This window comes from Paractinoplanes ferrugineus, assembly GCF_016862195.1.
Classification (GTDB): Bacteria; Actinomycetota; Actinomycetes; order Mycobacteriales; family Micromonosporaceae; genus Actinoplanes; species Actinoplanes ferrugineus.
Genome location: NZ_BOMM01000030.1, coordinates 1 through 52,280 on the forward strand (window position 1 = coordinate 1; position 52,280 = coordinate 52,280).

51 protein-coding genes and 3 tRNA genes are annotated in these 52,280 nt (G+C 69.8%); 25 read left to right on the forward strand and 29 right to left on the reverse strand.

The window, feature by feature from the left end; genetic code table 11:
• The first annotated feature begins 301 nt into the window (after positions 1–301).
• Positions 302–1,339: a serine hydrolase domain-containing protein gene (locus tag Afe05nite_RS17365; RefSeq protein ID WP_203818167.1), complete on the forward strand. Its 1,038-nt coding sequence runs from the start codon at positions 302–304 to the stop codon at positions 1,337–1,339.
• A 319-nt stretch (positions 1,340–1,658) separates the two neighbouring features.
• On the opposite strand, the gene Afe05nite_RS17370 is transcribed toward Afe05nite_RS17365, so the two are convergent.
• A complete protein-coding gene (locus Afe05nite_RS17370; RefSeq protein ID WP_203818168.1) occupies positions 1,659–2,984 on the reverse strand; it encodes a cryptochrome/photolyase family protein in 1,326 nt (441 codons plus the stop codon).
• Positions 2,984–3,853: a phytoene/squalene synthase family protein gene (locus Afe05nite_RS17375; protein WP_203818169.1), complete on the reverse strand. Its 870-nt coding sequence runs from the start codon at positions 3,851–3,853 to the stop codon at positions 2,984–2,986. The genes Afe05nite_RS17370 and Afe05nite_RS17375 overlap by 1 nt, the downstream gene beginning before the upstream one ends.
• Before the next feature lie 65 nt (positions 3,854–3,918).
• Between Afe05nite_RS17375 and Afe05nite_RS17380 the strand changes: the two genes are divergently transcribed.
• From Afe05nite_RS17380 to Afe05nite_RS17410, 7 genes are all read left to right on the forward strand, one after another.
• On the forward strand, positions 3,919–5,058 hold the full coding sequence (locus Afe05nite_RS17380) for a polyprenyl synthetase family protein (protein WP_203818170.1): 1,140 nt from the start codon (positions 3,919–3,921) through the stop codon (positions 5,056–5,058).
• An 8-nt stretch (positions 5,059–5,066) separates the two neighbouring features.
• Entirely contained in the window at positions 5,067–6,530 is a 1,464-nt protein-coding gene (gene crtI / locus Afe05nite_RS17385; RefSeq protein WP_438868305.1) for a phytoene desaturase family protein, read from the forward strand.
• On the forward strand, positions 6,530–7,102 hold the full coding sequence (idi, locus tag Afe05nite_RS17390) for an isopentenyl-diphosphate Delta-isomerase (protein WP_203818172.1): 573 nt from the start codon (positions 6,530–6,532) through the stop codon (positions 7,100–7,102). The genes crtI and idi overlap by 1 nt, the downstream gene beginning before the upstream one ends.
• Positions 7,092–8,072: a MerR family transcriptional regulator gene (locus Afe05nite_RS17395; RefSeq protein WP_203818173.1), complete on the forward strand. Its 981-nt coding sequence runs from the start codon at positions 7,092–7,094 to the stop codon at positions 8,070–8,072. The genes idi and Afe05nite_RS17395 overlap by 11 nt, the downstream gene beginning before the upstream one ends.
• Positions 8,073–8,216: 144 nt before the next feature.
• Positions 8,217–8,289: transfer RNA gene (locus Afe05nite_RS17400), tRNA-Glu, on the forward strand.
• Positions 8,290–8,340: 51 nt separating this feature from the next.
• Positions 8,341–8,414 (forward strand) — tRNA-Asp (locus Afe05nite_RS17405).
• A gap of 14 nt (positions 8,415–8,428) precedes the next feature.
• Positions 8,429–8,505: transfer RNA gene (locus Afe05nite_RS17410), tRNA-Phe, on the forward strand.
• A 731-nt stretch (positions 8,506–9,236) separates the two neighbouring features.
• Here Afe05nite_RS17410 and Afe05nite_RS17415 read toward each other — a convergent pair.
• Positions 9,237–9,812 (reverse strand): hypothetical protein, encoded by a 576-nt coding sequence (locus Afe05nite_RS17415; RefSeq protein WP_203818174.1) that lies wholly within the window; start codon positions 9,810–9,812, stop codon positions 9,237–9,239.
• Between the two features lie 164 nt (positions 9,813–9,976).
• On the opposite strand from Afe05nite_RS17415, the gene Afe05nite_RS17420 reads away from it, so the two are divergent.
• The 3 genes from Afe05nite_RS17420 (at position 9,977) to Afe05nite_RS17430 (ending at position 11,669) form a co-directional block, all read left to right on the forward strand.
• Positions 9,977–10,564 (forward strand): HAD family hydrolase, encoded by a 588-nt coding sequence (locus tag Afe05nite_RS17420; protein ID WP_203818175.1) that lies wholly within the window; start codon positions 9,977–9,979, stop codon positions 10,562–10,564.
• 91 nt (positions 10,565–10,655) lie between these two features.
• A complete protein-coding gene (locus Afe05nite_RS17425) occupies positions 10,656–11,117 on the forward strand; it encodes a hypothetical protein (RefSeq protein ID WP_203818176.1) in 462 nt (153 codons plus the stop codon).
• A gap of 57 nt (positions 11,118–11,174) precedes the next feature.
• Positions 11,175–11,669 carry a hypothetical protein gene (locus Afe05nite_RS17430; RefSeq protein WP_203818177.1) on the forward strand — a complete coding sequence of 165 codons (495 nt, stop codon included), beginning with the start codon at positions 11,175–11,177 and terminating at the stop codon, positions 11,667–11,669.
• A gap of 55 nt (positions 11,670–11,724) precedes the next feature.
• On the opposite strand, the gene Afe05nite_RS17435 is transcribed toward Afe05nite_RS17430, so the two are convergent.
• Both Afe05nite_RS17435 and Afe05nite_RS17440 read right to left on the reverse strand, forming a co-directional pair.
• Positions 11,725–12,114 (reverse strand): hypothetical protein, encoded by a 390-nt coding sequence (locus Afe05nite_RS17435; protein WP_203818178.1) that lies wholly within the window; start codon positions 12,112–12,114, stop codon positions 11,725–11,727.
• A 62-nt stretch (positions 12,115–12,176) separates the two neighbouring features.
• Positions 12,177–12,593, reverse strand: a complete 417-nt coding sequence (locus tag Afe05nite_RS17440) for a PaaI family thioesterase (RefSeq protein WP_203818179.1) — start codon at positions 12,591–12,593, stop codon at positions 12,177–12,179.
• 122 nt (positions 12,594–12,715) lie between these two features.
• Here Afe05nite_RS17440 and Afe05nite_RS17445 point away from each other — a divergent pair, with 122 nt between their 5' ends.
• The gene (locus Afe05nite_RS17445) at positions 12,716–12,964 is read left to right on the forward strand and encodes a hypothetical protein (RefSeq protein ID WP_203818180.1); all 249 of its coding nucleotides are present in this window, start codon (positions 12,716–12,718) and stop codon (positions 12,962–12,964) included.
• A 3-nt stretch (positions 12,965–12,967) separates the two neighbouring features.
• Here the strand turns inward: Afe05nite_RS17445 and Afe05nite_RS17450 are convergent, their stop codons facing one another.
• From Afe05nite_RS17450 to Afe05nite_RS17465, 4 genes are read right to left on the reverse strand one after another with little or no spacing between them, the layout of a single operon-like run.
• Positions 12,968–14,224 (reverse strand): PrsW family intramembrane metalloprotease, encoded by a 1,257-nt coding sequence (locus tag Afe05nite_RS17450; RefSeq protein WP_203818181.1) that lies wholly within the window; start codon positions 14,222–14,224, stop codon positions 12,968–12,970.
• Entirely contained in the window at positions 14,221–14,787 is a 567-nt protein-coding gene (locus tag Afe05nite_RS17455; RefSeq protein WP_203818182.1) for a hypothetical protein, read from the reverse strand. The genes Afe05nite_RS17450 and Afe05nite_RS17455 overlap by 4 nt, the downstream gene beginning before the upstream one ends.
• A gap of 43 nt (positions 14,788–14,830) precedes the next feature.
• The gene (locus tag Afe05nite_RS17460; RefSeq protein WP_203818183.1) at positions 14,831–15,391 is read right to left on the reverse strand and encodes an RNA 2'-phosphotransferase; all 561 of its coding nucleotides are present in this window, start codon (positions 15,389–15,391) and stop codon (positions 14,831–14,833) included.
• Positions 15,388–16,167 carry a class I SAM-dependent methyltransferase gene (locus Afe05nite_RS17465; RefSeq protein ID WP_203818184.1) on the reverse strand — a complete coding sequence of 260 codons (780 nt, stop codon included), beginning with the start codon at positions 16,165–16,167 and terminating at the stop codon, positions 15,388–15,390. Before Afe05nite_RS17465 ends, Afe05nite_RS17460 begins: the two co-directional genes overlap by 4 nt.
• Before the next feature lie 18 nt (positions 16,168–16,185).
• On the opposite strand from Afe05nite_RS17465, the gene Afe05nite_RS17470 reads away from it, so the two are divergent.
• A complete protein-coding gene (locus Afe05nite_RS17470; RefSeq protein ID WP_203818185.1) occupies positions 16,186–16,557 on the forward strand; it encodes a PPOX class F420-dependent oxidoreductase in 372 nt (123 codons plus the stop codon).
• Positions 16,558–16,636: 79 nt separating this feature from the next.
• On the opposite strand, the gene Afe05nite_RS17475 is transcribed toward Afe05nite_RS17470, so the two are convergent.
• Complete coding sequence (locus Afe05nite_RS17475) at positions 16,637–16,846, reverse strand: BldC family transcriptional regulator (protein WP_014687221.1); 210 nt, start codon at positions 16,844–16,846, stop codon at positions 16,637–16,639.
• 293 nt (positions 16,847–17,139) lie between these two features.
• Positions 17,140–17,979 carry a DUF8083 family protein gene (locus tag Afe05nite_RS17480; RefSeq protein ID WP_203818186.1) on the reverse strand — a complete coding sequence of 280 codons (840 nt, stop codon included), beginning with the start codon at positions 17,977–17,979 and terminating at the stop codon, positions 17,140–17,142.
• 194 nt (positions 17,980–18,173) lie between these two features.
• Between Afe05nite_RS17480 and Afe05nite_RS17485 the strand changes: the two genes are divergently transcribed.
• Together Afe05nite_RS17485 and Afe05nite_RS17490 are read left to right on the forward strand one after the other, a co-directional pair.
• Entirely contained in the window at positions 18,174–19,253 is a 1,080-nt protein-coding gene (locus Afe05nite_RS17485; protein ID WP_203818187.1) for a Glu/Leu/Phe/Val family dehydrogenase, read from the forward strand.
• Positions 19,254–19,433: 180 nt separating this feature from the next.
• A complete protein-coding gene (locus tag Afe05nite_RS17490; RefSeq protein ID WP_203818188.1) occupies positions 19,434–19,649 on the forward strand; it encodes a DUF3073 domain-containing protein in 216 nt (71 codons plus the stop codon).
• Positions 19,650–19,818: 169 nt separating this feature from the next.
• Here Afe05nite_RS17490 and amcA read toward each other — a convergent pair whose 3' ends face one another.
• The 5 genes from amcA to Afe05nite_RS17515 form a co-directional block, all read right to left on the reverse strand.
• Positions 19,819–20,049 carry a multiple cyclophane-containing RiPP AmcA gene (gene amcA / locus Afe05nite_RS17495; RefSeq protein WP_203818189.1) on the reverse strand — a complete coding sequence of 77 codons (231 nt, stop codon included), beginning with the start codon at positions 20,047–20,049 and terminating at the stop codon, positions 19,819–19,821.
• Positions 20,018–21,121 (reverse strand): cyclophane-forming radical SAM peptide maturase AmcB, encoded by a 1,104-nt coding sequence (gene amcB, locus Afe05nite_RS17500; protein WP_203818211.1) that lies wholly within the window; start codon positions 21,119–21,121, stop codon positions 20,018–20,020. Before amcB ends, amcA begins: the two co-directional genes overlap by 32 nt.
• Positions 21,122–21,267: 146 nt before the next feature.
• Complete coding sequence (purM, locus tag Afe05nite_RS17505; RefSeq protein ID WP_203818190.1) at positions 21,268–22,416, reverse strand: phosphoribosylformylglycinamidine cyclo-ligase; 1,149 nt, start codon at positions 22,414–22,416, stop codon at positions 21,268–21,270.
• 24 nt (positions 22,417–22,440) lie between these two features.
• Positions 22,441–24,027: an amidophosphoribosyltransferase gene (purF, locus tag Afe05nite_RS17510; RefSeq protein ID WP_203818191.1), complete on the reverse strand. Its 1,587-nt coding sequence runs from the start codon at positions 24,025–24,027 to the stop codon at positions 22,441–22,443.
• Between the two features lie 102 nt (positions 24,028–24,129).
• The gene (locus Afe05nite_RS17515; protein WP_203818192.1) at positions 24,130–24,504 is read right to left on the reverse strand and encodes a sterol carrier family protein; all 375 of its coding nucleotides are present in this window, start codon (positions 24,502–24,504) and stop codon (positions 24,130–24,132) included.
• 161 nt (positions 24,505–24,665) lie between these two features.
• Between Afe05nite_RS17515 and Afe05nite_RS17520 the strand changes: the two genes are divergently transcribed.
• On the forward strand, positions 24,666–26,630 hold the full coding sequence (locus Afe05nite_RS17520; protein ID WP_203818193.1) for a carboxypeptidase regulatory-like domain-containing protein: 1,965 nt from the start codon (positions 24,666–24,668) through the stop codon (positions 26,628–26,630).
• 92 nt (positions 26,631–26,722) lie between these two features.
• On the opposite strand, the gene purL is transcribed toward Afe05nite_RS17520, so the two are convergent.
• From purL to Afe05nite_RS17550, 6 genes are all read right to left on the reverse strand, one after another.
• Positions 26,723–29,221 carry a phosphoribosylformylglycinamidine synthase subunit PurL gene (purL, locus tag Afe05nite_RS17525; RefSeq protein WP_239117916.1) on the reverse strand — a complete coding sequence of 833 codons (2,499 nt, stop codon included), beginning with the start codon at positions 29,219–29,221 and terminating at the stop codon, positions 26,723–26,725.
• A 16-nt stretch (positions 29,222–29,237) separates the two neighbouring features.
• Positions 29,238–29,930 carry a phosphoribosylformylglycinamidine synthase subunit PurQ gene (gene purQ / locus Afe05nite_RS17530; protein WP_203818213.1) on the reverse strand — a complete coding sequence of 231 codons (693 nt, stop codon included), beginning with the start codon at positions 29,928–29,930 and terminating at the stop codon, positions 29,238–29,240.
• Entirely contained in the window at positions 29,927–30,169 is a 243-nt protein-coding gene (gene purS / locus Afe05nite_RS17535; protein ID WP_203818194.1) for a phosphoribosylformylglycinamidine synthase subunit PurS, read from the reverse strand. Before purS ends, purQ begins: the two co-directional genes overlap by 4 nt.
• Positions 30,170–30,507: 338 nt before the next feature.
• Positions 30,508–31,929: an adenylosuccinate lyase gene (gene purB / locus Afe05nite_RS17540; protein ID WP_203818195.1), complete on the reverse strand. Its 1,422-nt coding sequence runs from the start codon at positions 31,927–31,929 to the stop codon at positions 30,508–30,510.
• Positions 31,926–33,287, reverse strand: coding sequence for an MFS transporter (locus tag Afe05nite_RS17545; RefSeq protein ID WP_203818196.1), 1,362 nt, complete (start codon positions 33,285–33,287; stop codon positions 31,926–31,928). Before Afe05nite_RS17545 ends, purB begins: the two co-directional genes overlap by 4 nt.
• Positions 33,284–33,817, reverse strand: coding sequence for an ArsR/SmtB family transcription factor (locus Afe05nite_RS17550; RefSeq protein WP_239117917.1), 534 nt, complete (start codon positions 33,815–33,817; stop codon positions 33,284–33,286). The genes Afe05nite_RS17545 and Afe05nite_RS17550 overlap by 4 nt, the downstream gene beginning before the upstream one ends.
• A gap of 132 nt (positions 33,818–33,949) precedes the next feature.
• Between Afe05nite_RS17550 and Afe05nite_RS17555 the strand changes: the two genes are divergently transcribed.
• The gene (locus Afe05nite_RS17555) at positions 33,950–34,402 is read left to right on the forward strand and encodes an SCP2 sterol-binding domain-containing protein (protein WP_203818197.1); all 453 of its coding nucleotides are present in this window, start codon (positions 33,950–33,952) and stop codon (positions 34,400–34,402) included.
• A 27-nt stretch (positions 34,403–34,429) separates the two neighbouring features.
• On the opposite strand, the gene purD is transcribed toward Afe05nite_RS17555, so the two are convergent.
• Positions 34,430–35,671, reverse strand: a complete 1,242-nt coding sequence (gene purD / locus Afe05nite_RS17560) for a phosphoribosylamine--glycine ligase (RefSeq protein WP_203818198.1) — start codon at positions 35,669–35,671, stop codon at positions 34,430–34,432.
• A 117-nt stretch (positions 35,672–35,788) separates the two neighbouring features.
• Here purD and Afe05nite_RS17565 point away from each other — a divergent pair, with 117 nt between their 5' ends.
• The 3 genes from Afe05nite_RS17565 (at position 35,789) to Afe05nite_RS45095 (ending at position 40,155) form a co-directional block, all read left to right on the forward strand.
• Entirely contained in the window at positions 35,789–37,078 is a 1,290-nt protein-coding gene (locus Afe05nite_RS17565; RefSeq protein ID WP_203818199.1) for an adenylosuccinate synthase, read from the forward strand.
• Position 37,079: 1 nt separating this feature from the next.
• Positions 37,080–38,054, forward strand: a complete 975-nt coding sequence (locus Afe05nite_RS17570) for a diacylglycerol kinase family protein (RefSeq protein WP_203818200.1) — start codon at positions 37,080–37,082, stop codon at positions 38,052–38,054.
• Between the two features lie 118 nt (positions 38,055–38,172).
• The gene (locus Afe05nite_RS45095) at positions 38,173–40,155 is read left to right on the forward strand and encodes a MinD/ParA family ATP-binding protein (RefSeq protein ID WP_438868318.1); all 1,983 of its coding nucleotides are present in this window, start codon (positions 38,173–38,175) and stop codon (positions 40,153–40,155) included.
• A 7-nt stretch (positions 40,156–40,162) separates the two neighbouring features.
• Here Afe05nite_RS45095 and Afe05nite_RS17580 read toward each other — a convergent pair whose 3' ends face one another.
• Together Afe05nite_RS17580 and Afe05nite_RS17585 are read right to left on the reverse strand one after the other, a co-directional pair.
• A complete protein-coding gene (locus tag Afe05nite_RS17580) occupies positions 40,163–40,576 on the reverse strand; it encodes a DUF3151 domain-containing protein (RefSeq protein ID WP_203818202.1) in 414 nt (137 codons plus the stop codon).
• Between the two features lie 20 nt (positions 40,577–40,596).
• Positions 40,597–41,586 (reverse strand): ADP-ribosylglycohydrolase family protein, encoded by a 990-nt coding sequence (locus Afe05nite_RS17585; RefSeq protein ID WP_203818203.1) that lies wholly within the window; start codon positions 41,584–41,586, stop codon positions 40,597–40,599.
• Positions 41,587–41,604: 18 nt separating this feature from the next.
• Between Afe05nite_RS17585 and Afe05nite_RS17590 the strand changes: the two genes are divergently transcribed.
• Positions 41,605–42,801 (forward strand): LOG family protein, encoded by a 1,197-nt coding sequence (locus tag Afe05nite_RS17590; RefSeq protein ID WP_203818204.1) that lies wholly within the window; start codon positions 41,605–41,607, stop codon positions 42,799–42,801.
• A gap of 38 nt (positions 42,802–42,839) precedes the next feature.
• Here Afe05nite_RS17590 and Afe05nite_RS17595 read toward each other — a convergent pair whose 3' ends face one another.
• Positions 42,840–43,361, reverse strand: coding sequence for a hypothetical protein (locus tag Afe05nite_RS17595; RefSeq protein ID WP_203818205.1), 522 nt, complete (start codon positions 43,359–43,361; stop codon positions 42,840–42,842).
• A 105-nt stretch (positions 43,362–43,466) separates the two neighbouring features.
• Positions 43,467–44,492, reverse strand: a complete 1,026-nt coding sequence (fbaA, locus tag Afe05nite_RS17600) for a class II fructose-bisphosphate aldolase (RefSeq protein WP_203818206.1) — start codon at positions 44,490–44,492, stop codon at positions 43,467–43,469.
• A gap of 256 nt (positions 44,493–44,748) precedes the next feature.
• On the opposite strand from fbaA, the gene Afe05nite_RS17605 reads away from it, so the two are divergent.
• From Afe05nite_RS17605 to Afe05nite_RS17620, 4 genes are read left to right on the forward strand one after another with little or no spacing between them, the layout of a single operon-like run.
• A complete protein-coding gene (locus tag Afe05nite_RS17605; RefSeq protein WP_203818207.1) occupies positions 44,749–44,922 on the forward strand; it encodes an Rv3202a family protein in 174 nt (57 codons plus the stop codon).
• 45 nt (positions 44,923–44,967) lie between these two features.
• Positions 44,968–46,329 carry a 3' terminal RNA ribose 2'-O-methyltransferase Hen1 gene (locus tag Afe05nite_RS17610; RefSeq protein ID WP_203818215.1) on the forward strand — a complete coding sequence of 454 codons (1,362 nt, stop codon included), beginning with the start codon at positions 44,968–44,970 and terminating at the stop codon, positions 46,327–46,329.
• Positions 46,326–48,800, forward strand: coding sequence for a polynucleotide kinase-phosphatase (locus Afe05nite_RS17615; protein ID WP_203818208.1), 2,475 nt, complete (start codon positions 46,326–46,328; stop codon positions 48,798–48,800). The genes Afe05nite_RS17610 and Afe05nite_RS17615 overlap by 4 nt, the downstream gene beginning before the upstream one ends.
• 60 nt (positions 48,801–48,860) lie before the next feature.
• On the forward strand, positions 48,861–49,682 hold the full coding sequence (locus tag Afe05nite_RS17620) for a DedA family protein (RefSeq protein ID WP_203818209.1): 822 nt from the start codon (positions 48,861–48,863) through the stop codon (positions 49,680–49,682).
• A gap of 78 nt (positions 49,683–49,760) precedes the next feature.
• Here the strand turns inward: Afe05nite_RS17620 and Afe05nite_RS17625 are convergent, their stop codons facing one another.
• Entirely contained in the window at positions 49,761–50,435 is a 675-nt protein-coding gene (locus Afe05nite_RS17625) for a class II aldolase/adducin family protein (RefSeq protein ID WP_203818210.1), read from the reverse strand.
• A gap of 113 nt (positions 50,436–50,548) precedes the next feature.
• Positions 50,549–50,926, reverse strand: a complete 378-nt coding sequence (locus tag Afe05nite_RS17630) for an ArsR/SmtB family transcription factor (RefSeq protein ID WP_014440216.1) — start codon at positions 50,924–50,926, stop codon at positions 50,549–50,551.
• Between the last annotated feature and the right edge of the window lie 1,354 nt (positions 50,927–52,280).

Sequence of the window (52,280 nt, forward strand, 5' to 3'; positions counted from 1 at the left end):
GGGGCACTCGTTCAACCTTACTAGGCCTTCCGGACCGTGTCAACCGGTTTCTCCCGGTTGGTGTCCTTCTGCCCTAGAAAATCCCGCGATTGAGGCGCGCAGCTTGACTGCGATCCGCACTTCTTAGGATTTGGCAGGACGGCCGCTGCGGATCTCTCCGCTCGCTCGTCCGCGTCCCTGCCGGCTCGCAAAACATTACAGGCTCGTTCCGCGGGCTCCAAATCGGCCCCCAGCATGCCGCATCGGGCCAGGTCAGAGCCGGGAAACCGAGAATGTCGGGGGTCGGGCCTACGGTTTGGCCATGCTCGCTCCTGGCTTCGAATCGGTCGGCGAAGCGTTCGCTGCCGACCCGCGCGGCGGTTCCGCGCTCACCGTCCTGCACCGCGGCCGGCCCGTGGTCGATCTCCATGAGGGCTGGCGCGACTCCGCGCGCACGATCCCGTGGGACGAGCACACGCTCGTCAACGTCTACTCGGTGGGCAAGCCGGTCATCGCCGCCGCCGTGCTGCAGCTGGAACAACGCGGTCTGGTGGCGCTCGCGGCGCCGATCTCGACCTACTGGCCGTCGTTCAAGCCGCCGGCCTCCGTCCGAGAGGTGCTCGCGCACCTGGCCGCGTTGCCTGCCTTTCCGGTTCCCCGCCCGGTCGAGGCCTGGGCCGACTGGGACCTTCTCTGCGCCGACCTGGCCGCGGCGACCCCCGAGTGGGAGCCGGGCACGGTGGCCGCCGAGCATGCCCTCACCTATGGCCATCTCCTCGGCGAGCTGGTCCGTCGGGTCGACGGCCGCCCGCCGGCGCGTTATGTGGCCGAGGAGATCGCCGCCCCGCTGGAGCTCGATCTGGCCTTCGCGCTGTCCGACGCCGACATCGACCGGTGCGCCGAGCTCGAGTTCGACTCTCCCGACTGGCCCGCCCGCATGTTGGGCGAGCCCGACTCGGTGCATGCGAGGGCCGTTTCCAATCCACCGGGCGCCCGAGACCTGGCCGTGGTCAACTCCCCACTGTGGCGCCAAGCAGCCGTGCCGGCGGTAAATGTGCACGCGACCTCCATGGCGATCGCCCGCTTCTACGCCGCGATCCTCGACGGCCGCCTCCCCGCGCCGGCCCTCCCGCAATACCGGGGCACCGACCTGTTCCTCGAGTCCGAGGTCACCTGGGGCCTGGGCGTGCAGATCGAGCCGGACGGCACCTGGGGGCAGGGCGGCCTGGGTGGCAACGCGGGTTGGGCCGACCCGGGGCGTGACCTCGCCATCGCCTATGTGACCCGGCGCCTCGGCGACTTCGAGACAGTCGACCGCATCGAGCAGGCGCTCACCGCAACTCCGGGGCGGAACTTCTAATGCGGGACCCGGCCCAGCCGATTCTCACCGTCGCGGAAGAGGGATCAAGGAAGGTGGCGGTGAGGGGGCGAACGGCGGACCTGGCTGGTGTCCGCTGACCTCACTGCCACCGGCCCCGGCGCCGTCCGAGGTCGTCAAGGCCAAGGACGGTGCCGGTGGTTCCCCCGCCTCGTGGGGCCGGAGCAGCCGATAACCGAGGCTGCGCCAGCGATCCACCTGGGAAAGGCCCGGCGCGGGGTCCGTCGGCTCCGGCGTTACGACGGACGCAACGGGCCGGCGGACCCCGCTGGGACCCGCCCGGGCGTACCGGGCGGGGGTCTCATGGGCGCAGCCACACCGCTTCGTCTCGGTGTGACTCCAGGGGTCCCGGATAGTCCAGACCGCTGCGCACCCCAGCAGGCAGGCGCCACGGTTCGTGGACGGCGGAGCCCCCGATCGCCTTTAGTTCGGGTACGTAGCGCCGAACGTACACGCCTTCGGGGTCGAAACGGCGAGCCTGACGAATCGGGTTGAAGCGACGGTAGGGCCGGCTGTCGTTACCTGTACCAGCCACCCATTGCCAATTGCCGGAGTTGTTGGGCACGTCTCCGTCGAGCAGCCAGCGGAAGAACCACTTGGCGCCGAGCCGCCAGTCGACACCGAGGTGCTTGGTGAGGAAAGCGGCGGTGATGAGCCGGGCCCGGTTGTGCATCCACCCTTCGGCCCGCAGCTGCCGCATGCCGGCGTCCACGACCGGAACCCCGGTCAGACCGTCCTGCCAATGCCGCAACGCGTCCGCGTCCTCCCGCCATTCGTCGCCCGCGCCCGGTCGATAGGCCTCGGTGGAGATTCGCGGGAAGGCGTTGACGACCTGGTAGTAGAAATCACGCCAGCAAAGCTGACGAACGTAGGGCTCGGCGTTGCGCGAACGGGCGGCGTCGGCGACGGCAAGGGGCGAGAGGCAACCGAAGCGGAGGTACGGGCTGAGCCGGCTGGTGGCGTCGCCGGGCATGTCGTCGTGCCGATCCCCGTACTCGTCAATGGCGCCCAACCACTCGGACAGCCTCCGCCGGGCCTGGGTCTCCCCGCCGTCGGCGGCATCCGGCGATTCGCCGCCGGGAATCGCCGGCATGGTCCCGGCCGACAGCCCGGAAGGCAGCGTGACCTTGGCGGGCGGCGCCACCTCGTCCCGCCATTTCTGCGCCTGCCAGGAACGGTAGTAGGGCGTGAAGACCCGGTAGGCCGGCCCGCCACCGCCCGGCCGCACCGCACCCGGGTCGACCACGGTCACGCCGGGAAAGAGCCGCAGCGCGATGCGCTGTTGCGCACATTCGGCGGTGAGGCGGGTTTCGCGCTTCTTGGCGTACGAGGTGACGTCCGCGGCCGCGCCGAGCATGGTCGCGCCGACCTCACCGGCCAGTTTCATCGTCTCGGTGACCGGGTCACCGGTGCGCAGCACGAGGTCGCCGCCCTTGTCGCGCAGCGTGCCCCGCAGGTCGGCGAGGGCCTGGTGCAGGAAACGGGTCCGGTTGGGCGACAGCTTCGACAGGGCCGGGTCGAGGACGAACAGCGGGACCACCTGGTCGGCGTTGGCGCAGGCGGCGGCGAGGGCCGGGTTGTCGTGGACCCGCAGGTCACGGGTGAACAGGACGACCGCGGTACGCATTACGCCGCTACCGGAGTGCCGGGCCGGGTGAGGATGCTCCGCATCGCGACGGAGGCCCGCTTCGAGTTCGGCACGGTCGCGCGCCGGGTGAACACGTCGTAGTCGGCCGCCTCCACCTCGCCGAGGATGCCGCCGTAGAGCTGGTAGGCGGTGCGCATGCAGGCCTGCGAGGCGGGATCCAGCAGCGGGATGCCGGGGGCGGCCAGGCGGTAGTGCTCCCGGGCACGGCTCACCTCGTCCGCGATCAGTGGCTTGACCTTGGGGTTTCCGGGTTTTAGATCTTCCGGGGCAAGGCCGAACCGCTCGAGGTCCTCGCGGGGGAGGTAGATCCGGCCGCGGTCGAGGTCCTCGGCGACGTCGCGGATGAAGTTGGTGAGCTGGAAGGCGAGTCCGAGCTGGCGGGCGGGCTCGCGGGCGGCGGCCGGATCGGCGGAACCGAGGATCGGCAGCATCATCGTGCCGATCACCGCCGCCGAACCTTCCATGTAGTCGAGCAGGTCGTCGTAGGTTTCGTAGGACGTGACGGTCAGGTCCATCGCCATCGAGCGCAGGAACGAGGCGAAGTCGTCGACGTCGAGGTTGAAGACCGCGATCGTGTGCAGCACCGCGGGCAGCAGCGGGTCGTCGGTCCGCTCCCCCCGCAAGCCGGCCACGAACCGCTCCGACCAGTCGTTGAGTCGATTCGCGCGCTCCTCCGCCGGGAGATCCTCGGTGCGATCGACGATCTCGTCGGCATAGCGGGTGAAGCCGTAGAGGGCGTGTACGTGCCGCCGCTTCCATGCCGGCAGCAGCCGGGTGGCCAGGTAATACGTGCGGCCGTGCTGCTTGTGGAGAAGCCGGCAGCGTTCGTAGGCCTCGGCAAGGTCCACTTACCCTCCTAAAAAATCGACGCGCGAATCGACGCAACCTCAGAACCTAGGGTACGGTCATTCTCGTGGCCAATGACACGCTCGAGGGAAACCGGCGCCGGGAGATACCCCGCCAGGTAAGCCGGCATTCCATGCTTCTCGATGCGGTCGAGGGCACCTTGGCCGACTTCCTGGCCGCCCAGATCGTCGGACTCGACGCCGTCGACCCCGCCCTGGGCAGCTTGGCGCGCACCACGCGGGACCTGGTGCTGGCCGGCGGGAAGCGGCTGCGCCCCACGTTCGCCTACTGGGGTTGGCGCGGGGCGACCGGCCTCGGCGAACCCCTCGACCCGGCGCTTCCGGCGCTCGCCGCACTCGAGCTGATGCACACGTTCGCGCTGGTCCACGACGACGTGATGGACGAGTCGGCGACCCGCCGTGGCCGGCCCACCGCCCACCGGCTGTTCGCCGGGCAGCACACCCGGGCGGGTCGCCTCGGCGACCCCGGCCGGTTCGGCACCACCGCCGCGATCCTGGTCGGCGACCTCTGCCTGGTCTGGGCCGATCAACTGCTGGCCCGCGCCCCGCTGCCGACGTCGACGCTGTTCGCGGTGCGCTCCTGTTACGACCGCATGCGCGTCGAAGCGGTCGTCGGGCAATATCTCGACGTGCTCGGCGAGAGCGCCCCCGACGAGTGGTCGGCCGAGCGCGCACTCCTGGTCGCGCGGCTGAAGACGGCCAGCTACACCGTGCAGCGGCCGCTCCAGTTCGGGCTCGCCCTGGCCGGCCCGGTCGCGGCCGAGATCGACGATGCCTACGGCCGTTACGGCGAGCTGGTGGGCGAGGCCTTCCAGCTCCGCGACGACCTGCTCGGCGTCTTCGGCGACCCCGCCGTCACCGGCAAACCAGCAGGCGACGACCTGCGCGCCGGCAAACCAACGACTCTGCTGTTGCTCGCCAGACAGCTCGCCGCCACCCCGGCGCAGCGAGCTCTGCTGGCCCTGGACCCCGCCGGAGCTGTCAACCCCGCCGACGGCTCCGGCGGGCTCAATCCGTCGCTCATCTCCGAGCTGATTTCCGAGACCGGGGCTCCTGAAAGGATCGAAGCCATGATCCAGGAACGGGTCGCCACCGCCGTCACGGTGTTGGCCGACGCACCGATCGAGGACGAGGCCCGCACCGCTCTGGTCGAGCTGGCCGTTCGAGCTACGCAGCGACCGGCATGATGTCTCGCATGCAGTCTGATCGTGTTGTCGTCGTCGGTGCCGGGCTCGGCGGTCTCGCCTGCGCACTTCATCTGGCCGCGGCCGGCCGGCAGGTCACGGTGGTGGAGCGGGAGTCCGTCCCGGGCGGACGGGCCGGGCGGCTGTCGGTTCAGGGCTACGAGTTCGACACCGGGCCGACCGTGCTGACCATGCCGTCGCTCATCGAGGAGCCGCTTGCCGCCGTCGGCGAGCGGTTGTCGGACTGGCTGGAACTGACGCCGCTCGACCCGGCCTATCGCGCCTACTACCCCGACGGTTCCTCGCTTGACGTCCGCACCGACACGGTGGCCATGGCCGCGGAGATCTCCCGCGTCTGCGGCCCCCGCGAGGCCGACGGCTACCTGCGGTTCGTCGACTTCGCGCGCAAGCTGTGGGAGCTCGAGCGCGACCACTTCATCGGGCGCAATCTCGACACCCCGATCGACCTGGTCAATCTCAACCTGCTGAAGCTCCTCGGCATGGGCGGGTTCCGGCGGCTGCACCCGAAGATGGCCTCGTTCTTCCGTGACCCGCGGACCCAGCGGATCTTTTCGTTCCAGGCGATGTATGCCGGGCTGGCCCCGCACGACGCACTCGCGATCTACGCGGTGATCGCCTACCTCGACTCGGTTGCCGGCGTCTACTTCCCCAAGGGCGGCATGCACGCCGTACCGAAGGCGTTGGCCGGGGCCGCGGAGAAGCACGGCGTGACGTTCCGTTACGACACGACCGTCACCCAGGTCGAGATCACCAACGGCCTAGCGACAGGCGTCATCACCGCGGACGGCTCCCGCATCCCGGCCGACGTCGTCGTCCTCAACCCCGATCTGCCGATCGCCTCGCGCGATCTTCTGCCGCCGCGGCGGCAGCGCCGGCTGCGTTACTCACCCTCCTGCGTGGTGCTGCACATCGGCTCCAAGCAGACGTACAGCAAGATCGCCCACCACAACATCCATTTCGGTACGGCGTGGAAGCGCACGTTCGACGAGGTGATCCGGGACGGGCGGTTGATGAGCGACCCCTCGCTGCTGGTCACCAACCCCTCGTTCTCCGACCCGTCGGTGGCCCCCGCCGGCCGGCAGACCTACTACGTGCTGGCGCCCACTCCCAACCTGGAGTCGGGACCGATGAACTGGCGGGGCGGCCTGGCCGAGCGCTATGCCGACTCGCTGGTCCAGACGCTGGAGCAGCGTGGCTACGTGGGCTTCGGCGACGGCATCGAGGTGCGCGAAATAATCACCCCGGCGGACTGGGCGGACCAGGGAATGGCGGCCGGCACCCCGTTCGCGGCCGCGCACACGTTCGCCCAGACCGGCCCGTTCCGGCCCTCCAACCAGCACCCGGTCTACCCCAACGTGGTCTACACCGGCTCCGGCACCCAGCCCGGGGTCGGCGTGCCGATGGTGCTGATCTCCGGCAAACTGGCGGCCGCCCGGGTCACCGGTGGCCGCTGATGACCGGCCGCGAAGCACATGTCGTCGAGCTCGTGTCGCCGGACGGGGTGGCGGTCGGGTCGGACACCGTCTCCTCGGCCCACTCCGCCCCCGGCCGGCTGCACCGGGCGTTCTCGGTCTTCCTGCGTGACCCGGCCACCGGTCGGGTGCTGCTGCAGCAGCGGGCGGCGGTCAAGACGCGGTTCCCGCTGCGGTGGGCCAACACCTGCTGCGGACATCCCCGCCCCGGCGAGGAGGTGACGGTGGCCGCGCAACGCCGGCTGTTCGAGGAACTGGGAATCGCCGCGCTGGATCTGGTCGAGGTGGGCGTCTACACGTACCGCGCGGAAGATCCGGAGAGCGGCCGGGTCGAGCACGAGTACGACCATGTCCTGCTCGGCGATCTGCCCACCGGCACCACAATCGTGCCCGACTCGTCCGAGGTCGCCGACCTTCGGTGGGTGATGCTCCCCGAGTTACTCACCGAGATCGCGGCTGATCCACTCCCCTACGCACCGTGGCTGACGGGCGTCGCCACACGGCTGTTCTTCGCGCCCGCCTTCGATGCCTCGGAGCGGCCGGGTGATCGATGAGGCCCTGAGCGCCGGCGCGGCCGCACGCCGGCTCGGGGTAGCGGTGACGACTCTGCGGACCTGGCACCAGAGGTACGGACTGGGCCCGAGCCGCCACGTTCCCGGCCAGCACCGCCGCTACACCGCTCAGGACCTCGACCGCCTCGAGGTGATGCTCCGCCTGACCTCCCAGGGCGTGGCCCCGGCCGAGGCGGCAGCTTGGGCGCGCCGTACGCCCGTACCGGTACCGGTCTCCGCTCCCGCATCGCCCCCCGCCGCCGAATTGATTCCGGCTGAGCCGATTCCGGCTGAGCCGATTCCCGGGCAGGGGCCGATTCCCGGGCAGGGGCCGGACGGCGGTGGCCACACCATCGCCCTCGGCCCGGTCGAACCCGCCGCCCGCGGTCTCGCCCGGGCCGCCATGCGCCTGGACGCCGGCCTGATGCGCGACATCCTCAACGACTCCATCCAGGCCAACGGCGTGATCGTCACCTGGAACGAGGTGGCCATGCCGGTGCTGATCGGGATCGGCGAACGCTACGAGGCAACCCTCCGGTTCGTGGAAGTCGAACACCTGGTCTCCCGGTGCCTGACCGAGGTGCTGAGCGCCGTCCCCCGACCGCCCTCCTCGGTGGTCACCCGGGTGCTGCTGGCCGCCGCCGACGAGGACCAACACATCCTGCCCCTGGAGGCCCTGGCGGCCGCCCTGGCCGAGGTGGGCGTCCCGACCCGCATGCTGGGCGCCCGAGTGCCACCCCAGGCCCTGGACAACGCCATCACCCGCACCGGTCCCGCCGCCGTCATCCTGTGGTCCTCGGTGCCCCACGCCAGCCGCTCCGAGCAGCTGGCGCGCGTCGCGGCCCACCCACACCCCCCGTTGCTGCTGGCGGCCGCCGGCCCCGGCTGGCGCCACTCGACCTTCCCCGCAGGCGTGCACCACCTCACATCTCTGGTCCAGGCATTCGACCTGGCCCGGGCCGCCGCCCGATGACGACCGCGTTTTCCCTGCTCACGGCGTTCTCGGAGGCCGGTTTGGAGCGCGGGGGGTGGATCACGTATGCTTTCCAAGCCTCAAGCGGGGCCCGGTTGGGGTCAACGCCAGAATGTGTTGCAGACGTGCAATACTGGCGGAGTTGCCCTCATCGTCTAGTGGCCCAGGACGCCGCCCTTTCAAGGCGGTAGCACGGGTTCGAATCCCGTTGGGGGTACTGGTAAGTTAGTAGCGTAAGCTACGGCGAACCAAAAGAACTGAATAGCAAGGTCCTGTGGAGCAGTTGGAGTGCTCGCCGCCCTGTCAAGGCGGAGGTCGCGGGTTCAAGTCCCGTCAGGACCGCAAAGCAACAGCAAGGCCAGGTAGCTCAGTTGGTACGAGCGTCCGACTGAAAATCGGAAGGTCGGCGGTTCGACCCCGCCCCTGGCCACCAGGCCTCTCGCCGGGCCCTGAGCATCGTCCACCAGCGGAAACGCGCGGTGGACGTTCTGCTTTCCGGGGCATTTTCGGTCTCTTGGAGTTGACCTTTGTAGATCGCTGATTTCCCGTGATCACCGCCGCGAGTTGCCCATTCGCTGCACGCTTGGATCATCCGCCCCTGGTCGGATCTTGACGCCCAGCGGGGAGACTTCGAGTCACAAGCGGGGAGGGTTCGCCGCGATGTCCATGCCTCGAAAGGGCAACCGTCTCATCACGGTCGACGGCCGGGCCTATCGATCGGCAAGGCTGGACAATTGGCTCAACCTGCCGGGTACGCCCGTAACGCCTCTGATCGTCGAACAGAGCGTACGAGCAGCCCTCGCCGACGGGTGGGAACCAAATCGAGGTGACGGCGTCTTCAGGCTGACGCTGAAGGACTGAACACGTCCCATCGCGTACTGGCCGGCGCTGCCGGCCGGAGGCCGACCGCAGGCACGGCAACACGTCTACCAGGCTTTTCCGGGCACGGAAGAAGGCCGGACTCGACAACCTGTCGTTCCATGACCTGCGGCACACCGGCACTACTCTCGCGGCCCAGACCGCTGGCGGCTCACGGCGAACCCCCCACGGTCAGCATGAAAGCCGGGTGACCGGGGCACGCCCGGGGCCGATGTTGCGCGTTCACTGCACGCGGCGTCCAATCGCGCGGATTGCCAACACCCATTCGATGTGGCTACGCCAAGGTCAACTCCAGTAGCTGAGCCGCAAGCCGATCGTGCCGCTGGAATCCGGGGCCGAGGTCACCACGAGCAGAGCCACCCCGCCGCCGGCCATGAGGCTGGACGGCACGACGCAGATGGCCTGTCCGGTGTCCAACTTGGTTATCGATTTGCCCGCCGGCCGGGTCGCGACGGCGTCCTCGCAGCCGGCCTTGGTCCGCGCCTCGACATCGCTGCTCAGCTGTGAGAACGACGTTCTGATGGACCGCTGTGGACCGTAGTAGAGATCGGCGGTCCCCTTGCCCTGCACGACCTCGCCGGTTCTGAGGAAGATCGACATGTAGTTGAGCAGCGGAATCTTCAGGTCCTTGGTGAAGTCCGGGGCCGGCCCTGTGTCGTCCGTCGTGGTGCCACCGTCGGTCGTCGTCGGTGGCGGCACGACTGCGGTGGTCGTGACGGCGACCACCGGCGATTTCGTCGCCTTGTTGGCGGTCGAATTGTCGTCGCTCTTCACCGCGACGGTGACGACCGCGACGGCGATCGCGGCCACCCCGGCGATCACCGCGCTGATGATCGTCGCGCGTCCTGGATCCACGGCCATCTTGGTGTTCCTTCCGAAGATCCGGCGGGACAGATCAACTGTGTCAGCCGCCGGTGAGATCGCGCGGCGCCCGAACGGTCGACGATGGAACCCGACCCGCCGATGTCTGGCGCACTGGCGGAAGGCCCCGTGGCGGCACCGGGCGCGGCCCCTATCATCGATCGATGTTGCTGCTCATCGACCTGGACAACACTCTCGTCGACCGCAGGTCGGCCTTTGCGAGCTGGGCGGCGGCCCGATTCGGCCGGGCCCAGGTGGCTTGGCTGGCCGAGGTGGACGGTGACGGTTATGCACCCCGGGAGGTGGTGGCGGCCAAGATCGCGGACCGGTTCGGGGTGGACGAGAGCGAGACTCTTCGGGACCTGCGCGCCGGGATGGTGGACTACCTGACCCTTGATCCGGCGGTCGAAGCGGCGCTGGTCACGGCGACCACGGCGGGCCATGTTCCGTTCGTGGTGACCAACGGCAGCGTGGCTCAGCAGGAGTCCAAGTTGCGGCGAACCGGCCTCGACCGGCTCGTCGCGGGGTGGACCATCTCGGCGGGTGTCGGGGTCCGCAAGCCGGATCGGGCGATCTTCGAGGCGGCCGCCACGGCGGCCGGCGTGCCGCTCTCGGCGAGCGGCTGGATGATCGGCGACAACGAGGAGAACGATGTGGGCGGTGGGATCACTGCCGGTTTGCGTACGGCGTGGGTCTCGCACCATCGCGAGTGGCCCGCGCACCTCGCGTACCGTCCGGAGCTTCCGCAGTGAGCTGTGCGGCCGTCCTGGAGCAGGTGATCCGGTCGCCGTTGCCGGCGGAAAGCGGGTAGCGGCCTCGGTGCGTTCGCTCTAGTTTGAGGTCGTGGGTCGATTGCGTGCCCTTGTCCTGCTCGTCTTGGTGGCGGGCTGCACCCCGGCGCCCTCGCCCGATCCAGCACCTTCCTCCGACGCGCCCAGCTCCCCCGCCGCCGCACCGACCTGCCCCGCCACCGCCGACCTGCCGCTGGATGGCGAGCGCCAGGGCCGGGGCGACAGCGACGGGGTGACACTGTGGGCGCTCTTCTTCGGTCCGAAGGTGATCGCCGGCCAGGAGATCAAGGTCGCCTGGCGGATGACCGGCGCCGGCGACCTGACGATGACCGCGCAGGGTCCCGACGGCCGCCTCGTGAAGCCGTCGTGGGGCCCGGAGGAACACGGCGGAAGCACCTTCGCCCGCCCCGGCGACGAATGGGGCACGGGCTGGGTGTTCCCCCGATCGGGGTGCTGGACCGTGCACGCCACCAGAAGCACCGGTCGGGCCCACCTGGTCTTACGAGTGGGGTAACACCAACTGCCCTAACGGCCCATCGACGACGGTGGGTAGTGCGGCAATGGTGTACCGGTGACCGAACCGGATTCCCGCCGCCGCCCGTGGCTGATAGCCACCCTGACCACCGCGGGAGTGCTGGCCGTGGGCGGCACCGCCGTCGCCCTGTTCCCGCCGGCCCACAGGACCACGGCCGCGAGCTTCAGGGGCGCTCCGTCGGCCGAGGCGGCCCTCCCGTCCGACATCGAACCGCCGCCCACGATGCCGTCGCTGGCCCCGGAGCCGGGCCTGACCGCCACGACGAGCGGACGCACCGCCGGCACGAAACCGGCGGCCCCCACGAAGAAGCCGACCGGCACCCCGCCGGCCCCGCCGCAGAAGCCGGTGTCCAGGCCGTCGGACCCGCCGCCCACCGTCTCCTACCAGGAGAACGCCAAGCCGGGCCGGCCGTGCGCGCCGAAGGGCTCGGTGGGCCACACCGCCGACGGCACCCTGGTCTCCTGCGGTCCGCCGGCTCCGAACGCGCGGAACCGCTGGCAGGTGGTGGTCCCACCGCCGCCGTTGAAATAGCCGCCGGTCGCCTTTGGAAGTCCGGTCGCCTTTGGAAGTCCGGTCGCCGAGGAGGTCAGGCGGCCCGGTGGCGCAGCGTGGCCACCGTCGAGCCGGCCAGCGCCAGCAGGCAGTCGGGCAGCTGTCCGTCGGCGATCGCGGCACCGAAGAGGGCCTCGCCGGTCGGGACGTCGCCGTTCATGTAGGCGCTGACGAACCGGGCGACCCACCGCTTGTCGTAACGCGCGTCGTCGATGCCGGGGAAATCCAGGGTCCACGCGCCACCGGGCGGCACCTGGCCGACCATCGTGGCGGCGAGGCACCAGGCCACGTCCCACGCCCCGACGACGCCGGAACGGTCGACGACCGCGTCGAACGTGCCGACCACCGCGTCGCTGTCGCCGCTGAGCGCACTCTGCAGGACAAGCGTCGCGTCGTCGAACGCGTGCTGTGGTACCTCCGTCACGTCAAGAAAGGTACGTGGATCGGTCAAGGCTCGCTCGCTGACGACTCAACTGGCACCTGAATTCACGCTCCGCGCAGAAGACACGTGATCCGGGCCGTGCAGACCCGTTCGCCGGAGTCGTCGGTGATGACCACTTCGTACGTCGCCATCGTGCGACCGCGGTGGACCGGGGTGGCGACCCCGGTGACGATGCCGCCGCGGGCGCCCCGGTGATGGGTGGCGTTGATGTCGACGCCGACGGCGAACGGCCGGTCGACGGTCTGGCCGTGCAGCACCGCTCCGACCGAGCCGAGCGTCTCGGCGAGCACGCAGGAGGCGCCGCCGTGCAACAGCCCGTACGGCTGGGTGTTTCCCTCGATCGGCATCGTCCCGACGACCCGCTCCGGGGACGCCTCGGTGATCTTGATGCCCATCCGCTCGCCGAGGGCGCCACCGCCTCCGCTGAAGAGGTCCTTGATGCTCTCGGCCGCGATATCCATGACGGGCAACGTTACATCCGGTTGCGCGGCTTTCCTGCGACTTCGATCACAAAGCCCGAGTCGCGCGACTGGACCTGTGGCCCTACTGTCTCCCTCAACGATCCGCCCCTTGAGGAGACCACATGACCGAGCCGCAGGAGACCGTCGAGACGCGCGGCGACGACCGCGTCGACCTCATCGCCAACGACACCACCGGCGACGGCAAGCCGGACGTGTGGGTGTCCGACACCGATGGCGACGGCAAGCCCGACCTGTTCCAGTTCGACACCAACGGTGACGGCAAGGTCGACATCACCATGGTCGACCTCGACCAGGACGGCAACCCCGAGGTGATCGTCGACGGCGACGGTGGCGTCCCGCCGAAGATCTGAGGCTCAGGCGCCACCGAGCGCCGACAGGGCAACCCAGAGGACGGCGATCGCCACCAGGGTGGTGATGATCGTGGAGGCGGTGTGCCGCCACGATCGCGGCCCGGCGATCGCCTCCGGGTGGCCCAGACCGCGTAACACCTCGCGTTGCCGCCGGATCGGCTCGCGGCTCAGCGAGGCGACCGGCACCCCTTGGCTCAGCTCGACGGCCACTCTCGCCTGGGCGCGCTGCAACCGGCGTACCGCCCGGCGGCCGGCCGACCCCGCGCGCTCCCCGGCCAGACGCCGGGCCGAAGCCCGGGCCGAGCCCGAACCCAGCACGCTCATCTCGCCCTCGGTGATCAGCCCGGGATCGCGCAGCGTGGCGAGTTGGGTGATGTAGTAATCGGCCTCCCGGTCGTGCGCGTGCCGCACCCACCACAGGATCAGCAGCAGCGGTGGCAGACCCTTGAGCAGGATCACCCCGAGCAGAGCCAGTGCGCCGTTGCCGAGACCGTCGCTGAACAGCGGAGAGTTCCACAGCGCATGGGAAGCCCACGCCCCCAGCACGGCGAGCAGGGCCACCCCGAGGCGCAGCGCGAACGGCTTGTCGCGCCGCACCACGAGATAGCCGATCCCGGCGCCGGCCAGCGCACCGAACAGGGTGTGACTCCACACGCCGGACAGGAAACCGCGCAACAGGAAGGTCGCGATCACCGGCTGCACGTCGTCGCCCTGGCCGGCGAGGGCGACCGCGCCGACGGCGAAGACGATGTCCTCGGCGATCTGGAAGCCGAGACCGACCATCGCGCCGTAGACGACACCGTCCAGCACGCTGTTGATCTGCCGGCGGGCGATCAGCACGATCGCGACCACGCCGAGCGTCTTGGCGCTCTCCTCGACCGCCGGCCCGGCCAGCGTCGCGCCCCACTCGGCCGCCAGATGCGGCGAGCCGAGCTTCGCGAGCAGGTTCTCCAGGGCGGCGCTGCCCTGGATCGACACGCTCGTGGCGACCAGCCCACCCCACGCGAACGCCAGCACCAGCAGTTCGGTCGGCTCCCGCTCGAGGAAGTCGAGCTCCGCGACGAGCAACCAGAACGGCACCGCGAGCAGGGCGAACAAACCCACGGCGGTCAAGGTCGCGATCGGGTACGCGGTGGCGAAGCGCCCGGTGATCTGCGCCATCCGCAGCGCCCCGGCCAGCAACAGTGCCGCGATCACCCAGAAGGCCGGCACCCGGGCCAGCGCCGCCGCCCGGCCCGGCCGGACCTCGTGCGAGATCATTTGGCCGCCCCGTCGATCCGCAGGGTGCGGGTGCTCGCCTCGATCTGCGGCAGGGTGCGCCCGAGGTCGAGGTCGTTGCCGCTGATCAGGACCTCGATGGTGCGGCCGTCGCCGACGTAGACCGCGTAGCGCCCGCCCCGCCCGGGGGCGGTGTAGCCGCCCTGCAGGCCCTTCAGCCCGCCCGCCGTGTCGACCCCCAGCTGGGCTCCGGTGACCTGGTAGCCCGGATTGCCGGTGATCCGCTGGCGAAGCTGGGCCGCGGCGCGGTCGAGATCGCCGTCGAACGGGCGCACCGAGATGCCGTACTGCACCGCTCCGATCCGGAACAGCGCTGAGCCCATCGAGCCGCCCGGGCGGGTGCCGGTGACGTCGAGAGTGGCCCCGGCCGGCGGCACGACGGTCACGCCGGCGCCGACGTCGACCTCCGCGCCGCTGCGCAGCGGCCGTTCGGCGGACAGCGCCCGGTCGACGGCGGGGAGCCCGAAAGCGAGTCCGGCGAGGGCGGCGGCGACAGCGAGGGCACCCAGGAGGTTCATCAGCTCACGCCGGGTGATCCTCGCCATGGCCCCACGCTATCCGGGGCGGGGGGTCACCGGGCAGTCCGAGTCAGCTCTCGTGCACCTCGAGGTAGCCGGCAGGGACCGTCGCGGTCAGCCAGACACCGTTCTCGCTGCGGTGGAAAACGTGCCCGGCCTCGACCATCTCGGCCGCGGCGACCGCCAGGACGGCCACTTCGGCCGAGCGGCGCCCACCGACGACGAGCGCGGTGGGAATGTCCATCGAGAGGTGTACGTGGTGACGGCTGCGCGGCCGCAGCCCCTCCCGGCGGATCGAGTCGAGGTTGGACGCCGGCGTTCCGTGGAAGAGGATCGCGGGCGGGTCGGCGGGCGGGAGGTCGAGGTCGACCACGACTCGCCGGGAATGCCCCTGGCTCGCCCGGATCCAGTCGCTGCCGTCGTCCCGACGGGCGATGGCGAATCGGGACTTGTCGTTGTTCTCGACGATCATGTCGAGTTCGGCGCGGGTCAGGCTCAGCGCCGTCAGCAGATCGGCGACCGGCACCCAGCCGTTCGCGTCGAGCGTCAGGCCGGCGGTTTCCGGCCGGTGCCGAAGGACCATCGAAATCCGGCGGCTGGCCCGCACCTGTTCGCGGGTCAAAGCGGTCATTGAATCAACTCCATGACGGCAAGGTAATAGGGGCGGTCCTTGTCGTCGACCGATTTCAAGCGCCAGCGGGTGCCGTCCAACAGCGACTCCAGCTCGGCCGGCGAGCAGTTCAGGTAGTCGAACCATTCGGTGGCCAGCAGCCGGTAACGCAGCCTCAGCCGCAACTGTCCGCCGAGCCGGTCGCGTTCCCGGTTGCGCCGGTGATAGGCGACGTGCACCGGGTCGGTGGTGCCGTAGGGGTCGGTGCCCTGCGCCACGATGCGCGCACCCGGACTGGCCAGCCGAGCCAGTGCGTCGAGCAGCACCGGGGCGCGCTCCCGACTCTCGATCAGGCCGAGGTTGTTGCCGAGCAGCAGGAACGTGTCGTAACGGGTGGTGGCGCCGGCGGCGTACGCGTCGACCGTCGTCACCACCGTGTCGCGCAGGCCGCGCCGCCGGGCGACCTCGATCGCCCCCGGCGAGGTGTCCAGGCCGGTCACCGCGACGCCGCGGCGCTGAAGCTCGACCGCCACCCGGCCCGCGCCGGTGCCGATGTCGAGCACCTGGCCGCGGCAGAGCTTCATCGCGCGCCGATCGTGCGGCTGCCAGTGTTTCGGCTCGTTGAGGTAATGATCTGCGGGCGCGCCGTTGATCAGGCCGTCGTCCCGTTCGATCACCTCGATGACCGGTCGGGGCACTCGGCCCCCGGCCAGCGGTCGCGGTCCGACCCCGGTGCGCACCGCGTACGCATCCCGGATCATCTCGCCGAAGACGTCCCCGATCGGCGGCTGCTCCATGGTCACTACTCTTGGCTCATGCCGACGCTGGAGCAACTCGGTTCTGAGAAGTACGTCCTGCTGACCACTTTCCGCCGTGACGGGCGCGCCGTGCCGACCCCGATCTGGGTGATGCCCGACGGCGACGGTGTGGCGTTCTGGACCGTCCGCGACAGCGGGAAGGTCAAGCGAATCCGTAACAGCGGGCGGGTCACCATCACCGCCTGTGACATGCGCGGCAACCCGCGGGGTGAGTCGGTCGAAGCGACCGCCCGGCTTGGTGGCGACGATGACATGAAGCGCGTCAGTCGAGCGTTGACCAAGAAGTATGGCCTGCTCGGGCGGATGACGCTGCTCGGTAGCCGGCTACGCGGCGGCAGCGCCCGTACCGTGATCGTGCTGGCGTCCTAGAAGACGAAGAAGGGGCGATCGCCTTCCCCAGCGCTCGCCCCTTGCAACGATTATCGTCCTCGATCGACCGAAGGTCCGTTCAGTCGCCCTGACGCTGCGTGGGAATCTGCCCCTGCAGCAAGGCACGAACCTCCGACTCCCGGTAGCGGCGGTGGCCGCCCAGCGTGCGGATTGCACTGAGCTTGCCGGCCTTCGCCCACCGGGTGACGGTCTTCGGGTCGACGCGGAACATCGACGCCACCTCGGCCGGGGTTAGTAGCGGCTCAGGATCATGCGTACGCGATGCCATCGGTCACTCCTCCACAGGTACCTATAGACATCGGCCGGGGTCCCGCCGGCCGGTGCGTCTCTCATGGTCCGGCTAGTCCCCGATGTCCGACATGGGCCGAACGGACGAACGTCCCCCAATTAACGGATGAAGCATGCCCGATTTTTCCGTGTTTTCTACGCCAGATAGTGCCGCGTTTAGTCCGATTATCACGCTTCGCCTATCAGTGATTACGAAGAGTGTTCACTTCGGGAGCGTTCCCACGGCCCTGCCGACAGGTCGCGAATCCTGCCTGTCTGTCCCGTTTTTCCTGCTCAGTTGCACCGCTCGAGGAGCTGCACGGCACGCCACCGCTCGACGAGCTTCTCGTAGGCCGACGAGGCCGCGTCAGCGTCTCCGCGGGAGAGGGCAGAAAGTCCGGCTGCTACCAATCCGGGCGAATCGTCCTCGCCGAGAACGTCGTCCGGAAGGAGGTTGACGAGACCGCCGTAATCGAGCTCGACGATCGACCGCGGGTGGAACTCCTCCAACCAGCGCGTGCCCTCCTCGACCGCCTCGGTGATCGGCGCGTCCCCCAGCGATTTGCGCAGCACCGACACGGCGCGGTGGGCCCGACGGCGGGCCTTGGAGATCTCGGTGCGGTAGCGCAGGGTGCGCCGGCCCGGCTCGAGCGAGATCTCCCGCTCCTCCAGATCGACGAAGACGAACCAGCGCAGCGGCACACCCCAGGTGGCGATCTGCTCGTGGACCCGCGGCACGCCGTGCTCGAGAACCTTGGCGCCGCTGCGCCAGTCCTCCACGATCGCGCGGGCCTGACCGGCCAGCACCGGGGGCACGAAGGCGTCGGCCAGCACGCTTGGCACCCCGTCGCGGGCGTTCAGCGCCGCCTCGGCGACCCGCAGGCGCAGGTTCCACGGGCAGACCAGCAGGGTGTCGCCGGTCTCCATCACGTACGCCTCGTCGGGCAGGTCGGGCAGTCGGGTCCAGCCCGCCCCGAGCGCCTCGAGCACGGCGGTGCGCTGCTTGACCGGGCCGTCGACCGGCCCGAGGGCGCGACCTTCCCGGGCGTACCGGCGCCAGAAGACCTGACGGTCGCGGTCGAAGGCGGTCAGCGGTTCAAAAACCCGTAGGTACGACGCGAACAGTGACGGCACGGCGCGATCCTTTCACGAATCCGGCGTCATGGAACTTCCCGCGCGGACGTAATCCCGACGCCGAGCCCACCCGCGGTGGAAAACCCCGGAGAAAACCCGAAGAGGGGAACCCCTACTAGGCTCGCAATGTCCGGCACACCCCGTCGGGCACCCCGGCCTCACAAGGGTCACTTCCGAGGATCAGGAGATCAACGATGGGCGTGTTCGACACCGACGGCACCGACGCCAGCGGGCACGAACAAGTCGTGTTCTGCCAGGACCGGCAGACCGGCCTGAAGGCGATCATCGGCATCTATTCCACCGCGCTGGGCCCGGCGCTCGGCGGGACCCGCTTCTACCCGTACGCCAGTGAGGCCGCCGCCCTCGCCGACGTGCTGAAGCTGTCCCGAGGGATGGCCTACAAGAACGCTCTGGCCGGTCTCGACCTCGGCGGCGGCAAGGCGGTCATCTGGGGTGACCCGGCCCGGGCCAAGTCCGAGGGCCTGCTCCGGGCGTACGGACGGTTCGTCGAGTCGCTCGCCGGCCGTTACTACACCGCCTGCGACGTCGGCACCTACGTGCCGGACATGGACGTCATCGCCCGCGAGACCCGCTACGTCACCGGCCGCAGCGTCGAGCACGGTGGCGCCGGCGACTCCTCCGTCCTCACCGCCTGGGGCGTCTTCCAGGGCATGCGCGCCGCCGCCGAGCACGCCTGGGGCGCGCCGACGCTGGCCGGCCGTACGGTCGGCATCGCGGGTCTCGGCAAGGTCGGCAAATATCTGGCCGGCCACCTCGTCGAGGACGGCGCGACCGTGGTCGCCACCGACGTCAACGAGGCGGCCCTGGCCTGGGCCCGGAACACCCACCCGCAGATCCGGCTGGTAGCCGACACGCACGAGCTGATCACGTCCGACATCGACGTGTACGCCCCCTGCGCGCTCGGTGGTGCCCTCGACGACGACACCGTCCCGATCCTGCGGGCGAAGGTGGTCGCGGGCGGGGCGAACAATCAGCTGGCTCACCCGGGTATCGAGAAGAGCCTCGCCGAGCGCGGCATCCTCTACACGCCGGACTACGTGGTGAACGCCGGCGGCGTGATCCAGGTGGCCGACGAGATCGAGGGCTTCAACTTCGAGCGGGCCAAGTTGCGGGCCACCGGCATCTTCGAGACCACCAGCCGCATCCTCCGGCTCGCCGACGACGAGGGAGTTTCCCCCGCCGTGGCCGCCGACCGGCTGGCCGAACAGCGGATGGCGGAGGTCGGCCGACTGCGCTCCATCTACCTCGGCTGAGCGTGGTTTGTGACGAGCCGCGCGTTCCGGAGAGGAAAACCGCGACGCGCGGCAGTGTCACACGCAACCCGAGGTGCCGAAGGAGGCATCGCCCATGTACCGTAAGACCCACGAGAGATGCCTGACGTCATCGGGGCCCGCCTTCGGGCTGCCCCGAATTCTGTGCGAGGGGGTCGAGCCATGGGGCGCGGCCGTGCTAAGGCCAAGCAGACGAAGGTGGCCCGGGAGCTGAAGTATCACTCCCCGAACACCGACCTCACCGCCTTGCAGCGCGAACTGGCTGGTGCCAGTGGTAAGTCCGACCGTCATTTCGACGACGACAGCAGTGAGATCGTCGACGACGACGAGGACGATGCGGACGACGACCAGGACACCTGGTCGCCAACAAGGCGCTGACCCGTATTGCACAGAGCACGCGGCTAGCCGCGTGCTTCCGTGTGTCCTGGTCACATTTCCCACGTTCGACGATCACTTAAGCCCACGCGGGCTGGGGCCCGCGTGGGCTTAAGTCCGCACTTTCTGCTCACCAGCTCCAAAGGGTGATCGCCCGCGGGGCGGAGCAGCATCAGCGCGGGCGGTTGTTCCAGTTGTAGAACGTCGGGATGTTCTCGAAGTGGTTCCAGGCGCACACCGCGGAACCGTCTTCGGCAGGTGTCGCTTCGGCGCGCCTCGCGCGGGCTGCCTCCGCCTCCTCGATGAGGGCGGCCAGGCCGGTTCGGGTGTCGTGCACCCGCGCCGTCACCGGATCGACTCCTACCACGTCCTCAGACGGCCGTGGGCTGGTGATCTCGGGCATGGTCCAGCACTCCCTCCAGTAGGCGAATCTTGCTGTTGCGGCAGTGGTCGGTCTCGGTCACGTCGAACCGGCCACGCTCGAAGTAGCGGTTGGCCGCGTGGGCGCCCCCGCAGAAGCCGAAATAGGGGCAGGCGGCTCGGCATTTCTCCACGCCGCGCAGGAACTCGGCGATCCACGGCGTCTCGGTCGCCCGGCCCAGGATCTCGCCCAGCGGCGTACGCAGCACGTTGCCACTGGAGAAATCGCCGTAGCGGAGATCGTGGAAGCCGGCCAACTCGGGCGAGAGGAGCACCACCGAGCCGTCGTGGGCCACCGTGGGGATCGGGTCGAGCCGGCGCGGCAACAGGTCGTCGGCGACCCCGTCGAGCACCGCCGCCGCGTAGCGCAGTGACCACTCCACCTCACGCAGGTGGATGCGCGGGTCGCGGCGCCAGGCGGTGACCAGCTCGGCCCAGAAGGCGGTCACGTCGGCCGGGTCGTGCCGGTTGAGCCGGGTGTTGACGCCCTCGCGTTCCTCGACGTTGATGCCGAGCACCTCGCAGCCCAGCGACAGGAAGTAGGCGTACAACTCGGCGGCCACACCCGGCCGCGGGTCGCCCACCACGCACAGGGCCGAGAACGGGATCTCGTGCCGGTGGAGCGCTTCGACGCCCCGCATGATCCGGTCATATGCCGGCTTGCCACCCCGGGTGACCCGCTCGCCGTTGCGCGCCGCCGGCCCGTCGACGCTCACGCTGACCCGCATCCGGTGCTCGCTGAAGAAGCGGCACCAGGCGTCGTCGATCAGGGTGGCGTTGGTCTGCACGTGGTGCTCCACGCCGGCGCCGAACGGTGCCAGCAGGGCGGCCAGGTGGTCCCGGCCGGCGGCCAAGGGCTCTCCGCCGTGCCACACGACCGAGAACCGGCCGGCCTGGGCGAACTCGCGCACGGAAGCGGCGACGGCCGCGGCCACCTCGACCGGCATCCGCTTGTCGGCGGCCCGGAACGGGAGATAACAGTAGGAGCAGTCAAGATTGCACAGCGTGGTGGGCTGCATCACGACATAGGTCGGGACGGTCGTGATGCCGCGCATCCCACTCCAGGCCATTGTCATGCTGTGCACCCCCGTCCGCCCACGGAGTCAGGCTAGGCCGAGTGGTCCACCCCCGGGAAGCGAAGATCCGCATGCCCGAACAAATCGATGCATGCGGATCGACTCACATTTATGTCCCAGCCCGGTCAGCCCCGGGTGTACTGGCCCATCATCTGCACCTCGCCGGTACCCTCGATGACCTCGCCGACCTGCCACGCCTCGACGCCGCGGCCGGTCAGATAGGCCATCGCACGGTCGGCGTCGTCGGAGGAGACGATCGCGAACATGCCCACGCCCATGTTGAACGTGGCTTCCATCTCGTGGTCCTCGATCCGGCCCTTGGCCTGGATGAGGTCGAAGATCGGCTGCGGCCGCCAGGTCGAGCGGTCGACCACCGCGTCGGCGTTCGCCGGCAGGATGCGGTTGAGGTTGCCGGGGATGCCACCACCGGTCACGTGCGAGAACGCGCGGACCTCGGTCTCCTCGATCAGGCCCAGGCAGTCCTTGGCGTAGATCTTGGTGGGGGTGAGTAGTTCCTCGCCCAGGGTGCGCTGCGAGCCGAAGTCGTCGACCACCGAGTCGAGCCGCATGCGACCGGCGCCGAGCAGGACGTGCCGCACCAGCGAGTAGCCGTTGGAGTGCAGGCCGGACGAGCGCATCGCGATCACCGCGTCACCCACCTCGACCCGGTCCCGGCTGAGGATCTCGCTCTCCTCGACCACACCCACACCGGTGGCGGAGACGTCGTACTCATCCGGGCGCAGCACGCCGGGGTGCTCGGCCGTCTCCCCGCCCAGCAGCGCGCAGCCCGCGTAGCGGCAGCCGTCCGCGATGCCGGCGCCGATCTCGGCGACCTTGTCCGGCACGACCTCACCGCAGGCGATGTAGTCGAGCAGGAACAGCGGCTCGGCGCCGCAGGCCACCAGGTCGTCGACGACCATGGCGACCAGGTCGATGCCGATCGTGTCGTGGATGTCGAGCTGCTGCGCGATCACCAGTTTGGTGCCGACGCCATCAGTCGACGAGGCCAGGATCGGGCTCTTGTATTTCGCCGTGTTCAGCCGGAACAGGCCGGAGAAGCCACCGAGATCACCCATCACCTCGGGCCGGGTGGTCTTCTTCACCTTCGACTTGAGCAGCTCCACCGCGCGGTCGCCGGCCTCGATCGAGACACCGGCCTCCGCGTAGGTGACCGAACGCTTACGAGCACCACGGCCGGCGCCGGCCGTCCACGGCCGGCGGTCGCCTTCGGCGCCGTTGGATCCGGCACTGTTGCGCTCGGACACGTGCGTCACGGTTCTCCCCTTATTTCGTCAAGATCACGGGTGCTGCAGGGCGTTGCTGCCGCCCGGGCTGCCGACCAGGCGGTCCGCGGCGCGGTCGTCGTACTCGTCTTCGAGCTCGGCAACGGCGGCGGTGGTGGCCGCGTCGTCGGCGGACGGCATGGACGCCCGCTTACCGACCCCTTCGAGAAGGTGCTTGCCGATCAGGTTGCCGGCCGGCAGCTCGATCGGGTACTGACCGTCGAAGCAGGCCATGCAGAGCCGCGACTTCGGCTGCTCGGTCGACTGGACCAAGCCGTCGAGGGAAACATAACCCAGGGAGTCGGCCCCGATCGAGCGGCGGATGCCGTCGATCTCGAGTCCGTTGGCCACCAGTTCGGCCCGGGTGGCGAAGTCGATGCCGTAGAAACACGGCCACTTCACCGGCGGGGACGAGATGCGGACGTGCACCTCGAGCGCGCCGGCCTCGCGGAGCATGCGCACGAGAGCGCGCTGGGTGTTGCCGCGGACGATCGAGTCGTCCACCACGACCAGCCGCTTGCCTCGGACGACTTCGCGCAGCGGGTTGAGCTTGAGCCGGATGCCGAGCTGCCGGATCGTCTGCGACGGCTGGATGAAGGTGCGACCGACGTACGCGTTCTTGGTCAGGCCGGCGCTGTAGGGAATGCCGGACGCCTCGGCGTAACCGATCGCGGCCGGGGTGCCCGACTCCGGCACCGGGATGACCAGGTCGGCCTCGACCGGATGCTCCTTGGCGAGCCGCCGGCCGATCTCGACACGCGCCGAGTACATGTTGCGGCCGGCGATCGTCGTGTCGGGGCGGGCGAGGTAGACGTACTCGAAAAGACAGCCCTTGGGTTCCGGCGACGCGAACCGGGTGGAGCGCAGGCCGTGCTCGTCGACGGCGAGCATCTCACCCGGCTCGACCTCGCGGACGAAGCTGGCGCCGACGATGTCCAGGGCCGCGGTCTCGCTGGCGATCACCCAGCCGCGTTCCATCCGGCCGAGCACCAGGGGGCGTACACCCTGGGGGTCGCGTGCCGCGTACAGCGTGTTCTCGTCCATGAAGACGAAGCTGAAGGCGCCCCGCAGGCGCGGAAGCACCTCGAGCGCCGCGGCCTCGACCGAAAGGTCGGGGCGACTCGCGAGAAGAGTCGTCACGAGGGCGGTGTCGGAGGTGGCGCTGTCGACCTCGAGGCCCCGCTCGGCGACCTCGCGGGACAGGTCGGCGGTGTTCACCAAGTTGCCGTTGTGGGCCAGCGCGATCGTCGTGCCGGCCGTGGTGGCGCGGATCGTCGGCTGCGCGTTTTCCCAGTTGGACCCACCGGTGGTGGAGTAACGGGTGTGACCGATCGCCAGGTGGCCGCGCAGGCTCGCCAGGGTCGGCTCGTCGAAGACCTGGGAGACCAGGCCGAGATCCTTGTAGACCACCACGCCCGAGCCGTCACTCACCGCGATGCCAGCAGCCTCCTGGCCGCGGTGCTGGAGTGCGAAAAGCCCGAAATACGTAAGTTTTGCGACCTCTTCCTCCGGAGCCCAGACACCGAAGACGCCGCAGGCATCCTGGGGGCCGCGCTCCTGGGGGTCGAGATCGTCGGTCAACCGGCCGTCGCCTCGGGGCACCTGTCGCTCCCTGCTCGTTTGAACCTGCCGTGCACGTTGAACCTGCTGCTCCGACCGCCAAGTGTACGCGAGGCGACGGAAAGCGGCCCCGCTCGCGACCGCTTACTCTGCGCTTCGGGGCGGGTACAGCGGCAAGTACTCGGTGAGGTCGGTTCGGATGCCACTTGCCCGGAGACGTCCGTCACTCAGCGCATTCGCCCAGCTCACACGCTCCGTGGCGATGAGTACCCAGGTGACCGGATCCGTTTCGACCACATTGGGCGGTGTCCCACGCGTATGCCTGGGACCGGGAACACACTGAATCGCACCGAAAGGCGGAATCCGGACCTCAACCGAACGGCCAGGTGCCCGTCGGGACAACTCGGCCAGCAGTGCTCGCACAGCGTCACGCAGCACCGGGCGCTCAGGTTCGACACCCCGGTCCAGCGCGTCCAAGGCCTGTTCCACGGACTCGGATCTATTGTGCGCAGGGGACATGCCCGGACAATACGACCCGCTATGACGAGATTGGTACGCGCCCCTGGGTCGCGCGATGGACGTGCGACAAGGCATAGTGGCCGACGGTGTTTTAGTCGCGGGAAGTAACCGGCACTCTAGATAGTCCGGGAAGTGACCGCGCAACCGGAAGGGCGGTGGACGTGACAACGCACCTACGAGCCCGAGGGGCCCAGGCCGGTGCGTTACTGGCGGTGGTCCTCGGCGGAATCGTCGTCGCACCCGCGGTGGCGCTGGCCGACGAACCCGAGGTTCAGATCACGAGCCTCCCAACCGACGTGGTCTCCGGCGGCATCGTTCAGGTCGGCTTCCGCGTCCGCAACACCAACCAGGGCGCCCCCAACCAGTTCCCGGCGAACATCAAGGTCAACGGCATGTCCTGCGCCGACCCGGTGTGCAGCCAGATCGCCCCGGTGAGCGCGGACGGGACCGACTTCAGCGTGAAGCTGAAGGCCCCGACCGTCGATGCGGGCGCCGTCAAGAGCGTCACCATCTCGGTAAGTGCCACGATCGGCAACGACACCGGCACCGCCAACCAGCCCGTCAACGTCAAGGGGCCGGACAAGCCGCAGACCGTCACGTCCGTAGTCGGCAAGGTGAAGGGATCCGACGGCAAGGCCATCTCCGGCGCCGCGGTCGCCATGAAGGACAACGGCGGCCATGCATATCAGACAACGACCAATGGATCCGGCGGTTACTCGTTCAACGCCACCGATTCGCGGCCGATCACCCCGGGCAACATCTCGGTCGGCGCGCTGAAGGACGGCTTCAATGCCGCCACCGTGGACGTCCAGGCGGCGGCCGGTAAGAGCGTCAATGTGCCGCTGACCCTGAAGGCGCTCGAGGCCTCCGCCTCGGCCAGCCCGTCCCCCTCCGCGTCGACCGCGACCAGCACGGCCGCGACCGACGACGAGGAGGAGGCGCCGGTCCCCGGCAACAGCACGGCGGCCGACGCCGACACCAAGAAGACCTCGTCCGACTCGGACAGCGGTTCCGGCTCGATGCTCTTCATCATCATCGGTGGCCTGCTCGTCGCGGCCGGCATCGGCGCGATCGTGCTGGTGCTGATGCGCCGCCGGAACAACGGCGAGGACGGCGGGCCGGACGACGACCCGACCGCGATGCCCAGCGGCGCCGGCGGTGCGGTTCCGCCGAGCCAGGGCCGGTTCAACGAGGCGACCCGGCTCGACTCGCCGATGGCCGCCGTCAACCCGGCCGCGGCCACGATGGTGACGCCGCTCGGCTCCTCACCGATGGCCGACGCGCCGACGATGCTCCACCGCCCGGTCGAGGACGAGTTCCCCGACCCGTACGGTGCGCCGCCCCAGCAGCCGGGCGTCCAGTACGGTGCGGCCGGTTACGACCAGGGCCAGTACGGCGCCGCCCAGCAGCAGTACGGTGCGGCCGACCACGGCTACGGCGCCCCGCAGCAGCCCCCGTACGGCGGGGCCAACAGCACGTACGGTGCGGCGGCCGCGCCGGCCGGTGGACAGCAGCGCTACGACGAGCCGACCGGGATGTACCGTCCCGAGCCCGGCGCGTACGACGACTACGACCAGGCTGCCCCGGGCCAGTACGGCGGCACTCCCGCCGGTCAGTACGGCGACCAGCAGCAATACGGCGGCGGCCAGCCGGCGTACGGCGGCAGTGGCTACGAGCAGGGGGCCTGGGACGACGCCAGCGGCTACGGCCCGCAGCAGAGCCCGGGCCAGCAGTACGACGGCGGTTACGACGACCACCAGCCCGGCTACGGCGCTCCCACGACCGGCTATGCCGACCAGGGCGCTCCGACCGGCTACGCCGACCAGGGTGGTCAATACCCGGCCGGTGCCGGTGGTGGCCAGCATTACGGCGGCCAGGGCGGCCAGTACGCCCCCGGCCAGCCGTACGGCGGCTACGAGCCGGTCGACCAGCCTCCGGTCGGCCAACCCCCGGTCGGTCAGCCTCAGGGCGGTCAGCCCGCTCAGGGTCAGTACGGCGGCTACGGCGAGCAGCCCGGCTACGAGCAGCCCGGCGGCTACGACGAGCAGAACCGCCACGGCGACCGGCGCCCGCAGGAGCCCTCGCACCCGGGACAGCGTCGCTCGCTCGACTGGATGGACAACTAGAACGACGAGATGCGGTCCGCATCTCCCTTGTACCAAGAACCAGCAAAGCCGGTCAGCGAGGACGCTGACCGGCTTTGCTGTCTAGGTGCTTATCAGTCCTCGTCGGCGGCCGGCGTGATCTCCAGCGTCACCGACCGCACCGGCTCCGCACCGGTCGACTGCGCGGCCGACCGGTCACCGGACCGCCCGGCCAGCTCGGCGACCCCACCGAACAGCTTCGGCAGCGTCGACGACCAGGCCTCGCGCAGCTCGGCCAGCGGAATCTCGAACTGGTCGTGCACGTCGAGCACCGGCTCGGCGGTGGTCGCGCCGATCGGGGCACACGGCACGCCGTAGTCGGCGGCGAGCGCCACGAACGCCTTGTCGTGCCCGCGCGGCACCGCGACGATCGCCCGGCTCGCCGACTCGCTGAAGAGCTGGACGAACGCGCCGTTGCCGTCGTCCGGCAGGGTGATGCGGGCGCCGACCTCGCGCCGCAGGCAGCTCTCGACGAGCGCCTGGGCGAGACCACCGTCGGAGAGATCGTGCGCGGCGCTGACGTGGCCGGCCCGCGAGGCCCGCGACATCAGCGCACCCAGCCGCTGCTCGTTCACCAGCTCGATCTTCGGCGGCCGCCCGCCGAGGTGGCCGTGGGTGACCCACGCCCACTCCGAACCGGAGAGCTCGCAGGTCGTCTCGCCGAGCAGGAAGAGCAGGTCACCCTCGCCGGTCGTCGGGAAAAAGCCCATCGGCACGCGGCGGGACACGTCGTCGAAGATGCCGAGCACGCCGACCACCGGGGTCGGGTGGATCGCCGCCGCTCCGGTCTGGTTGTAGAAGCTGACGTTGCCGCCGGTGACCGGGGTGCCGAGCAGCTGGCAGCCGTCGGCCAGGCCACGCACGGCCTCGGCGAACTGCCACATGACGGCCGGGTCCTCGGGCGAGCCGAAGTTGAGGCAGTCGGTGACCGCGACCGGCTCGGCACCGGTGACCGCGACGTTACGGAACGCCTCGGCCAGTGCGAGCTTCGCACCCTCGTACGGGTCCAGGCGGGCGAAGCGGCCGTTGCCATCGACCGACAGCGCCACCCCGAGCCCGGTCTCCTCGTCGATACGCAGCACACCGGAGTCTTCCGGCTGCGCCAGCACCGTGTTGCCGAGGACGTACCGGTCGTACTGCTCGGTCACCCAGGTCTTGTCGCACAGGTTCGGCGACGCGGCCATCCGCAGCACGGTCTCGCGCAGCTCGTCGCCGGTGCTCGGCCGCGGCAGCGTCTCGGCCCGGTCGGCCTGCAGCAGGATGAGGTCGGCGGGCTCGCGGATCGGCCGGGCATAGACCGGGCCGTCGTCGGCGAGCGAGCCGGGCGGGACGTCGACCACGACGTGGTCGTTCCAGGTGATCACCAGGCGGCCCGGGGCCCCGTCTTCCTGCGCCGGGGTGACCTCGCCGATCGCGGTGGCCCAGACGCCCCACTTCTTGGCCACGGCCAGCACGGCGTCGAGGTTTTCCGGGGTGACGATCAGGAGCATGCGCTCCTGCGACTCGCTGGCCAGGATCTCGGTCGGCGACATGGACGCCTCACGCAGCGGCACCCGCTCGAGCCACACCCGCATGCCGGTGCCGGCCGCGGCCGCGGTCTCGGTGAGCGCGCAGGTCAGACCGGCGCCACCGAGGTCCTGGATGCCGGCGACGAGGCCGGCGTCGTACAGCTCGAGGCAGCTCTCGATGAGCAGTTTCTCCATGAAGGGGTCGCCGACCTGCACCGACGGGCGACGCTGCTCGGCCTCGTCGTCGAAGGTCGCGGAGGCGAGCACCGACACACCGCCGATGCCGTCGCGACCGGTCCGGGCACCGAGCAGCACGACGATGTTGCCGACGCCGGCCGCTTCCTTGTGCTGGAGCCGCGAGACCGGCAGCACGCCGATGCTCAGCGCGTTGACCAGTGGGTTGCCCTGGTAGGTCGGGTCGAAGACGATCTCGCCGCCGATGTTGGGCAGGCCCAGGCAGTTACCGTAGCCACCGATGCCGGCCACCACGCCGGGCAGCACCCGGGCGGTGTCGGGGTGGTCGGCCGCACCGAAGCGCAGCGGGTCCATCACCGCGATCGGCCGGGCACCCATGGCCAGGATGTCGCGGACGATGCCGCCGACTCCGGTGGCCGCGCCCTGGTAGGGCTCGACGAAGCTGGGGTGGTTGTGCGATTCGACCTTGAAGGTGACCGCGAGGTCGTCGGAGATCTGCACGACGCCCGCGTTTTCCCCGATGCCCGCCAGCATCCGGGTGTTCTGCGGGACCTTCTCGCCGAACTGGCGCAGGTGCACCTTGCTCGACTTGTAGGAGCAGTGCTCGCTCCACATGATCGAGTACATCGCGAGCTCGGAGGCCGTGGGCCGGCGGCCCAGGATCTGCCGGATGCGCTCGTACTCGTCGTCCTTGAGCCCCAGGTCGGCGTGTGGCTGCAATTCGTTCGCCGTCTGGTAGGCACGCTCCACAGTGTCGGGAGCGCCGGCGAACTCGTTGATCAGAACGTCGGTCGCGGCGAAGCCGCTCGACTTCTTCTCAGTCGGCGCCACCGCCGCACCGCTGGTGACCGTGTCCGGCTGCGAGGTCATTAGTGGTGTCCCCCTGTTATTTCCCGCCCGCGGTCGCCCCGGCCAGGGCGCGCAGGACGGAGGTGAAGAAGCCCAGGCCGTCGAGGGACGGGCCGGTCAGCGCCTCCACCGCGTGTTCCGGGTGCGGCATGATGCCGACGACGTTGCCGGCCTCGTTGGTGATCGCGGCGATGTCGCGCTGCGAACCGTTCGGGTTGCCCTTGATGTAGCGGGCGACGATGCGGCCCTCGGCCTCGAGCTCGTCGAGCGTGCGCTGGTCGGCGACGAAGCAGCCTTCGCCGTTCTTCACCGGGATCAGGATCTCCTGGCCCGCGGTGAAGCCGTTGCTCCAGACGGTGTCGGCCGACTCGACGCGCAGCCACTGATCGCGGTTGCGGAAGTGCAGGTGCTGGTTGCGGGTGAGCGCGCCGGGCAGCAGGTGGGCTTCGCAGAGCACCTGAAAACCGTTGCAGATGCCGAGCACCGGCAGGCCACCGCGGGCCGCGTCGATGATCGACTCCATCACCGGGGCGAACCGGGCGATCGCGCCGCACCGAAGGTAATCGCCGTAGGAGAAGCCGCCGGGCAGCACCACGGCGTCGACATTGTGCAGGTCGGAGTCGCCGTGCCAGAGACGGACGGCCTCGGCGCCGGCGATGCGCGCGGCGCGGGCGGCGTCCCCGTCGTCGAGCGAACCGGGGAAGGTGACCACACCGATACGCATGGTCAGGCGACCTCCGCCACGTTTACCGTGAAGTCTTCGATCACGGGGTTGGCGAGGAGCTTGTCGGCGATCTCGTTCACCCGGTCGAGGTCGATCTCGCCGTCGAACTCGATCTCGACCCGCCGGCCGATGCGGACTGAGGAGACATCGTCGACGCCGAGCCTGGGCAGTGCGTTTGCGACTGCCTGGCCCTGCGGATCAAGGATCTCCGGCTTGAGCATGACGTCGACCACGACGCGAGCCACGGGCACTCCTGACTGATAGATGTGAGCATCGGCAGCCTACCTTGTGGCGCTCGGCAGCCGCCCATCGGCTGGTGCCGGCGACGCGACGCCTGCCGTCCTGACCAGGGCACATCGGCAGTGATCTAGATCAACTCGGGTGGGCGGACCATCACACCGTGATAGGTGCGATCTGGGTGGTAGGCGGCCGGGCCGGCTCGACCTAGGGTTCAGAGCATCGATCTCCGTCGGGCCAGGCGGCGGCGCCCCCGCCGCCGTCCGGCAGGAGCTCTCGAGCAGGTTCCGCCGAGGTGCGACGCGAGGGTCGAGCTCCGTCGCGCCTCGGCGGCACGATCTTCACTTCACAGGATGGGCGCGGGCGCGTAGTGCGCCGCCGCCGGGTGGGCCGCCACGATCGCCGCCACCCGCTCGGCCACCCGCGCCACCTGGGACGGCGCCGCACCGACGAACGCGGCCCGGTCGGCCACCAGGGTGTCGATCTCGCCGCGGGAGAGCCGCAGCCGCTCGTCCCCCGCGAGCCGGTCGAACAGGTCGTTGACGACCACGCCCTTCTCCCGCATGGCCAGCGCCACGCCGACGGCGTGCTCCTTGATCACCTCGTGCGCGGCCTCCCGGCCGACCCCCTTGCGCACCGCCGCCACCAGGATCTTGGTGGTGGCCAGGAACGGCAGGAAACGGTCGAGCTCACGGGCGATCACCGCCGGGTAGGCGCCGAACTCGTCGAGCACGGTCAGGAACGTCTGGAAAAGACCGTCGGTGGCGAAGAACGCGTCGGGCAGCGCGACCCGGCGCACCACCGAGCAGGACACGTCACCCTCATTCCACTGGTCGCCGGCCAGCTCGCCGACCATCGACAGGTAGCCGCGGACGATCACGGCGAGGCCGTTGACCCGCTCCGACGAGCGCGTGTTCATCTTGTGCGGCATCGCCGACGAGCCCACCTGGCCCGGCTTGAAGCCCTCGGTGGCCAGCTCCTGGCCGACCATCAGCCGGACCGTGGTGGCGAACGACGACGGGCCCGCGGTGACCTGGGCGAGCGCCGACACCACGTCGAAGTCGAGCGAGCGCGGGTAGACCTGGCCGACGCTGCTGAGCACCCGGTTGAAGCCCAGGTGGGTGGCGACCCGCTGCTCGAGCTGGGCGAGCGCGTCGAAGTCGCCGTCGAGCAGGTCGAGCTGGTCGGCCGCGGTGCCGACCGGGCCCTTGATGCCCCGCAGCGGGTAACGCCCGATCAGGTCGTCGAGGCGTTCGTAGGCGATGAGCAGCTCCTGTGCCGCCGATGCGAACCGTTTGCCCAGCGTGGTGGCCTGCGCCGCGACGTTGTGCGACCGGCCGGTCAGGACCAGGTCGGAATATTCGACAGCCCGCTCGGTGAGCCGGGCCAGGGTGGTGACCACCCGCTCCCGGATCAGCTCGAGCGACGCCCGGATCTGCAGCTGCTCGACATTTTCGGTGAGGTCGCGAGAGGTCATCCCCTTGTGGATCTGCTCGAAGCCGGCCAGCGCACTGAACTCCTCGATGCGCGCCTTGACGTCGTGCCGGGTGACCCGCTCGCGAGCGGCGATCGAGGGCAGGTCGACGTGGTCGAGCACCGCCTCGTAGGCCTCGACCGCCCCCTCCGGCACGGACACACCAAGATCACGCTGAGCACGCAGCACGGCGAGCCACAACCGGCGCTCCATCCGGATCTTCTCCTCCGGGGACCACAGGGCGGTGAGCTCGGCGGAGGCATAGCGGGCGGCCAGCACGTTCGGGATCGTCACGCGACTGATTCTTTCACGGGCCGGATTTCCGGCTCGGGCAGCTTGTGCCGCAGGGTGCGCACGTCACGGCTGCTCAACTGCAGGACGAACGCGGCCACCATGAGCACGGCGGCACCGAGCAGAGTCGATCTGGTGCCGACCGCGTGCGAGATCGGCCCGATCGCCATCTCGCCGATCGGGATCGCCACGAACGAGCCGACCATGTCGTAGGAGTAGACCCGGGCCAGCTTGTCGGCCGGAATGTGCTCCTGCATCGTCGTCTCCCAGGCCACGCCGAACTGCTCGACCCCCAGACCGGCCACCAGAGCCCCGAGAATTAGCAGCCAGAAGTGCGGGTAGAGGCCGAGCACGAACAGCGGCACGGCGATCAGCGAACAGCTCGCCACCCCGAAGTAGAGCAGTCGCCGCAACTTCAGCCGCATGGCGATCAGGCCGCCGATGATCATGCCGGCGGTTTCCGCGGCCAGCACGAAACCCCAGGCCCGGCGTCCGATGGTCTCGTCCGCGATCACCGGCCCGAGCACGAAGAGCCCGCCGCCCCAGGCCATGTTGGCCACGCAGAACCCGGCGACGACCACCCACAACCAGGTCCGCGACCGAAATTCGGACCATCCGGTCCGAAGATCCGAGATGATGCCGGGCCGTTTCGCTTCCGGCGCTTTCTCCGGTACGCCCGGGGCCGCGGCCACCAGGCCGAAATCCTCGCCGGGCAGACCGCCGGCCGCTTGCTCGACGACCTTCTCCCCGGTGATCGGGGCGGTCCCGGCCGCGGGCGCGGGCGCCGGGAGCACCGAGCCGAGGGCCGCGAAGCAGACGGCCGCGATGAGGAAGGTGGCCGCGTCGACCACGATGCCCCAACCCGGCCCGACCGCGGCGACCACGATGCCGGCCACCGGCGCGCCGAGGATGGCCGCCCCGTTGAGGAAGACCCGGCCGACCGCGTTGGCCTGTTGCCGGACATCGGCCGGGACGGTCTGCGGCAGGATCGACGCGCTCGCCGGCAGAGCCAGCGCACCCACCATGCCGTTGATCGCTGCCAGCCCGATGAGCAGCGGAATCGTGGCGGAGTCGGTGAGCACCAGGGCCGCCACGACGCCCTGGGTGAGGCCGGCGGCCACGCTCGAGCCGACCATCAGCAGGTTCTTCGGCATGCGGTCGGCGAGGACCCCGCCGAAGAGCAGGAACGCGACGTTGACGATCGTGCGGGCACCGACCACCAGGCCCAGGTCGGTGGCGGAGCCGGTCAGGTCGAGCACCGCGAAGGCGAGCGCGATCGGGGCGAAGGCGTTGCCGAGCGCGTTGACGGTGCGCCCGGCGAGCAGCAGTTGGAAGGGACGGTGTCGCAACGGGCCGTTCATTCGGACTCCATCTCGAACATGGCAGCTGTGGAGCTCGTGCGAATGGTGCCGGGGGTGCGTGGCGGCTGGGCCTCGTGGTGCAGCTCGGTGAAAGCGTCGGTGACCCGCTTGCGGATCTCCTGCCATTTCGCCGGGTCGACCCAGAGCTCGGCGTCGACGAGGGCCTTGCCGCCGGGCGGGAAGTTGGCGCCGCGAGTGCGGCGGATCAGCTCGTGGGCGACCGCGGCGAACTCGGCCCGCAGCTGCTCGTCGCTGAACTCGGCCGGGCTCTGCCCTTCGCGGTCGTGGCCGACGTCGTAGCGATAACGCTTGGCGACGCCGCCGCGGATCTTTTCCTCGCTCGCCACGAAGATCAGCCCGCCGGAGAGCAGGTTGCGCAGGTGGTAGCTGGCGTTGGCGTGGGTGAGGCCGAGCTCACGGGCGACCTCGGCCGCAGTCATCGGAGCACCGGTCAGCAGCGACATGATGCGCAGCCGGACCGGGTGGGCCATCGCCCGGAGTGCGGCCTTGCTTCCCTCTCCCAAAGACATGTTGGGGAGTCTAGGCATTCAGCATGCCGACTGTCCAACACTTGTTTGGGAGTGGCACACTGCACGAAGAACCGGCATTCTCGCTAGGGTTACTCGCGAGTAGGTACAGCGCAGATACCGAAAGGTCCACCGATGACAGATTTCAACCCGGACGCTCTCGCCTCGATCGGCCCGAAGGAGTTCGCGCAGCTCGTCAAGTCGACGCCGGACTCGCAGATCGCCGAGGTCATGGCGGGCGACTCGCGTAACAAGATCCTCGACGAGGTCTTCAACCGCATGCCCACGCTGTTCCGCGCCGAGAAGGCCGGCAACACCACGGCTGTCATCCACTGGGTGATCACGGGCGGCGCCGGCGGCACGAGCGACACCTACGAGACCGTGATCGAGAACGGCGCCTGCACGGTCACCAACAAGCCCGAGCGCGAACCGAAGCTTGCCATGACCATGGACCCGGTCACGTTCCTCAAGGTCGTCTCGGGTGACGGCAATCCGATGATGCTGTTCATGACCGGCAAGATCAAGGCAAAGGGCGACCTGGCCCTCGCGGCGAACGTCGCCAAGCTCTTCGACATCCCGAAGGCGTGATCCGACGCGGCGAGGGCCGGCCCTTCCCTACAGGGTGATCCGGCCCTCGACCGCGTTCCGGGCGATGTCGGTGCGATATTGGGCGCCGTCCAGGCGTACGCCGTCGATCAGGGCATAGGCCGCCTCGCGCGCGGCCGCGAGGTCGGTGCCGGTCGCGGTCACGCTCAGCACCCGGCCGCCCGCCGAGATCAGCGCACCGTCCGCGCGCCGGGCCGTGCCGGCGTGGATCACGCCCGCCACCTCGGCGCCCTCGATGACGTCGCCGGTGCGCGGCGTTCCCGGGTAGTTCGCGCTCGCCACCACCACGGTGATGGCGGCGCCGTCGTGCCAGAGCAGCGGCGGCTCGTCGGCCAGCGTGCCGGTCGCGGCGGCGTGCAGGAGCCCGGCCAGCGGCGTGTCCAACAGCGCCAGCACGACCTGGGTCTCCGGGTCGCCGAACCGGGCGTTGAACTCGATGACCTTGGGGCCGTCCGGAGTGAGCGCGAGTCCGACGTAGAGCAGCCCGGCGAACGGCGTGCCGCGCTTGCGCATCTCGGCCAGGGTCGGCTCGACCACCTCGCGCATCACCCGCGGAACGAGGTCGTCCGGCGCCCAGTCCAACGGTGCGTACGCCCCCATGCCGCCGGTGTTCGGACCGGCGTCGCCGTCGCCCAGGCGCTTGAAGTCCTGGGCCGGCATCAGCGGCACCGCCGCGGTGCCGTCGGTGATCACGAAGAGCGAGACCTCGGGGCCGGACAGGTACTCCTCGATCACCACCCGGCCGCAGTCGGCGGCGTGCTGCTTCGCCGTCTCCAGGGAGTCGGTGACCACCACCCCCTTGCCGGCCGCCAGACCGTCGTTCTTCACCACATAGGGCGCGCCCAGGTCGGCGAGCGCGCGATCGACCTCGGCCGGCGAGGTGCACTCGTAGGACCGGCCGGTCGGCACCCCGGCCGCGGCCATCACGTCCTTGGCGAACGCCTTCGACCCCTCCAGCTGGGCGGCGGCGGCACTCGGCCCGAAGCAGGCGATGCCCTTGGCGCGCACCGCGTCGGCGACGCCGGCCACCAGCGGCGCTTCCGGCCCGACCACCACCAGGTCGGCGGCCACCTCGACGGCCAGCGCGGCCACCGCCGCGGGATCGGTCGCGGTGACGTCATGCAGCACCGCGACCTGCGCGATGCCGGGGTTACCAGGAGCGGCGGCCAGGAATTCCACGGCAGGGTCGGCGGCGAGCTCGACGGCGAGGGCATGTTCGCGCCCGCCGGACCCGATCAGAAGTACGCGCACGGACGCCGATCTTACCGGCGCCCTCCTTCCGCACGTCGCACCGCAGGTCGGTCACGTAAACTTCGGCAGTACCCGGACTTCTCCGAGTACGACTGCTCTACGGAAGGCGTCACGGAAGTGCCGGTGATCGTGTTGGTCGGCGCCCAATGGGGCGACGAGGGCAAGGGCAAGGCCACTGATCTGCTGGGCGACCGGCTCGACTACGTCGTCAAGTTCAATGGTGGCAACAACGCCGGTCACACCGTGGTGATCAACGGCGAGAAGTACGCGCTGCACCTGCTGCCCAGCGGCATCCTGACCCCGGGGGTCACCCCGGTGATCGGCAACGGTGTGGTGGTCGACCTGGCGGTGCTGTTCCAGGAGATCGACGGTCTCGAGGCGCGTGGCATCGACACGTCCCGCCTGCGGGTCAGCGCGAACGCGCACGTCATCGCGTCGTACAACCGCACGCTCGACAAGGTCAGCGAGCGTTACCTGGGCGCTCGCCGCATCGGGACGACCGGCCGCGGCATCGGCCCGACGTACGCCGACAAGATGAACCGCCTGGGCGTACGCATCCAGGACCTCTTCGACGAGTCGATCCTGCGCCAGAAGGTCGCCGCCGCGCTCTCCTTCAAGAACCAGGTGTTGTCGAAGATCTACAACCGCCAGGCGGTGAAGGTCGACGAGGTGGTCACCGAGCTGTTGTCCTACGTCGACCGCCTGCGTCCCTACGTGGGGGACACCGCGCTCGAGCTGTCGAACGCGATCGACGACGGCAAGGTCGTGCTCTGCGAGGCCGGCCAGGCCACGCTGCTCGACGTCGACCACGGCACCTACCCGTTCGTGACCAGCTCCAACGCGACCGCGGGCGGCGCCTGCACCGGCTCCGGCATCCCGCCGACCCGGATCGACCGGGTGGTGGCCGTGCTGAAGGCGTTCACCAGCCGCGTCGGCGAGGGCCCGTTCCCGACCGAGCTGCACGACAAGTTCGGCGACTACCTGCGCGAGGTGGGCCACGAGTACGGCACGACCACCGGCCGGCCGCGTCGCATCGGCTGGCTCGACCTGGTCATCGGCCGTTACGCCCAGCGCATCAACGGGGTCACCGACTTCGCCCTGACCAAGCTGGACAACTACGACGGGCTCGACGAGATCCCGGTGTGCGTGGCCTACGAGGTCAACGGTGTGCGGCACGACGAGATGCCGATCAACCAGACCGACTTCCACCACGCGGTCCCGATCTACGAGACGCTGCCCGGCTGGAAGCAGGACATCTCCGGCTGCCGCAACTTCGACGACCTGCCGAAGGACGCGCAGCGGTTCGTCGAGTTCGTCGAGCAGCGCATCGGCGCCCGCATCTCGATCGTCGGCGTCGGCCCGGGCCGCGAAGCGGTCATCGAGCGCCACTCGGTGCTGGGCGGCTGAGGTGTACGACGTCGTCATCCTGAGCCTGGCGGAGGGCGCGGGTCCGTCGGTCGACGCCTGCGGCCCCGCCGGGTGCGGTGGTTGCGGATCGGTCGAGAAGGAGGTGTGCGCCGCCCCGCGGGTGCCGGTGCTGCAGTGCGCCGACGTGCTCACCAGGGCCGGCGCGCGGGTCGAGACGATCACGGCCGGCTCCGACGCGGAGATCGACGCGGTCCTCGCCCGCTTCGACGGCCCACCGCGGCCCGACGGGTTGACCTGGCCCGACGTCGAGAACAAGACCCGGTTGGTGGTGGCGAGCGCGGTCGACGGCCAGTTGCGCGCCGTCCTCCGGCGGCTGGTCCGGCGGTACGCTCCGCCGCCCAGCAAACGACCCGACGACCTTGCCACCACGCGTACGGTCCCGGATCTCCCGCCGGTGGCGCTGCTCCCGCTCGACCCGGCCGGCACCACCGACCTGGCCGCGCAGCTGGGTCTGCCCCGCACCCCCGCCGAGGTCGCCGACGCCGTGCTCAACGGCACCGTCCGGCGACTCGACCTGCTGCGCAACGACAGCGGCTCGGTCACGGTGGACGGCGCCCTGGTCGGTGGCGCCGACGACGACGGCCGCGCGGTGGCCTGGCGCGGCCGCGTCGAGGTCGACGACAAGGTCCTCTCCGACGGCAACGACCCGATCCTGGCCTGCGCCATCGGCAACGGCGGCGGCTACGCCCAGTTCGACGGCCTCGCACTGCTCACCGACGGTGATCCCACCGACGGCCGGGTCGAGGTCGCGGTCGCGGTGCCCAAAGTGGTCAAACAGCGATTCCGGCGCGGCACGAAAGTGCAGATCGAGGTCCGCCGCGCCCGCGGTCGCGCCGTGTCCGTGCTGCCCCGCGACGGCGAACTCCAGTTCCTGGACGACGGCGTCGGCGGATCGATGAACCGCAAACGTTCATGGTGGACGGAGCCCGGCGCGTGGGCGGTGTACGCGAGCTGACCTACTGTGCAAGGGTGAGATAGAACTGAAGTACGAGGGGGAGGACGCTTCAGTGACGGACGAGCAGGCCGACCGCGTCTACGTCCCGGGGGCGAACAACACGCCTCCCGACCGCGACGTGGAACCGTTCTGGGCACCGGACGAGCTGGAGGCTCCGGTGCACGGCGGCCGTCCCGTGCCCCACGAGGCGCCCCCAGCCATCCCCCTGCCCACCCCGGCGCAGCCGGGCGTCTACCGCCCCGACCGCCCGATCCCGACGCCACCCCCACCGGTCCGCGTCCCCCCGCCGCACGCGACCCCCACGCCGCTCGTCCACCCGACCGCGCCGGAGCAGCCCGCCACTCAGCAGCCCCCGGTGCAGCGCCCGCCGACGCAGGCTTGGCCCAACTTGGAGCGCCACCCAGCCGACGAGGCCCCGCCGAGCCCGCCCCATGCGCGTCCGTCCCAGACTTCCGTCGGCGCCGAGCCGACATCGGGTTCCGGTGTCCATTCGAGCCCGGATTCCCCCTGGTCCCAGCCGCCGCAGCGCCCCACCGAGCCGCCCACCCAGCACTCCGGGCCAGGCCGGCCCGGCTCCGGTGAGCACTCGGGGCCGGCCCAGCAGCCGTCCGCGCCGGAGAAGCCGGGCCCGCTGCCGCCGAGGCGCGCCGCCGCCTCGGTCTCGATCCCGTCAGCTGGCCGCCCCGAGACTTCGGCGCCTCAACCCGGCCCGCAGGCGCAGCACAGCCACCCACCCGACAGCCCCCCGCAGCAGCCAGGCCCGGCGCAGCCGGGTCCCTCCCAGCAGCCCGGCCCGCCGTCACAAAATGGGCAAATCTACCGCCCCGCGTCGCCGCGAAACCCTCAGACCCCGCCGCCGGGCCCCTACCCACCCACCATGGACCCGCGCGCCGCGCAGCCCCCACACCACCCGCCGGCCACGCACCCGCCCGCCTCGGCCGCACAGGACCCACGCGCCACGCATCCGCACGCCCCGCCCACACACGGCTCGGCCACGCACAGTCCGACGACGCACAGCCCGGCCACGCAGCCGCACGCCCCGGCCCCGCAGCAACATCCACAGACCCCAGGTCCACCTCCGCAGCAGCCGATCCCGACGCAGCAAAACCCCACCCAGCCCGGCCCGGCCCCGGCGGATCCCTTCCAGGACCTGGGCTGGATCTCCGACGGCACCCCGACGGCTGAGGAGTTCGCCCGGCGTCGCCTTGCCCGGCCGGCGGAACCGGTGGCCACGATGGGTGCGCGGGCGGTGCTGCGCAAGGGCACGGCAAACCTGATCAAGCTGGCGCCCAGTAAGCGGGAGCAGGAGTTCAAGCAGGACGTCGAGAAGGTTCGGCGCAACTTCGGCGGTCTGCGTCAGGTGACGATCGTCAATCCGAAGGGTGGGGCCGGCAAGACCGTCGCGGTGCTGCTGATGGCCATGACGTTCGGGCAGAAGCGTGGCGGTTACGTGCTGGCCTGGGACAACAACGAGACCCAGGGCACCCTCGGCATGCGGGCTCAGCAGGACTTCCACGCCCGTACGGTCCGCGACATGATGCGCGACCTGCACCTCTTCCGCGGGGCGCACGGCCGGGTGGGTGATCTTTCGCAGTACGTCCGGGCTCAGGGCGAGGGCATGTTCGACGTGCTGGCGTCGGACGAGTCGGCGACGGCGGGCGAGATGTTGACGGCGGGGGCGTTCGCGGAGATCCGTGAGATCGTCAGCCGGTTCTACAAGCTGATCTTCGTGGACACCGGTAACAACGTGCGGGCGCAGAACTGGCAGGCCGCCATCGATGCCACCGACCAGCTGGTGATCACCATGTCGGCTCGTAACGACTCGGCCGAGACCGCCGCCCGGATGCTCGACCACCTGGAGCAGAGCGGCCGGCAGCGGCTGGTGCGGCAGGCGATCAGCGTGGTGACGATGCCACCCACCCGCAAGGACATCGACCTGCCGGCGATTCGCAACCACTTCGCGGCGCGCACCCGCGAGGTGCTGATGGCGCCGTACGAGAAATTGATCGACTCCGGCGAGCCGCTGCGCTACAACCAGCTGTCCAGCAACACCAAGGATGCCTGGTTGAAGATCGCAGCGGCGGTCGCCGAAGGTCTCTAGGGAAGCGTCAGGACAGCGCGTCGGCCGCGGCCGGGTCGCTGTCGCGCAGGAACTGGGCGCAGCGGGCCGCCTCGTCGGCCTCGCCGATCTGGGCGGCGGCCTGCGACAGGCTGTGCAGGCAGCGCAGGAAGCCCTGGTTGGGCACGTGCGACCACGGGACCGGCCCGTGTCCCTTCCACCCGTTGCGGCGCAGGGCGTCGAGGCCGCGGTGATAGCCGGTGCGGGCATACGCGTACGCGGTAACCGGCTCGCCGGCCTTCAGCGCGTCGGCGGCCAGCGCGGCCCAGCCTCCGCTGAACGCCGGGTGGTCGGCGGCGACCTTCTTGTAGGCATCGACGGTGGCGGCCTCGGCGAGGGCCTTGTCAGCCTCGGCGTCGGCGGGCAGGAGCGTGGCCGGCGGCTCGGGAAGCAGATTCTGCATGACCCCATTCAACCGTGGCGTCACTCCCAGGCCGCAGCGACCCTGGCCAGCCGATCCGTGTATTCGATCTGGTCCGGCCAGCCGCTCGGCCAGGCGGCGTTCCCGAGCGCGGCGCCGGCGAAGGCACCGGCGAGGCAGGCGATCGAGTCGGAGTCACCCGAGGACGCGGCGCCCCGTCCGAGCACCGCGACAGGTTCGGTCGGCGAGATCAGATAGCAGTAGAGCGCGGTGGCCAGCGCCTCCTCGGCGATCCACCCGGCTCCGGTGGCCAGGCACGGGTCTCCGCCGAACGCGCCCGCGGCCAACGCGACGTCGACCCGGTCCAGCGCGACCAGGCACTCGTCCCAGCCGACCGCGATGAACTCCTCCGGCGACCTGGCCTCGGAGCGCCGCCACAGCTCACCGAGCCACTCGCCCCGGTAGACCCGGCGCTGCCGCCGGCAGCGATCACGCAGAGCCCCCACGATCTCGCCCGGGGCGAGACCACCCAAGAGCCAATTGCAGGCGTACGCGGTGAGCTCGCTCGCGGCCAGACCCGTCGGATGGCCGTGCGTCAGGGCGGCCTGCAACTGAGCGGCCCCGGCCCGTTGCTCGTCGCTCAGCCCCGGCATCAGCCCGACCGGCGTGACCCGCATGTTGGCGCCACACCCCTTCGACCCGGCCTGGGTGGCCTCGACCCAGGGCAGTCCGTCGGACAGCCCCGCGCACGCCCGCAGGCAGGTCATGCCGGGCGCCCGGTTGTTGTCCGGGCTGACCGCCCAGTCGAGGAACGCCTGCCGCAGCAACGGTTCGAGCTCCCCGGGCGTGATCGCGGGGGCCGCCAGCAGCGCCTCACCGACCGCGAGGGCCATCTGGGTGTCGTCGGTGACCAGGGCGGGAGTGCCCGACAACTGGACCGGACCACCCGGGCCATAGCGGGCGACGATGGCCTCGTACTCCATGAACTCGGTTGGTTTGCCGAGCGCATCCCCGTAGGCCAGGCCGTAGAGCGATCCCGCCACGTTTTGCACGGTGGCTACCCTACGTGCATGCCAGGAGATCCGCTGCACCCCGTCCTCGGCGGGCAGATCCCCTTCGATGACACCGCGCTCGAGGTGGAATCCCGGGCCGAGTTCGATTCGCACCTGGCGCGGCACACGCTGGCCGGCCTGATCATTCTGGGTTTGCACCTCGAACTCGACCCACCCGACTTCGCCGGCGTCGACGTGACCGGCACGCTTTTCGTCGGCTGCCGCCTCAGCGACGACGTCGAGATCGACCTGATCCGCCGGGGCGCCCACCTCGTCCCGCCGTTCGACGCGCGCCCCTATCCGACCCATCCGGCGACCCTCTACACCCCCGAGGACCTCGCCGCCGGCTTCGGCTCGGGCGGCTTCGCCGGCATGTACGACACCACCGTCTACCAGCATTTCGTCGACCACGGCGGGGCGAGCCCGGACCTTCGCGAGGCCCTCTCGCAGCGACTGCACGACGCCGGCATCGACAACGCACTGGGCAAAGCCCTGTCCGCCTGGGTGGCCAACCACAACGCCAAAGCCGCCGTCGGCATCATGGGCGGACACGCCGCCGCCCGTGGCTCGGAGGCCTACCGGATGGCCGCCACCCTCGCCTGGCGCCTCGCCGCCGCGGGCCGGCTGGTGGTGACCGGCGGCGGCCCCGGGGTGATGGAGGCCGCCAACCTGGGTGCCTACTTCGCGAATCGCCCGGCCGACCAACTGGACTCCGCCATCGAGATGCTCGCGGCGGCCCCACACTTCGCCGACCACGATCCGTACACCGCGGCGGCCCTCGCCGTCCGCGCCGCCTTCCCCGCTCCGCCCACCGCCGCCACCGACGTCGTGGGCCGGCTGCGCAACGGCGGCCTGGCCCTACCCACCTGGTTGTACGGCCACGAACCCGCCAACCTGTTCGCCGGCCAGATCGGCAAGTATTTCTCCAACGCCGTCCGCGAGGACTCGATCCTGCGCCTGTCCCGGGGCGGAATCGTCTTCGCCCCCGGCTGGGCCGGCACCGTCCAGGAGATCTTCCAGGCCGCGACCAAGACCTTCTACCAGACCGACGGCCCCTCCGGCGCGTTCGTCTTCCTGGGCGTCGACCATTGGCAACAGTTGCCGGTGGAAGCGTTGTTGCGCCCCCTGCTGGCCAAGTCGCCCCACGGCGATCAGTCCGACCTCATCGTCGTCACCGACTCCCTGGACGAGGCGATGGCCGCCCTGAGCCGCTAGCCCGCTCCCCCTGCGCACATCGGCTGAGCGGGGGCCGGTCAGGCGACGTGGACTCGGCGCCAGTTCGTGGCGGGCAGCTCGGCCTCGGGGAGGTCGGTTATGCCGTTTTCGTCCATGGCGTTGTAGACCGCGAGGCGGGCGCCGTCGAACAGGAACTCGACGGCATGCAGGATGCGCGGACGCCACTCGGCCGCGGTGACCAGCTCGATCACGTTCACCGCTCGGAGGATCTGGCCGCGGGCGTGGCGGAGGGCGGCGACCGGGTCGGGGCGCCAGTCGAAGTGCTCGTACCAGTCGATCGGCAGGTTGAGGTCGATCTGGTCCCAGGTGATCGCGCACTCATCGAACTTACGGTGGGTAATCTCCACATGCGTCTGTCCGAAGTCGAGGATCACCGGACCGTCGGCGAACCAGCCGCGCTCCGCCATGTCCCACATCAGCCAGCTCGATCGCAGTTTCCGGCCGATGAGCCGCACAAACCTGGTCCGGTGCACGGCCGCGAGGGCTTCCGCGTCGTGGTGCCAGGCGGGCTCGTAGCCCTCGATCCCGAGCACGATCATGAACCTCCAGTGAACCGGAGAACGATCGTACCCATACCCGAGAGTAACCCCGCAACATCGAACGGCCGATCCCCACCTGCGGGGACCGGCCGTTGTCCGATCGAGTTACTTCGAGAGGGTGGTGCCGGTCGAGCGGAGGTTCTCGCAGGCCTCGGCGACGCGCTTGGCGAGACCGTTCTCGGCCAGCTTGCCCCAGGCGCGCGGGTCGTACAGCTTCTTGTTGCCGACCTCGCCGTCGATCTTCAGCACGCCCTCGTAGTTGCGGAGCATGTGGTCGACGACCGGGCGGGTGAACGCGTACTGCGTGTCGGTGTCGATGTTCATCTTGACGACGCCGTAGTCCAGGGCACCGTGGATCTCCGACAGCAGCGAGCCGGAACCACCGTGGAAGACCAGGTCGAACGGCTTCTCCTTGCCGTACTTGGCGCCGACCGCGTCCTGGATCTCCTTGAGGATCTCGGGGCGCAGCTTGACGTTGCCCGGCTTGTAGACGCCGTGCACGTTGCCGAAGGTCAGAGCCGTCATGTAGCGGCCCTTCTCGCCCAGGCCGAGCGCGGCGGCGGTGGCGAGGCCATCCTCGACGGTCGAGTACAGCTTGTCGTCGATCGCGGCGGAGACGCCGTCCTCCTCGCCGCCCACGACACCGACCTCGATCTCGAGGATGATGTGCGCGGCCGCGGCCAGGGCCAGCAGGTCCTCGGCGATCTGCAGGTTCTCGTCGACCGGCACGGCGGAACCGTCCCACATGTGCGACTGGAACAGCGGAGCCTTGCCGTTGTCGACGCGCTCCTTGCTGATCGCGAGCAGCGGCCGGACGTACTTGTCCAGCTTGTCCTTCGGGCAGTGGTCGGTGTGCAGCGCGATGTTGATCGGGTAGTTCTTGGCGACCTCGGTCGCGTACTCGGCGAGCGCGACGGCGCCGCTGATCATGTTCTTGATGGTGGGGCCGGAGGCGTACTCGGCGCCGCCGGTGGAGATCTGGACGATGCCGTCGCTGCCCGCCTCGGCGAAGCCCTGCAGGGCGGCATTGAGGGTCTGCGAGGACGTCACGTTGATCGCCGGGTAGGCGAACGCGCCGGCCTTGGCTCGGTCGAGCATCTCGGCGTAGACCTCGGGAGAAGCGATGGGCATCGGTGCGCTCCTTGCTTGTTTCACACGTATGGAAGACAGAGGGCAGGACCGCGCTGTCCTCCAGTCAGTCAGTATCCCGCAGGCGGGACAGCGACGGGAAACCGCCCCGAAACTCGTTCCGAGAGTCGGTCATACGACCCAAAACGGCGGCAAATCCGGGGACCACTTCCCCTACCGTAAGTACGCAGCCGGTTTGTACTCGGGCTGTCCGGGAAACCGGGCTGCGGCCAGGACGACCGCGAGAGGGGAACGCGAGATGACGTACCCGGAGAACATCAATCTGGAGACCCCCGAGGCGGACGCGGCCGAGCAGGCCGTCAGCGCCCGTCTCGACCAGGACACCGAACCGTCGCTCGACGTCGAGGCGCCCGAGTGGGACGCCCGCGAGCAGAGCCGGACCGTCGAGCTGGAGGACGACGACTACCGGTAGGCAATTCGGTCGCCTCGATGGGCGTATCGCCCGATCATGGTGGACGTGCTGCTTACCGTGACGACCACCCGCCCGCCCGCGACCGATCTCGGCTACCTGCTGGTCAAGCACCCCGGCAAGGTGCATCAGTTCGACGTGCCGACCGGTACGGCGTACGTGCTGTACCCCGAGGCGACCGAGGACCGGTGCACGGCGGCGCTGCTGCTCGACGTGGATCCGGCACGACTACGAGCGCAGCAGGAGTCGTTCGAGCTCGGCGCGTACGTCAACGACCGCCCGTACGCCGCATCGAGCCTGCTCGCCGGAGCCCTGGCGAAGGTCTTCCGCAGCGCCCTGCGCGGCGCCTCGAAGGATCGGCCGGAGCTGGCCGCCGAAGCCATTCCGCTGCGGATCCGAGTGCCGGTGCTGGGTGGCTCGACCGAGTTGGCGACGCGCCTGTTCGCGCCGCTCGGCTGGGCGGTGACGGCCGAGCCGATCCCGTTCGAGCCGGAGATCGGCGGCAACAGCCGTTACGTCGACCTGAGCCTGTCCGGCACGGTCCGGCTCGCCGACGCCCTCAACCACCTTTACGTCCTGCTCCCGGTCCTCGACGACGCCAAGCACTACTGGGTGGCGCCCGACGAGATCGAGAAGCTGCTGCGCTCGGGCGCCGGCTGGCTGGCCGGCCATCCGGAGAAGGTGCTGATCGCCCGCCGCTACCTCGCGCATCGCCGGCATCTGGCCGAGTCCGCGCTGGCCCGCCTCGAGGTGGCGGAGGAGAACCCCGACGAAGAGTCCGAGCTGCCGGTGGCCCGCAAGGTCTCGCTGGCCGAGCAGCGCCGTGCCGCCGTGCTGGCCGCGTTGACCGAGGCCGACGCCGCCCGGGTCATCGATCTCGGTTGTGGTGGCGGCGCGCTGTTGGCGGCCCTGATCAAGGATCGCCGGTTCACCGAGATCGTCGGCACCGACGTGTCCTCGCGGGCCCTCGACCAGGCCACTCGTCGCCTCCGCCTCGATCGGCTGCCGACCCGGCAGAAGGACCGGATCAAGATTTGGCAGTCCGCGCTGACCTACCGGGACGACCGGCTGCGCGGCTACGACGCCGCCGTGCTGATGGAGGTCATCGAGCACGTCGATCTGCCCCGGTTGCCGGCGCTGGAGGCGAGCGTCTTCGGTCACGCCCACCCGCGCACGGTCGTGGTGACCACGCCGAACGCCGAGTACAACGTCCACTACGAGGGCCTGACCGGGATGCGCCATTCCGACCACCGCTTCGAGTGGACCCGGGCCGAGTTCCGTTCGTGGGCCTCGGAAACCGCTGAACGGTACGGCTACACCGTCGAGTTCCGCCCGGTCGGCGAGGAGCACGAGACCACCGGCGCGCCCACCCAGCTCGCCATCTTCAAGGAGAAGGAGGCCACCGCATGATCGACGTACCCGAGCTGGCGCTCGTCGCCCTGGTCGGCATCTCCGGATCCGGCAAGTCGACGTTCGCCCGCACCCACTTCAAGCCGACCCAGGTGCTCTCCTCGGACTACTTCCGGGGTCTGGTCGCCGACGACGAGAACGACCAGTCCGCGTCGGCCGACGCGTTCGAGGTGCTGCACTACGTGGCGGGCAAGCGGCTGGCCGCCGGTCGGCTCACCGTCGTCGACGCCACCAACCTGCAGCCGCATGCCCGAGCCGGCCTCATCAAGGTCGCCCGGGAGCACGACGTGCTCCCGGTCGCGATCGTCCTCGACGTGCCCGAGTCGGTGGCCTGGGAGCGCACCGAGGGACGCGCGGACCGCACGTTCGGCCGGCCGGTACTCACCCGAATGGGCCGTGACCTGCGGCGTTCGCTCGGCTCGCTGGCCCGTGAGGGCTTCCGCAAGGTGCACGTGCTGCGCGGCGTCGACGAGATCGCGGGCGCCGAGATCCGCTACGCGAAGCTGTTCAACGACAAGCGTGAGCTGACCGGCCCGTTCGACATCATCGGCGACGTGCATGGCTGCCACGCGGAGCTGGTCGCCCTGCTCACCAAGCTCGGCTACGACGTCAGCCGGGCCGGCGCCCCGCACCCGGCGGGCCGCACCGCGATCTTCGTGGGCGACCTCGTCGACCGCGGCCCCGACTCGCCCGGCGTCCTGCGCCTGGTGATGTCCATGGTCGCGGCCGGATCCGCGATCTGCGTGCCCGGAAACCACGAGCAGAAGCTGGCCCGCAAGCTCAACGGCCGCAACGTGCAGCTGACCCACGGCCTGCCCGAGACGCTGGCGCAGCTGGAAAGCGAGCCGGCCGAGTTCGTCGCCGAGGTCAAGACCTTCATCGAAGGCCTGGTCAGCCACTACGTGCTCGACGACGGCAAGCTCGTCGTCGCACACGCCGGCCTCAAGGAGGCCTATCAGGGGCGGGCGTCCGGCCGAGTGCGCAGCTTCGCGCTCTACGGCGAGACGACGGGCGAAACCGACGAGTACGGGCTACCTGTCCGCTATCCGTGGGCGCGTGACTATCGCGGTTCGGCAGCGGTCGTCTACGGCCACGTCCCCACCCCGACCCCGGAGTGGATCAACAACACGATCTGCCTGGACACCGGTTGTGTCTTCGGCGGCTCGCTGACGGCCCTGCGCTGGCCGACCCGCGAGCTCGTGTCGGTTCCGGCCGCCCGGGAGTACTACGCCCCCGTCCGCCCCCTCCGCGAAGCCACCACCCGGCCGGACGAGGGCCTCGATCTGGCCGACGTCACCGGGCGGCGGCACCTCGATTACGGGTACGGGCGGACGACCGTCAACGCCGAGAACGCGGCCGCGGCCCTGGAGGTGATGAGCCGGTTCGCCCTCGACCCGGCCACGCTCGGGTGGTTGCCGCCGACCATGGCGCCCTGCTCGACGTCGAACCTCGACGGCTATCTCGAGCACCCGGCGACGGCGTTCGCCGACCTGCGCGCGGCCGGCGTCGACAAGGTCGTGTGCGAGGAGAAGCACATGGGGTCGCGGGCCGTGGTCCGGGTGTCGCGTACCGGCTCCGGCGACGCCATCTGGACCCGTACCGGTCGGCCGTTCTTCGGTCCCGCGCTCGACCAGCCGTTGCTCGAGCGGGTGCGGACGGCCGCCGCGCCGCTCTTCGCCGACCTCGACACCGACTGGCTGCTGCTCGACTGCGAACTGCTGCCGTGGTCGGCGAAGGCCGGCGGGCTGATCCGCGACCAGTACGCGGGGGTCGGTGCGGCCGGCCGGCACGCCCTGCCGGCGGCGCTGGCCGTGCTCGACCAGGTGGCGGCCCGTGGACTCGACGTCGGGGCGCTGCGCGACCGGATCGAACTGCGCTCGTCGGAGATCGCCGGCTACTCGGCCGCCTACCGCTCCTACGTGCGGCCGACCGACGGTCTCACCGGGGTCACGCTCGCCCCGTTCGCGCTCCTGGCCGGCGTCGGAGTCTCGTACGCAAGCAAGGATCACGGCTGGCACCTCGCGCAGGCGGACCGCCTGGTCGCGGCCGACGCCGAGATCTTCACGCCGACCCGGCGGAAGATCGTCGAGCTCGGTGACGCGGCGGCCGAGGCCGACGCCACCGACTGGTGGCTCTCGCTGACGGCGGCGGGCGGCGAGGGCATGGTGGTCAAGCCGTACGCGGGCCTGGCCGTCACCGACGCGAAGGGCCGTCTCGTGCAGCCGGGTGTGAAATGCCGTGGCCGGGAGTACCTGCGGATCATCTACGGTCCCGAGTACACCCGTCCGGAGCAGCTGGCCCGGTTGCGCAAGCGGAACCTGGGCCGCAAACGCAGCCTGGCCCTGCGCGAACACGGGCTGGGCCTGGCCGCGCTCGACCGGCTGGCCGAGGGCGCACCGACCTGGCGCGTGCACGAGTTGGTGTTCGCGATCCTGGCCGCCGAGTCGGAACCGGTGGACCCGCGGTTGTGACAGCTTTCCCACAGCTTTCCTACAGCTAAGAGTTCGCAGGCTGCCGGTACCCTGCTCCTCGTGGAGACCCATGCGCTTGTCGAGCAGCTCGCTCTGAACCCGTTGAGCCCGAAGGACCTGATTCACACCTTCGGGCTCATCGGCGTGATCGCGATCATGTTCGCCGAGACCGGCCTGCTGGTCGGCTTCTTCTTCCCCGGCGACTCGCTGCTCTTCCTGGCCGGCGTCGCGTCCTCACCGGTGGCCGACGAGCTCTTCGGGGACAACACTCAGATCTCGTTCGTCGGCCTGCTCATCGGGGCGCCGATCGCCGCGATCTTCGGCGCCCAGCTCGGCCACTGGCTGGGGGCGCGCTACGGCCGACGGATGTTCGACAAACCCAATTCAAAGCTCTTCAAGCGGGAGTACGTCGAGAAGGCGGAGTACTACTTCGAGAAGTTCGGCCCGGCCAAGGCCGTGGTGCTCGCCCGCTTCATCCCGATCGTGCGCACGTTCCTCAACCCGGTCGCCGGCACCCTCGGCATGCCGGCGAAGAAGTTCTTCATCTGGAACGTGGTCGGCGCGGTCCTGTGGACCGACGGCATCCTGCTTATCGGGCACCTGCTGGCCAACCAGATCTACAAGGCCGTCGGCGACAAGATCGACCACTACATCCTGCCGGTGGTCGCGGTCATCATCCTCATCTCGGTGCTGCCGATCCTCATCGAGATCCTCCGCGAGCGGAAGCACAAGAAGAACGGCACCGGCCCCGGCGCCTCGGCGGTCGAGCCGGCGCAGGCGATCGGCGTGGTCGCGGCCGCGAGCATCGCCGGTCTGGTCGAGGCGGTCCGCGACGAGGACGACGACGAGCCGCGTACGCCGAGGTCGCACCGCCGAACCTGAGGTCACGAAGTACGAAAGGCCGGCCCGAGCGGGCCGGCCTTTTTCGCGGCCTCTTCTTTGCCGGCTCTTCGTGCTGGCTCAGACAGTGATCGCGGTGGAGCCGGACAGCCGGTCCAGGAACGACTCCGGGCAGTTGCGCAGGTTTTCCAGGCGCCCGGCCGCGAGCGCGCGATAGGTCAACTGGGCGGCCTCTTCGAGGTTGCGGGCCCGCTTGTGAGCCAGCTCGACCGAGTCACCCATCACGACACAGCCGTGGTGGCTCAGCACCAGGCAGTCGGTCCCGTCGGCGGCCATGGCCGCGGTCAGCGCCGCGACCTCGGATCCGCCGGGCAGCCGGAACGGCACCGTGGAGACACGCCTGAGGTAATAGGCGTGGTCGGTGGTGATGATCCGGACGTGTTCGCCCAAGGCGTCGAGCAGCAAGGCGGTCTGTGGATGCAGATGCACCACGGCGTTGACGTCGGGTCGGGCCCTGTACAACGCGAGGTGCAGAGCGATCTCGCTTGTCGGTTCGAGGCGCGGCATCGGCAGGGCGCCGATCGTCGCCGGCTCGCCGTCATCGATGCGTACGGCCGTGAACGTGCTGCGGCTCAGACGGTCCAACCAGGAACCGCTCGCGGTCACCCAGATGGCGCCCTCATCGGGAATCCTCGCGGACAGGTTGCCGCCCGAACCGACCACCAGGCCGGCCTGGACCACGTCGTAGCCCACGTGCGCGAGCTGGTCGCGCAGGTCACCCGGAACGTAATTCACCCGTTACTCCTCAGGTCCGGGGGTGGACTGGAGGGAGAGGGGACTTCAGCCTGGCGTCACGCCCCCATATCGGTGACGCCAGGCATTTCCCGCTACTTCGCTTCCGCGAGCGGTCAGCGTGCCTTCTTCGTAGCCCGCTTACGCGGCGGGGTCAGAAGGTCGGCGATAGTCGCGATTGCGGTCGGCACGAGTCGGTAGTAAGCCCACACGCCCCGCTTCTCGCGCTCGAGAAGCCCCGCCTCCGTCAGGATCCGCAGGTGGTGGCTTACGGTCGGCTGCGAAAGGCCCAGGGGGGCCGTCAGGTCGCAGACGCACGCCTCGCCGTCTGTTGCGGACTGGATGAGGCTCAGCAGCCGCAGCCGGGCCGGGTCGGCGAGTGCCTTCAGCACTCCCGCGAGCCGCTCGGCGTCGGCACGTTCAATTGGCTCGCCGGCAAGCGGCGAGATCTGAGGCATTGTCATTTCCGCCAACGCAGTTCCCACGATCTCCATCCTTCCACCAACTGCATCGATTCTCCTGCATGTGCGCAGGAACGAACCGGCTAACTTTCAGGCCGTAAGGCCGACATCGACCACCTTCTCGGTCGACCAGGGATGACCGGCAATCCGAACCCCTGAACGACCCTCACCGGCGTACCGACTTCGGTCTCTGCCTCCTGCAACGCCTCAGCCGCCGTCTGGTCGCTACCTGTGCGTCACGGGCTCCCGATCCCCGCCCCCAGGGTGAGGAGTCCCACTTTCTCAATTCGTCGATCCGTTTCGGGTCATTGATCCGTACAACGGAAGGTCTCCACACACCTCGCCGTCGTCATCTCGCCACGCTGCGCGATCCCTCGGCCGAGGCGGCTCGGCACGAGAACTTCACGACCCGATGAAAGCACGGCACCACGCTCCGCGACGGACAATTCAGTGATGAATTTACGCAGGTCGTGGCGTGCTTCCAGGTATCGAGCCTACTGGCTGGAACAAAACTTGTACGTTTCGCCCCGGCGGGGCGGAAGGGAACTATTGACGCACAGCTTTGCACCCATCTGAAAAGAAACCTAACAGTCGCCCAAGTCCCTTTCGCCCCTTCCCGGACGCATCGACGCTGCTCAAAGCCGCTATGTCCGGCGTCACACGCTTGAGCCGCCACAGATCACCCGGTCGTGGCGCTGAGAAGGTCCTGTGAATCGCGCGAGCGGACGTTTACCCACTCAGCAAAAAAGACCCTCCGACCGGCTGGCCGACAACCACCCGGACAGCCGATAGAAGTCAGTCCGGAAGGACAAAGCTACCCGTTCGGGTGACACACGGCGGTCGATACGAGACACCTGGTGACCAGTAACACTACGGCTGGACCTCCCTCTTCCGAGCACTTCTCACACCCCCTACGACTTGCCCGCCCCCCAGCGAGGTTCCGGCAAACTTCATCGTTGGCACGCCCGGCCCGGACCGCGCCGCCGCTCCCACCCATTCCAGCTCGGATAGATCCCCACAGCGCGCGAGAGCCGTTTTCCAGACACAGACGCCCTCCGGACACTCTCCGCGCGGATACGCCGCCCAGGCGCCCGCTGAACCACACCGCTCCCCGACGCCGGCGGACAGTCCCGACGCCGGCGGATAGATCCCTACGCGTGCGGATAGGTCCCCTACAGCCGACGGATCAGTCACCGAGCCGTTCAGATTCGCGAACGTAGGCGCGGCACGGCGAGCTTGACCCGATCCGGCCCCCGCCCGCGAGCCGAACGCGCAATCTTGTTCAGCGGTTGGCCTGAAGTTCAGACATGGCCCAGCCCGCTTCGGGCCAGCCCGCTTCGGTCCGGTCCGGTCCGGCCCGGTGCGGTCCGGGGCGGGCCGGTGCGGG

Bases quoted from the DNA above. Each gene is read 5' to 3' on its own strand.
- Afe05nite_RS17365 (WP_203818167.1), top strand. From the start codon at position 302: ATGCTCGCTCCTGGCTTCGAATCGGTCGGCGAAGCGTTCGCTGCCGAC.
- Afe05nite_RS17370 (WP_203818168.1), bottom strand. From the start codon at position 2,984: ATGCGTACCGCGGTCGTCCTGTTCACCCGTGACCTGCGGGTCCACGAC.
- crtI (WP_438868305.1), top strand. From the start codon at position 5,067: ATGCAGTCTGATCGTGTTGTCGTCGTCGGTGCCGGGCTCGGCGGTCTC.
- idi (WP_203818172.1), top strand. From the start codon at position 6,530: ATGACCGGCCGCGAAGCACATGTCGTCGAGCTCGTGTCGCCGGACGGG.
- Afe05nite_RS17415 (WP_203818174.1), bottom strand. From the start codon at position 9,812: ATGGCCGTGGATCCAGGACGCGCGACGATCATCAGCGCGGTGATCGCC.
- Afe05nite_RS17420 (WP_203818175.1), top strand. From the start codon at position 9,977: ATGTTGCTGCTCATCGACCTGGACAACACTCTCGTCGACCGCAGGTCG.
- Afe05nite_RS17440 (WP_203818179.1), bottom strand. From the start codon at position 12,593: ATGGATATCGCGGCCGAGAGCATCAAGGACCTCTTCAGCGGAGGCGGT.
- Afe05nite_RS17445 (WP_203818180.1), top strand. From the start codon at position 12,716: ATGACCGAGCCGCAGGAGACCGTCGAGACGCGCGGCGACGACCGCGTC.
- Afe05nite_RS17450 (WP_203818181.1), bottom strand. From the start codon at position 14,224: ATGATCTCGCACGAGGTCCGGCCGGGCCGGGCGGCGGCGCTGGCCCGG.
- Afe05nite_RS17455 (WP_203818182.1), bottom strand. From the start codon at position 14,787: ATGGCGAGGATCACCCGGCGTGAGCTGATGAACCTCCTGGGTGCCCTC.
- Afe05nite_RS17460 (WP_203818183.1), bottom strand. From the start codon at position 15,391: ATGACCGCTTTGACCCGCGAACAGGTGCGGGCCAGCCGCCGGATTTCG.
- Afe05nite_RS17465 (WP_203818184.1), bottom strand. From the start codon at position 16,167: ATGGAGCAGCCGCCGATCGGGGACGTCTTCGGCGAGATGATCCGGGAT.
- Afe05nite_RS17470 (WP_203818185.1), top strand. From the start codon at position 16,186: ATGCCGACGCTGGAGCAACTCGGTTCTGAGAAGTACGTCCTGCTGACC.
- Afe05nite_RS17475 (WP_014687221.1), bottom strand. From the start codon at position 16,846: ATGGCATCGCGTACGCATGATCCTGAGCCGCTACTAACCCCGGCCGAG.
- Afe05nite_RS17485 (WP_203818187.1), top strand. From the start codon at position 18,174: ATGGGCGTGTTCGACACCGACGGCACCGACGCCAGCGGGCACGAACAA.
- Afe05nite_RS17490 (WP_203818188.1), top strand. From the start codon at position 19,434: ATGGGGCGCGGCCGTGCTAAGGCCAAGCAGACGAAGGTGGCCCGGGAG.
- amcA (WP_203818189.1), bottom strand. From the start codon at position 20,049: ATGCCCGAGATCACCAGCCCACGGCCGTCTGAGGACGTGGTAGGAGTC.
- amcB (WP_203818211.1), bottom strand. From the start codon at position 21,121: ATGCGCGGCATCACGACCGTCCCGACCTATGTCGTGATGCAGCCCACC.
- Afe05nite_RS17515 (WP_203818192.1), bottom strand. From the start codon at position 24,504: ATGTCCCCTGCGCACAATAGATCCGAGTCCGTGGAACAGGCCTTGGAC.
- purL (WP_239117916.1), bottom strand. From the start codon at position 29,221: ATGACCTCGCAGCCGGACACGGTCACCAGCGGTGCGGCGGTGGCGCCG.
- Afe05nite_RS17545 (WP_203818196.1), bottom strand. From the start codon at position 33,287: ATGAACGGCCCGTTGCGACACCGTCCCTTCCAACTGCTGCTCGCCGGG.
- Afe05nite_RS17550 (WP_239117917.1), bottom strand. From the start codon at position 33,817: ATGTCTTTGGGAGAGGGAAGCAAGGCCGCACTCCGGGCGATGGCCCAC.
- Afe05nite_RS17555 (WP_203818197.1), top strand. From the start codon at position 33,950: ATGACAGATTTCAACCCGGACGCTCTCGCCTCGATCGGCCCGAAGGAG.
- Afe05nite_RS17580 (WP_203818202.1), bottom strand. From the start codon at position 40,576: ATGCAGAATCTGCTTCCCGAGCCGCCGGCCACGCTCCTGCCCGCCGAC.
- Afe05nite_RS17590 (WP_203818204.1), top strand. From the start codon at position 41,605: ATGCCAGGAGATCCGCTGCACCCCGTCCTCGGCGGGCAGATCCCCTTC.
- Afe05nite_RS17595 (WP_203818205.1), bottom strand. From the start codon at position 43,361: ATGATCGTGCTCGGGATCGAGGGCTACGAGCCCGCCTGGCACCACGAC.
- fbaA (WP_203818206.1), bottom strand. From the start codon at position 44,492: ATGCCCATCGCTTCTCCCGAGGTCTACGCCGAGATGCTCGACCGAGCC.
- Afe05nite_RS17605 (WP_203818207.1), top strand. From the start codon at position 44,749: ATGACGTACCCGGAGAACATCAATCTGGAGACCCCCGAGGCGGACGCG.
- Afe05nite_RS17615 (WP_203818208.1), top strand. From the start codon at position 46,326: ATGATCGACGTACCCGAGCTGGCGCTCGTCGCCCTGGTCGGCATCTCC.
- Afe05nite_RS17630 (WP_014440216.1), bottom strand. From the start codon at position 50,926: ATGGAGATCGTGGGAACTGCGTTGGCGGAAATGACAATGCCTCAGATC.